The organism is Streptomyces sp. NPDC107559 (genome assembly GCF_055657365.1).
In genome coordinates this window covers 112,172-169,235 of record NZ_JBVKBD010000003.1, presented here as the reverse complement: position 1 = coordinate 169,235, position 57,064 = coordinate 112,172, and the positions used below count along the sequence as shown (strand labels likewise).

The 57,064-nt window shown below is 71.7% G+C and carries 46 protein-coding genes, 1 tRNA gene and 1 pseudogene (2 of these 48 cut by a window edge); 29 read left to right on the top strand and 19 right to left on the bottom strand.

From position 1 onward, the window contains the following. Positions 1 to 613, bottom strand: partial view of a metallophosphoesterase gene (locus tag ACZ7OY_RS12230; RefSeq protein WP_384725148.1) — the 5' portion only. 314 nt of this gene lie to the left of the window's left edge; 613 of the gene's 927 nt are visible here — the first part of the coding sequence; its start codon is at positions 611 to 613; its stop codon lies beyond the left edge, outside the window. A 212-nt stretch (positions 614 to 825) separates the two neighbouring features. Here ACZ7OY_RS12230 and ACZ7OY_RS12225 point away from each other — a divergent pair, with 212 nt between their 5' ends. After that, positions 826 to 1,290 carry a GatB/YqeY domain-containing protein gene (locus ACZ7OY_RS12225; protein ID WP_351602751.1) on the top strand — a complete coding sequence of 155 codons (465 nt, stop codon included), beginning with the start codon at positions 826 to 828 and terminating at the stop codon, positions 1,288 to 1,290. Between the two features lie 173 nt (positions 1,291 to 1,463). Here the strand turns inward: ACZ7OY_RS12225 and ACZ7OY_RS12220 are convergent, their stop codons facing one another. Beyond that, on the bottom strand, positions 1,464 to 3,722 hold the full coding sequence (locus tag ACZ7OY_RS12220; protein WP_471911327.1) for a transglycosylase domain-containing protein: 2,259 nt from the start codon (positions 3,720 to 3,722) through the stop codon (positions 1,464 to 1,466). 409 nt (positions 3,723 to 4,131) lie between these two features. Here ACZ7OY_RS12220 and wblA point away from each other — a divergent pair, with 409 nt between their 5' ends. After that, positions 4,132 to 4,470 carry a transcriptional regulator WblA gene (gene wblA, locus ACZ7OY_RS12215; RefSeq protein WP_137310897.1) on the top strand — a complete coding sequence of 113 codons (339 nt, stop codon included), beginning with the start codon at positions 4,132 to 4,134 and terminating at the stop codon, positions 4,468 to 4,470. 28 nt (positions 4,471 to 4,498) lie between these two features. Here wblA and bagB read toward each other — a convergent pair whose 3' ends face one another. Together bagB and bagA are read right to left on the bottom strand one after the other, a co-directional pair. Continuing rightward, the gene (gene bagB, locus ACZ7OY_RS12210; RefSeq protein ID WP_471911326.1) at positions 4,499 to 5,917 is read right to left on the bottom strand and encodes an ATPase BagB; all 1,419 of its coding nucleotides are present in this window, start codon (positions 5,915 to 5,917) and stop codon (positions 4,499 to 4,501) included. Then, the gene (bagA, locus tag ACZ7OY_RS12205; protein ID WP_471911325.1) at positions 5,914 to 6,891 is read right to left on the bottom strand and encodes an ATPase BagA; all 978 of its coding nucleotides are present in this window, start codon (positions 6,889 to 6,891) and stop codon (positions 5,914 to 5,916) included. Before bagA ends, bagB begins: the two co-directional genes overlap by 4 nt. Positions 6,892 to 7,169: 278 nt before the next feature. On the opposite strand from bagA, the gene ACZ7OY_RS12200 reads away from it, so the two are divergent. The 4 genes from ACZ7OY_RS12200 (at position 7,170) to ACZ7OY_RS12185 (ending at position 9,647) form a co-directional block, all read left to right on the top strand. Then, the gene (locus ACZ7OY_RS12200; protein WP_010986011.1) at positions 7,170 to 7,331 is read left to right on the top strand and encodes a DUF4177 domain-containing protein; all 162 of its coding nucleotides are present in this window, start codon (positions 7,170 to 7,172) and stop codon (positions 7,329 to 7,331) included. Further along, positions 7,328 to 7,795, top strand: a complete 468-nt coding sequence (locus ACZ7OY_RS12195) for a RidA family protein (protein ID WP_351602743.1) — start codon at positions 7,328 to 7,330, stop codon at positions 7,793 to 7,795. Before ACZ7OY_RS12200 ends, ACZ7OY_RS12195 begins: the two co-directional genes overlap by 4 nt. A 140-nt stretch (positions 7,796 to 7,935) precedes the next feature. Further along, positions 7,936 to 8,805: an NUDIX hydrolase gene (locus ACZ7OY_RS12190; protein WP_471911324.1), complete on the top strand. Its 870-nt coding sequence runs from the start codon at positions 7,936 to 7,938 to the stop codon at positions 8,803 to 8,805. Further along, the gene (locus ACZ7OY_RS12185) at positions 8,802 to 9,647 is read left to right on the top strand and encodes an MBL fold metallo-hydrolase (protein ID WP_471911323.1); all 846 of its coding nucleotides are present in this window, start codon (positions 8,802 to 8,804) and stop codon (positions 9,645 to 9,647) included. The genes ACZ7OY_RS12190 and ACZ7OY_RS12185 overlap by 4 nt, the downstream gene beginning before the upstream one ends. A gap of 70 nt (positions 9,648 to 9,717) precedes the next feature. On the opposite strand, the gene ACZ7OY_RS12180 is transcribed toward ACZ7OY_RS12185, so the two are convergent. Then, on the bottom strand, positions 9,718 to 10,539 hold the full coding sequence (locus ACZ7OY_RS12180) for a nucleotidyltransferase (protein WP_471911322.1): 822 nt from the start codon (positions 10,537 to 10,539) through the stop codon (positions 9,718 to 9,720). Between the two features lie 190 nt (positions 10,540 to 10,729). Beyond that, entirely contained in the window at positions 10,730 to 11,404 is a 675-nt protein-coding gene (locus ACZ7OY_RS12175) for a Crp/Fnr family transcriptional regulator (RefSeq protein WP_020129286.1), read from the bottom strand. 326 nt (positions 11,405 to 11,730) lie between these two features. Here ACZ7OY_RS12175 and nth point away from each other — a divergent pair, with 326 nt between their 5' ends. From nth to ACZ7OY_RS12160, 3 genes are all read left to right on the top strand, one after another. Further along, positions 11,731 to 12,687, top strand: coding sequence for an endonuclease III (nth, locus tag ACZ7OY_RS12170; protein WP_471911321.1), 957 nt, complete (start codon positions 11,731 to 11,733; stop codon positions 12,685 to 12,687). A 70-nt stretch (positions 12,688 to 12,757) separates the two neighbouring features. Then, a complete protein-coding gene (locus ACZ7OY_RS12165) occupies positions 12,758 to 13,453 on the top strand; it encodes an NUDIX hydrolase (protein ID WP_471911320.1) in 696 nt (231 codons plus the stop codon). A 95-nt stretch (positions 13,454 to 13,548) separates the two neighbouring features. Continuing rightward, a complete protein-coding gene (locus ACZ7OY_RS12160) occupies positions 13,549 to 14,748 on the top strand; it encodes a MarP family serine protease (protein WP_471911319.1) in 1,200 nt (399 codons plus the stop codon). A 90-nt stretch (positions 14,749 to 14,838) separates the two neighbouring features. On the opposite strand, the gene ACZ7OY_RS12155 is transcribed toward ACZ7OY_RS12160, so the two are convergent. From ACZ7OY_RS12155 to ACZ7OY_RS12130, 6 genes are all read right to left on the bottom strand, one after another. Beyond that, positions 14,839 to 15,018 carry a hypothetical protein gene (locus ACZ7OY_RS12155; protein ID WP_351602723.1) on the bottom strand — a complete coding sequence of 60 codons (180 nt, stop codon included), beginning with the start codon at positions 15,016 to 15,018 and terminating at the stop codon, positions 14,839 to 14,841. A gap of 166 nt (positions 15,019 to 15,184) precedes the next feature. Then, on the bottom strand, positions 15,185 to 16,135 hold the full coding sequence (locus tag ACZ7OY_RS12150) for an alpha/beta fold hydrolase (RefSeq protein ID WP_471911318.1): 951 nt from the start codon (positions 16,133 to 16,135) through the stop codon (positions 15,185 to 15,187). Continuing rightward, entirely contained in the window at positions 16,132 to 16,626 is a 495-nt protein-coding gene (locus ACZ7OY_RS12145) for a phage holin family protein (protein ID WP_351602719.1), read from the bottom strand. The genes ACZ7OY_RS12150 and ACZ7OY_RS12145 overlap by 4 nt, the downstream gene beginning before the upstream one ends. A 118-nt stretch (positions 16,627 to 16,744) precedes the next feature. Further along, entirely contained in the window at positions 16,745 to 18,178 is a 1,434-nt protein-coding gene (nhaA, locus tag ACZ7OY_RS12140; RefSeq protein WP_471911317.1) for a Na+/H+ antiporter NhaA, read from the bottom strand. Positions 18,179 to 18,361: 183 nt separating this feature from the next. Continuing rightward, positions 18,362 to 20,320 carry an acetate--CoA ligase gene (acs, locus tag ACZ7OY_RS12135; RefSeq protein ID WP_471911316.1) on the bottom strand — a complete coding sequence of 653 codons (1,959 nt, stop codon included), beginning with the start codon at positions 20,318 to 20,320 and terminating at the stop codon, positions 18,362 to 18,364. A 198-nt stretch (positions 20,321 to 20,518) separates the two neighbouring features. After that, complete coding sequence (locus ACZ7OY_RS12130) at positions 20,519 to 23,113, bottom strand: SulP family inorganic anion transporter (protein ID WP_471911315.1); 2,595 nt, start codon at positions 23,111 to 23,113, stop codon at positions 20,519 to 20,521. 334 nt (positions 23,114 to 23,447) lie between these two features. Here ACZ7OY_RS12130 and ACZ7OY_RS12125 point away from each other — a divergent pair, with 334 nt between their 5' ends. Further along, a complete protein-coding gene (locus tag ACZ7OY_RS12125; RefSeq protein WP_471911314.1) occupies positions 23,448 to 24,743 on the top strand; it encodes a polysaccharide deacetylase family protein in 1,296 nt (431 codons plus the stop codon). Here the strand turns inward: ACZ7OY_RS12125 and ACZ7OY_RS12120 are convergent. Continuing rightward, positions 24,727 to 25,707 carry an ATP-binding protein gene (locus tag ACZ7OY_RS12120; protein WP_471911313.1) on the bottom strand — a complete coding sequence of 327 codons (981 nt, stop codon included), beginning with the start codon at positions 25,705 to 25,707 and terminating at the stop codon, positions 24,727 to 24,729. The genes ACZ7OY_RS12125 and ACZ7OY_RS12120 overlap by 17 nt on opposite strands. A gap of 100 nt (positions 25,708 to 25,807) precedes the next feature. Here ACZ7OY_RS12120 and ACZ7OY_RS12115 point away from each other — a divergent pair, with 100 nt between their 5' ends. Beyond that, entirely contained in the window at positions 25,808 to 26,632 is an 825-nt protein-coding gene (locus tag ACZ7OY_RS12115) for a Fic family protein (protein WP_384725163.1), read from the top strand. Between the two features lie 380 nt (positions 26,633 to 27,012). Here ACZ7OY_RS12115 and ACZ7OY_RS12110 read toward each other — a convergent pair whose 3' ends face one another. Beyond that, positions 27,013 to 27,858: an HAD family hydrolase gene (locus ACZ7OY_RS12110; protein ID WP_384725164.1), complete on the bottom strand. Its 846-nt coding sequence runs from the start codon at positions 27,856 to 27,858 to the stop codon at positions 27,013 to 27,015. Positions 27,859 to 28,415: 557 nt separating this feature from the next. On the opposite strand from ACZ7OY_RS12110, the gene ssd reads away from it, so the two are divergent. From ssd to ACZ7OY_RS12075, 7 genes and pseudogenes are all read left to right on the top strand, one after another. Beyond that, positions 28,416 to 29,528, top strand: coding sequence for a septum site-determining protein Ssd (ssd, locus tag ACZ7OY_RS12105; protein WP_471911312.1), 1,113 nt, complete (start codon positions 28,416 to 28,418; stop codon positions 29,526 to 29,528). Continuing rightward, positions 29,525 to 30,796 (top strand): TadA family conjugal transfer-associated ATPase, encoded by a 1,272-nt coding sequence (locus ACZ7OY_RS12100; RefSeq protein WP_471911311.1) that lies wholly within the window; start codon positions 29,525 to 29,527, stop codon positions 30,794 to 30,796. Before ssd ends, ACZ7OY_RS12100 begins: the two co-directional genes overlap by 4 nt. A gap of 144 nt (positions 30,797 to 30,940) precedes the next feature. Continuing rightward, positions 30,941 to 31,816: a type II secretion system F family protein gene (locus tag ACZ7OY_RS12095; protein WP_471911669.1), complete on the top strand. Its 876-nt coding sequence runs from the start codon at positions 30,941 to 30,943 to the stop codon at positions 31,814 to 31,816. Between the two features lie 2 nt (positions 31,817 to 31,818). Beyond that, positions 31,819 to 32,613 carry a type II secretion system F family protein gene (locus ACZ7OY_RS12090; protein WP_471911668.1) on the top strand — a complete coding sequence of 265 codons (795 nt, stop codon included), beginning with the start codon at positions 31,819 to 31,821 and terminating at the stop codon, positions 32,611 to 32,613. 102 nt (positions 32,614 to 32,715) lie between these two features. Beyond that, positions 32,716 to 32,925, top strand: a complete 210-nt coding sequence (locus ACZ7OY_RS12085; RefSeq protein ID WP_385530774.1) for a DUF4244 domain-containing protein — start codon at positions 32,716 to 32,718, stop codon at positions 32,923 to 32,925. Continuing rightward, complete coding sequence (locus ACZ7OY_RS12080) at positions 32,912 to 33,286, top strand: TadE family type IV pilus minor pilin (RefSeq protein WP_471911310.1); 375 nt, start codon at positions 32,912 to 32,914, stop codon at positions 33,284 to 33,286. The genes ACZ7OY_RS12085 and ACZ7OY_RS12080 overlap by 14 nt, the downstream gene beginning before the upstream one ends. Beyond that, positions 33,283 to 33,732: pseudogene (locus tag ACZ7OY_RS12075) on the top strand (Rv3654c family TadE-like protein); the annotation flags it as partial. The gene ACZ7OY_RS12080 and the pseudogene ACZ7OY_RS12075, both read left to right, overlap by 4 nt. A 16-nt stretch (positions 33,733 to 33,748) precedes the next feature. On the opposite strand, the gene ACZ7OY_RS12070 reads toward ACZ7OY_RS12075, so the two are convergent. Next, the gene (locus ACZ7OY_RS12070) at positions 33,749 to 36,397 is read right to left on the bottom strand and encodes a DEAD/DEAH box helicase (RefSeq protein ID WP_471911309.1); all 2,649 of its coding nucleotides are present in this window, start codon (positions 36,395 to 36,397) and stop codon (positions 33,749 to 33,751) included. An 80-nt stretch (positions 36,398 to 36,477) separates the two neighbouring features. On the opposite strand from ACZ7OY_RS12070, the gene bldG reads away from it, so the two are divergent. The 11 genes from bldG (at position 36,478) to ACZ7OY_RS12015 (ending at position 53,202) form a co-directional block, all read left to right on the top strand. After that, positions 36,478 to 36,819 carry an anti-sigma factor antagonist BldG gene (gene bldG / locus ACZ7OY_RS12065; RefSeq protein ID WP_009189842.1) on the top strand — a complete coding sequence of 114 codons (342 nt, stop codon included), beginning with the start codon at positions 36,478 to 36,480 and terminating at the stop codon, positions 36,817 to 36,819. A gap of 111 nt (positions 36,820 to 36,930) precedes the next feature. Continuing rightward, positions 36,931 to 37,365 (top strand): ATP-binding protein, encoded by a 435-nt coding sequence (locus ACZ7OY_RS12060; protein ID WP_471911308.1) that lies wholly within the window; start codon positions 36,931 to 36,933, stop codon positions 37,363 to 37,365. Between the two features lie 310 nt (positions 37,366 to 37,675). Further along, on the top strand, positions 37,676 to 40,081 hold the full coding sequence (locus ACZ7OY_RS12055) for a sodium-translocating pyrophosphatase (protein ID WP_471911307.1): 2,406 nt from the start codon (positions 37,676 to 37,678) through the stop codon (positions 40,079 to 40,081). A gap of 195 nt (positions 40,082 to 40,276) precedes the next feature. Beyond that, positions 40,277 to 40,885 carry a small secreted protein gene (locus ACZ7OY_RS12050; protein ID WP_351602685.1) on the top strand — a complete coding sequence of 203 codons (609 nt, stop codon included), beginning with the start codon at positions 40,277 to 40,279 and terminating at the stop codon, positions 40,883 to 40,885. 179 nt (positions 40,886 to 41,064) lie between these two features. Then, positions 41,065 to 42,603: a DUF7059 domain-containing protein gene (locus ACZ7OY_RS12045; RefSeq protein WP_471911306.1), complete on the top strand. Its 1,539-nt coding sequence runs from the start codon at positions 41,065 to 41,067 to the stop codon at positions 42,601 to 42,603. 583 nt (positions 42,604 to 43,186) lie between these two features. Beyond that, positions 43,187 to 43,387 carry a hypothetical protein gene (locus tag ACZ7OY_RS12040; RefSeq protein WP_471911305.1) on the top strand — a complete coding sequence of 67 codons (201 nt, stop codon included), beginning with the start codon at positions 43,187 to 43,189 and terminating at the stop codon, positions 43,385 to 43,387. A gap of 242 nt (positions 43,388 to 43,629) precedes the next feature. Beyond that, positions 43,630 to 46,476: a type I DNA topoisomerase gene (topA, locus tag ACZ7OY_RS12035; protein ID WP_471911304.1), complete on the top strand. Its 2,847-nt coding sequence runs from the start codon at positions 43,630 to 43,632 to the stop codon at positions 46,474 to 46,476. Between the two features lie 168 nt (positions 46,477 to 46,644). Then, entirely contained in the window at positions 46,645 to 49,854 is a 3,210-nt protein-coding gene (tmk, locus tag ACZ7OY_RS12030) for a dTMP kinase (protein ID WP_471911303.1), read from the top strand. A gap of 189 nt (positions 49,855 to 50,043) precedes the next feature. Further along, positions 50,044 to 51,249, top strand: a complete 1,206-nt coding sequence (locus ACZ7OY_RS12025; RefSeq protein ID WP_471911302.1) for a DNA polymerase III subunit delta' — start codon at positions 50,044 to 50,046, stop codon at positions 51,247 to 51,249. Positions 51,250 to 51,359: 110 nt separating this feature from the next. Then, on the top strand, positions 51,360 to 53,021 hold the full coding sequence (locus ACZ7OY_RS12020; RefSeq protein WP_471911301.1) for an alpha/beta hydrolase: 1,662 nt from the start codon (positions 51,360 to 51,362) through the stop codon (positions 53,019 to 53,021). Between the two features lie 107 nt (positions 53,022 to 53,128). Continuing rightward, positions 53,129 to 53,202 (top strand) — tRNA-Thr (locus ACZ7OY_RS12015). 47 nt (positions 53,203 to 53,249) lie between these two features. On the opposite strand, the gene ACZ7OY_RS12010 is transcribed toward ACZ7OY_RS12015, so the two are convergent. The 4 genes from ACZ7OY_RS12010 to ACZ7OY_RS11995 form a co-directional block, all read right to left on the bottom strand. Further along, positions 53,250 to 54,647 carry a tyrosine-type recombinase/integrase gene (locus ACZ7OY_RS12010; protein WP_471911300.1) on the bottom strand — a complete coding sequence of 466 codons (1,398 nt, stop codon included), beginning with the start codon at positions 54,645 to 54,647 and terminating at the stop codon, positions 53,250 to 53,252. A 64-nt stretch (positions 54,648 to 54,711) separates the two neighbouring features. Next, positions 54,712 to 54,915, bottom strand: a complete 204-nt coding sequence (locus ACZ7OY_RS12005) for a helix-turn-helix domain-containing protein (protein WP_471911299.1) — start codon at positions 54,913 to 54,915, stop codon at positions 54,712 to 54,714. Between the two features lie 471 nt (positions 54,916 to 55,386). After that, positions 55,387 to 56,868 (bottom strand): ATP-binding protein, encoded by a 1,482-nt coding sequence (locus tag ACZ7OY_RS12000; protein ID WP_471911298.1) that lies wholly within the window; start codon positions 56,866 to 56,868, stop codon positions 55,387 to 55,389. After that, a protein-coding gene (locus ACZ7OY_RS11995) for a bifunctional DNA primase/polymerase (protein ID WP_471911297.1) crosses the window boundary here: on the bottom strand, positions 56,861 to 57,064 show its 3' end. Its footprint extends 648 nt past the window's final position; the window shows 204 of its 852 coding nt (coding positions 649-852); the start codon falls outside the window, past its right edge; the stop codon is at positions 56,861 to 56,863. Before ACZ7OY_RS11995 ends, ACZ7OY_RS12000 begins: the two co-directional genes overlap by 8 nt.

The window sequence follows — 57,064 nt, the reverse complement described above, 5'->3', positions numbered from 1 at the left end:
CCGACGGGCCGCCGGCCACCCGGGCGTAGCGGTCCCGCTTGATGTGCGGGTCGTCCACGCCGGTCAGCTCGATCGAGACGCCCTCGACCTTCAGCGTGCCGCGGGTGTTGGTCAGGTTGAGCCAGCCCGCGCCGTCGAAGCCGTCGCGCAGGTCCTCCCACGGGTTGTGGACCACGCCCACGGCGGGCGCGTTGCCGTTCAGACCGTGCTTGCCGCTGGTCTTCTCCAGCAGGTAGCGGGCGGGGTTGCGCAGCGTGGGCCCGTAGTAGTCGTTGGAGCCGAAGACGTACGCGCCCGGGAAGTCCATCAGCGGGCCCAGCGCGTCCAGGACCTCCGGGACGGCCTCCGGGTCGGAGAGGTTGTCGCCCGTGTTGATCACGAAGTCCGGGCGCAGCCCCGCCAGCGAACGCAGCCAGCGCTGCTTCTTGCGCTGTCCGCCGACCATGTGGATGTCGGAGACCTGGAGTATGCGCAGGGGGCGCATTCCGGCGGGGAGAACGGGCACCGTCACCCGACGGAGACGGAAGGAGCGGGCCTCGAAGCCCGCAGAGTAGAGGAGTCCGCCGGCCACGACCGCCGTGATGCCCAGGGGTACTCCGTATCGCGCGCGCATACGACCATCGTGTCAGACCCCGTCTGCACGCCGTACTCGGCCGTCCCCCAGGGCCGTTCCGCCTCTCGGCCGTCCGGCAGTCGTCCCGCGGCCGTTCCGCCCGGTCGTGCGCGGTGCCGTCCGGCCCGCTCGCGCGGGCTTCCGTGGCCGCTCGCGACCGGCCCTTTAAATCAGCGGGCGTTCCGGGTTCCGTACCTGCGACAATCGGACGCATGACCACGCTCAAGTCGAAGTTGCAGGAAGACCTCAACGCCGCGATCCGGGAGCGCGACGAGCTCCGCTCCTCGACGCTCCGCCTGACGCTCACCGCGATCACCAAGGAGGAGGTCGCGGGCAAGGAGAAGCGCGAGCTCTCCGACGACGAGGTGCTGAAGGTGATCACCAAGGAGGCGAAGAAGCGCCGCGAGGCCGCCGAGGCCTTCGAGCAGGGTGGTCGCCTGGAGTCGGCCGAGCGGGAGAAGGCGGAGGGCGAGCTGCTCGGTGCCTACCTGCCCAAGCAGCTGTCCGACGACGAGCTGAACGAGATCGTCTCCCAGGCCGTGCAGGAGGCCAGGGCGGCCGGTGCCGAGGGGCCGCGGGCCATGGGCGCCGTCATGAAGATCGTGAACCCGAAGGTGGCCGGTCTGGCCGAGGGCGGCCGGGTGGCCGCCGTGGTCAAGCAGCTCCTGGCGGGTTGAACCGCCACCCTCGAACGGAGCCGGCTCCTGAACGGTGTCGGCTCCTGAACGGTGTCGGCTCCTGATCGGCATCGGCTCCTGAACGGCACCGGCCCCTTCCTCCGCGTCGCACTGGCGCGGGGGAAGGGGCCGGTCCTCGTTCCAGGACGTGGTTCAGGTCCCGGCGGGGCGGCTCAGCGCCGTCCCCCGTTCCCGTTGTTGCCCTGGATGAAGCCGTCCGGGAGCGAGTACGTGGGGTTCGGGAGGTTCCCGCCGTTGTTGCCGCCGTTCGTCAGGCCCTGGATGAACCCGCCCTTGGTGGGGTTGCTGCCGTTGTTGCCGTGGTCGTCGTCGCCCCTGTCCCGGTCCTCGTCGTCCTTCGGGGCGTCCGGGATGTCGACGAGGTTGAAGGACTGGACGGGCTTGCCCGACAGGGCGCCGGTCATGGCGTCCTTCCAGATCGGGCCCGGCACCTCACCGCCGTAGACCAGCGCGCGGTAGACGCCGCCGATCGTGATGCCCTTCATCTGGACCTTCTGGGAGGCGCTGCCGACCCAGACGGCGCCCGACAGGTTCGGCGTGTAGCCGACGAACCAGGCGTTCTTGCGCTCGTCCGTGGTACCCGTCTTGCCGGCGCTCTCGCGGTCGGTGAGACCGGCCTGCTGGCCCGTACCGGAGTCGACCACACCGCGCAGCAGCGTGTTCACCGTGTCGGCCGTCTTCTCGGTCATCGCGCGCGAGCACGTCGACTTCGGGATCTCCAGCGACTTCTGCTGGTTGCCGAGCTTCTGCGAGATCGACTCGATGGCGATCGGCGTGCAGTACATGCCCCGGGAGGCGAAGGCGGCGTACGCGCTGGCCATCGTCAGCGGCGAGAGGCCGACCGCGCCGAGGGCGATGGAGGGGGTCTCGGGAAGCTTGGTGCCGTTGCCCTGCGTCACGTGCAGCGCGTCGGTCATCTTCGCCACGGGGCACAGACCGACGTCGGAGATCATCTGCACGAAGTAGGTGTTGACCGACTTCTCCATCGCCTCCTTCATCTGGTACGGCCCGTGCTCCGACTCGCTCTCGTTCTCCACCTTCTCGCCGTGCTGGTTGACCCACGGCTTGCTGCTGCACGTCTGGACCGGGCTCGGGTAGGGCATGTCGTACGGCGACGAGTACTCCTGGGTGGCGGGCTTGCCGCCCTCCAGCGCGGCCGCGGCCACGAACGGCTTGAACGTCGAGCCGGTCGGGAAGCCGAAGTTCGATCCGCCCATCTGGGCGTTGACCGAGAAGTTGTACTCGGTCTCGTTCTTGCCGTAGCCGTACGGCTTCGACTGGCCCATCCCGACGATCTTGCCGGTGCCGGGCTCCACCAGGGTGGCCGCCGCGGCGACCTTGTCCGACTTGTTGACGTGGGACTTCAGCGAGGCCTGCACCGACTCCTGGGCCTGCGGCTGGAGCGTGGTGCGGATGGTCAGGCCGCCCTGGTTCCAGAGCTTGGCCCGCTCCTCCTGCGTCTTGCCGAAGACCGGGTCGTTCAGGAAGACCTTCTCGACGTACTTGCAGAAGAAACTGGCGCCGCGGACGGCGGTGATGCAGCCGTTCTTGGGCTGGCTGACCTTCAGCTTCAGCGGCGTCTCCTTGGCCTCGTCGGCCTCGGCCTGGGAGATGTCGCCGACCTCGGCCATGCGCTGGAGCACGACGTTGCGGCGCTTGGTGGCCTCCGCCTCGTCGTTCACCGGGTCGTAGCGGCTCGGGGACTGCACGATGCCGGCGAGCATCGCCGACTCCGGCAGGGTGAGGTCCTTGGCGTGCTTGGAGAAGTAGCGCTGGGCCGCCGCCTCGACGCCGTAGGCCTGCTCACCGAAGAACGTGATGTTCAGGTAGTTCTCGAGGATCTTCTTCTTGCCGAGCTCTTCCTCGACCTGGATCGCGAACTTCAGTTCCTTGATCTTGCGGCCGGGGGTCTGCTGGGTGGCCTGGGCGACCTTCGTGGGGTCGTCGCCCGCCTCCTCGACGAAGACGTTCTTCACGTACTGCTGGGTGAGCGTGGATCCGCCCTGGGCGACACCGCTGCTCTGCACGTTCTTGTTCAGGGCGCGCAGGACGCCCTTCAGGTCGACGGCGCCGTGCTGGTAGAAGCGCGAGTCCTCGATCGCGACGATCGCCTTCTGCATGTACGGCGAGATGCTCTTGAGCTCGACCACCGTGCGGTCGCGCGAGTACACCGTGGCGATCTGGCCGCCGTCGGCGTCGAGGATGGTGGTGCGCTGACTCAGCGGCGGCGTCTTCAGGTTGGCCGGGAGCTCGTCGAAGCTCTCCACCGATCCCTTGGCGGCCAGGCCCAGCACGCCGAAGGCGGGCAGGGCGATACCGGCCAGGACGGCTCCCGCGAGCACGCTGACACCGAGGAACTTGGCAGCCTGCTGTGTTGCCGACAGGCCACCGCCCGAGCGCTTCTTTGGCATGAGGGCAGCCTACGTTCTCATTCGCCGGACACGCGTATATGCCTTGGCCTAAGCTGTTCTCAACTGTCACAGCAGTAGGGCTACGTATCAATACGTCCGGCGACCCCGAATCGTTCCGGAGGTTCCCCGGTTTTTTTGATGGGGACGTGTCCGAATCCGCCTTCTGTGTCGCATGGCGCCCGTTGTGACCAGACAGAACTGTCCCGTTTTTGCCGGGATAGTCGCGTATGTCGCCAGCTCACTCCCCCGGGTGATCTGCCGCTTACCCATAGTCCGTTCGGGCCATTCAAGATTGGGCCCGAAGGGGGTGTTGCGCTGTCCCCGCCTTCCGTAACGTCCTCAACTGGCGGCGGTGAATATGCCGCTGCCGCCGTGGGGGAGCCTCGATTCGGGAGAGGACGGCGCCGGTATGGGCTGGGTTACCGACTGGAGTGCGCAGGCTGCCTGCCGCACTACCGATCCGGATGAACTGTTCGTGCAGGGAGCAGCGCAGAACAGGGCCAAGGCGGTGTGCACCGGATGTCCGGTACGCACCGAATGCTTGGCGGATGCGCTGGACAACCGCGTCGAATTCGGCGTGTGGGGAGGCATGACGGAGCGGGAACGCCGCGCACTGCTGCGCAGGCGGCCCACCGTGACCTCCTGGCGCAGGCTGCTGGAGACGGCTCGTACGGAGTACGAGCGCGGCGTGGGCATCGTGCCGCTCGACGACGACCAGGTGTACGAGAACTATGCGGCGGTGGGCTGAGCGGACCATCGGCTCGGCCGGCGGCGACTCAGTCGTCGGCGGCCTCGGGCAGCTCCGGCCGGTTGGCCGCGAGCCGGTTCCCGATGTCCCGTAGCCCTGTGAGGTCGTGCACGTCGCCTGGCAGCGCGCCCACTTCGGCCACGGCCACCTCGGGGTGGAGCGCGGTGAAGCGGTCACGTGTGCGCTGCTCGCGGGAGAGTAGTTGCATACGTTCGGCATGCAGGCGCAGCAGGCCTGCGGTGAGCTGCTCGACGCTGTGATGGGCTCCGGTGGGCTGATCGGCTTCGCTGGCCCGCTCCGGGGCCGGGGGGCCGGGCCGCGACGCGGGGGACTCTGAACTGTCGTACGTGTCGGGAGAGTTACGAAGACCAACCTTCCCGCCGTCCTGATCCACAATGCGAGACTCTTCAAGATTTTCCGCAACGGGTCCGACGGCGGGGTCGGAACTCTCCTCGGCGGCATCGGCGATATCGGCGGCGAGGTCGAGATTCTCGGCGGCGGCGAGCGCCCGCTCGGCCGACAGCCGGGCGGCTCCGCTGCCGTGGACCCGGTTGAGCACCAGACCGGCCAGCGGCATCTTCTCCGCGGCCAGCCGCTCCACGAAGTAGGCGGCCTCGCGCAGCGCGTCCCGCTCCGGGGCCGCGACCACCAGGAACGCCGTTCCGGGCGCCTGGAGCAGCTTGTACGTCGCGTCCGCGCGGGTGCGGAAGCCGCCGAAGGTCGTGTCCATCGCGGCCACGAACGTCTGTACGTCCCTCAGCAGCTGACCGCCCAGCAGCTTGCCGAGCGTGCCGGTCATCATCGACATCCCGACGTTCAGGAACGCCATGCCCGCGCGCCCGCCCAGCTTCGCCGGCGCCGTCAGCAGCCGGATCAGCCGTCCGTCCAGGAACGACCCGAGCCGCTTCGGCGCGTCGAGGAAGTCCAGCGCCGAGCGGGACGGCGGTGTGTCGACGACGATCAGATCCCATTCGTCCCGGGCCCGCAGCTGCCCGAGCTTCTCCATCGCCATGTACTCCTGCGTGCCCGCGAAGCCCGCCGAGAGCGACTGGTAGAAGGGGTTGCTCAGGATCGTGGCCGCCCGCTCCCGGTCGGCGTGCGCCTCGACGATCTCGTCGAAGGTGCGCTTCATGTCGAGCATCATGGCGTGCAGTTCACCACTGCCCTCGACGCCCTTGACGCGCCGCGGGGTGTTGTCGAGCGAGTCGATGCCCATCGACTGGGCCAGCCGACGGGCCGGGTCGATGGTGAGGACGACGACCTTGCGGCCCCGCTCGGCCGCACGCAGGCCCAGCGCCGCCGCGGTGGTGGTCTTCCCGACCCCGCCCGAGCCGCAGCACACGACGATGCGGGTCCCGGGGTCGTCGAGCAGCGGATCGAGGTCGAGCACGCGCGCGGGGGCGAGACGGCGCGCGGTGTCCTGCGCGGGCGTCGGGTCCGGACTCATGACATCCCCTGCTTCCGCAGCTCGGTGGCCAGCTCGTACAGGCCCGCCAGGTCCATGCCCTCGGCGAGCAGCGGCAGTTCGTGCAACGGCAGGCCCAGCTCGCCCAGGACGGCGCGCTGCTCGTGCTCCAGCGTGTGCCGCTCGGCGTACTCCTCGGCCTGCGCCAGCAGGGGGTCCACCAGCCGCTCGGCGTGCCCGCCGCGCCGTGCCCCGCCGAGTCCGGCGGCCGACAGCGAGCGCGCCACGGCGGCGCGCGGCACGGTCCGTACGAGTTCCAGGTCGGCCGCGTCCAGCACCTCGGGCCGCACCATGTTCACGATGACCCGCCCCACCGGCAGCCGGGCGGCACGCAGTTCCGCGATGCCGTCGGCGGTCTCCTGGACGGGCATCTCCTCCAGCAGCGTCACCAGGTGCACGGCCGTCTCCGCCGACTTCAGCACCCGCATCACGGCCTGGGCCTGATTGTGTATCGGCCCGATCTTCGCCAGGCCCGCCACCTCGTCGTTGACGTTGAGGAAGCGCGTGATGCGGCCCGTGGGGGGCGCGTCCATGACGACGTAGTCGTACCTGAACCGGCCGGTCTTGTCCTTTCTGCGCACCGCCTCGCAGGCCTTGCCGGTCAGGAGCACGTCCCGCAGGCCGGGCGCGATGGTGGTGGCGAAGTCGATCGCGCCGAGCTTCTTCAGGGCCCGGCCGGCGCTGCCCAGCTTGTAGAACATCTGGAGGTAGTCCAACAGGGCCAGTTCGGGGTCGATGGCGAGGGCGAACACCTCCCCGCCCCCCGGAGCGACGGCGATCTTCCGCTCCTCGTAGGGCAGCGCCTCCGTCTCGAAGCGCTGTGCGATGCCCTGCCGGCCCTCGACCTCGACGAGAAGCGTCCGCTTCCCCTCGGTCGCGAGGGCCAGCGCGAGGGCGGCGGCGACCGTCGTCTTTCCGGTCCCGCCCTTGCCGCTGACGACCTGGAGCCTGCTCACGTCTTCGAGCGTAACCAGTCCGCGCCCGAGCCAACCGGCAGGCTGTGGACAACAGGGGCGGAACTCGGCCACATGGCCTGTGCGCGACGAGGCCGGGACACGGCCGCCCGCCTGCGGTTTCCCGGGCGGCGGGAGGACGCAGGGGCGGTCGTCGGCGGTCCGGAAAGCGCCCCGGCGACCGCTGTGGAGGCCGGTGCACTGCTGTTCGTACCGCCGCTCGTACCGACCGTCGTGGCCGACCGCCTGTCCCACCGGTCACAGCGGATAAAGTCGGCCACATGACCAAGTGGGAATACGCAACCGTGCCACTGCTCGTCCATGCCACGAAGCAGATCCTGGACACCTGGGGCGAGGACGGCTGGGAGCTCGTCCAGGTCGTGCCCGGGCCGAACAACCCCGAGCAGCTCGTGGCCTACCTGAAGCGGGAGCGGCAGGCATGAGCGCCGTCGAGGAGAAGCTCGCCGGACTGGGCCTGACCCTGCCGGCCGTCGTGCCGCCGCTCGCCGCGTACCAGCCGGCCGTGCAGTCCGGCGTGTACGTGTACACCTCCGGCCAGCTCCCGATGGTGGACGGCAAGCTTCCGGTCACCGGCAAGGTGGGCGCGGAGGTCACCGCCGAGGAGGCCAAGGAACTGGCCCGCACCTGCGCGCTGAACGCGCTGGCCGCCGTGAAGTCCGTCGCCGGCGACCTGGACCGCATCGCGCGCGTGGTGAAGGTCGTCGGCTTCGTGGCCTCGGCGTCCGACTTCACCGGCCAGCCCGGTGTCGTCAACGGCGCCAGCGAGCTGCTGGGCGAGGTGCTCGGCGACAAGGGCGTGCACGCGCGCAGCGCGGTCGGCGTGGCGGTGCTGCCGCTGGACGCCCCGGTCGAGGTCGAGATCCAGGTGGAGCTCACGCACGCGTGAACCCGTTCCCCGGGCCTACTCCGTCCGGGGTTCCCCAGGGGCCCCGCGAAGGGCTCCCTGGGGCCCTTCCAGGGGTTCTTCCGCCGGGCTCGGTGATCGTGGCCCTCGAACATCCGCGCGCTACGGGATAGCCTCCGCCCATGGCGAATGGGCAGTGGTTTCCCGCGGACTGGCCCGAGCGCATCCGTGCGCTCACGGAGGGCACACTCACCCCCGTGACCCCCAGGCGCGCGGCCACCGTCATGCTCCTGAAGGACAGCGACGGCGGCCCCGCCGTGCACATGCTGCGCAGACGCGCCTCCATGGCCTTCGCCGGGGGCGCGTACGCGTACCCGGGCGGCGGCGTGGACGCCCGCGACGACGACCACCTCGTGCGCTGGGCGGGCCCCACGCGCGCGTGGTGGGCCGACCGGCTCGGCGTCGACGAGAAGGCCGCCCAGGCGATCGTCTGCGCGGCCGTACGGGAGACGTACGAGGAGGCCGGCGTCCTGCTGGCCGGGCCGACCCCCGACACGGTCGTCGGCGACACCACGGGCGCGGACTGGGAGGCCGACCGCGCCGCGCTGGTCGCCCGCGACCTGTCCTTCGCGGATTTCCTCGACCGTCGCGGCCTGGTCCTGCGCTCCGACCTGCTCGGCGCCTGGACGCGCTGGATCACCCCCGAGTTCGAGGCGCGCCGCTACGACACCTGGTTCTTCGTGGCCGCCCTCCCCGAGGGCCAGCGCACCCGCAACGTCTCCACGGAGGCCGACCGCACGGTGTGGATCCGGCCGGCGGAGGCGGCGGCCTCGTACGACAAGGGCGAGCTGCTGATGATGCCGCCCACCGTGGCGACCCTGCGCCAGCTGGTCCCGTACGCCACCGCGGCCGAGGCGCTGGCCGCCGCGCCCGGCCGCGATCTGACCCCCGTGCTGGCGCGCGCCCGCCTGGAGAACGGCGAGGTCGTCCTCTCCTGGCCCGGCCACGACGAGTTCACCAAGCACATCCCGACCGGTGGAGCCCCCGAATGACGGACGCAGCAGCCCTTCCCGGCCAGCCGCGGGGCGGTGTCCTCTCCGGCCCCGCCACCCGACGGGCCGTCAACGTCCTGGCTCCCAACGCCTCCGCGATGACCCTGGACGGCACCAACACCTGGATCCTCGCCGAGCCGGACTCCGACCTGGCCGTCGTGGTCGACCCGGGCCCGCTGGACGAGGGCCACCTCGGCGCCGTCGTCGACATGGCCGGGCAGGCCGGCAAGCGGGTCGCGCTGACCCTGCTGACGCACGGCCACCCCGACCACGCGGAGGGCGCCGCCCGCTTCGCCGAGCTGACGGGCACCAAGGTGCGGGCCCTGGACCCGGCCCTGCGGCTGGGCGACGAGGGGCTGGCCGCCGGGCAGGTCATCGAGGTCGGCGGCCTGGAGCTGCGGGTGGTGCCGGCCCCCGGCCACACCTCGGACTCCCTGTGCTTCCACCTCCCGGCCGACCGCGCCGTCCTGACCGGCGACACGGTCCTGGGCCGCGGTACGACGCTGGTGGCGCACCCCGACGGCCGCCTGGGCGACTATCTGGACTCCCTGCGGCGGCTGAGGTCGCTCACGGTCGACGACGGCGTCCACACGGTGCTGCCGGGCCACGGGCCGGTCCTGGAGGACGCCCAGGGCGCCGTCGAGTTCTATCTCGCCCACCGCGCCCACCGGCTCGCCCAGATCGAGACGGCCGTCGAGAACGGCCACCGGAGCCCGGCCGAGGTGGTCGCCCACGTGTACGCGGACGTCGACCGCTCCCTGTGGCCGGCGGCGGAGCTCTCGGTACGGGCGCAGCTGGAGTACCTGGAGGAGCACGGGCTCATCCCGGGCCGGCGCATCTGACCGGACTTCCGGTCCCGGCTCCGAGCCCGCTCGCCGGGTCCGCCCGCCGTGCTCCGCGGTCCCCGGCGGCTCAGCCGGGCCTGGCCGCCTTGACGCCGTGCACGCGCGCGTACTCCTCGGCGAGCCACGGGCCGAGGTCGTCGACGTACGACCGCAGGACGTCCGGATCGCCCGTCGGCTCGTACCCGAGCACGGCCGCGGCCCGCAGCTGCCCGGCCCGCTGCGGGTAGTAGCCGCCGAACGCCCCGGCCATCTCGTGCAGGTCGCTGGTCCAGCCGTTCCAGCGGGGCATGACCAGGGTGAAGCCGGTGCGGACCAGATGGCGCGACATGAAGCGGACGAGGGGCCGCCGCGCCTGCCCGGTGTCCTGCGCGTCGGCGATCCGCCGGCGCCAGCGCGGCAGGAGCAGGGCCAGGTCCCCGTTGGTCTCCCGGGCGAGCAGCGTGCCGGGGCGGTAGCGCGGCAGAACGGCGGCGAGGTCCTCGCCCAGCAGCGGTGTGCACAGACACGCGACGAACCAGCCGAGGTCGTGGCGCTCCAGGCCGCTCAGCACCCGCTCGCGGCCGAACAGCAGCGTGCCGCACCCGTCGAGCTGCGGGAACTTGGCGTCGAGCTCCGCGTCCAGGGCCTGTGCGTCCGCCCGGTCCGCCTCGGTCGGTTCCGCGTGCAGGACGAGGAGCAGATCCAGGTCGCTGCGCCCCACGCGCGCGGTGCCCCGCGGGATCGAGCCATAGAGGTACGCGCTGTGCAGGCGCGCGCCGAACACGTCCGTCAGCCGCTGCCGTGCCGTGGTCACGACGGGGTGGTAGTCGGGCGGCACGCGTGCGAGGGAGCCTTCGCGGACGATGTGTCCCCCGGCGTCGAGGCCGGGGCGGCGAACGGTTTCGGTCACGCGTTCACTGTGCCCCGGCGACCGCGGCGGCGCCCCGCATTTTCGGCGCGGTACGGGACGGGGCGCCGGCTCGGCGACATCGGTGCGGCGGGGCCGGGGCGACGGCCCGACGGGGTCGGCTCGTGGTGACGGGCGTCCGGTTGACGACGGGTCAGTGTGCGGTGTCGTCAGCCGGCCGGTCGAAGCCGGGTCAGCGCGAGCGCTTCGCCAGTCGCTCCACGTCCAGCAGGATCACGGCGCGCGCCTCCAGGCGGAGCCAGCCGCGCTGGGCGAAGTCGGCGAGCGCCTTGTTCACCGTCTCGCGCGAGGCGCCGACGAGCTGGGCCAGCTCCTCCTGCGTCAGGTCGTGGACGACGTGGATGCCCTCCTCGGACTGCACGCCGAAGCGCCGGGAGAGGTCCAGCAGGGCGCGGGCCACGCGGCCCGGGACGTCCGAGAAGACCAGGTCGGACATGGCGTCGTTGGTCTTGCGCAGGCGGCGGGCGACGGCCCGCAGCAGCGCGGTGGCCACCTCGGGGCGGGCGTTCAGCCAGGGCTGGAGGTCGCCGTGGCCGAGGCCGAGCAGCTTCACCTCGGTCAGCGCCGTGGCCGTCGCGGTCCGCGGGCCCGGGTCGAAGAGCGACAGCTCGCCGATGAGTTCGCTGGGGCCGACCACCGCGAGCATGTTCTCGCGGCCGTCGGGGGAGGTGCGATGCAGCTTGACCTTGCCCTCGGTGACCACGTAGAGCCGGTCTCCCGGGTCGCCCTCGTGGAAGAGGGAGTCGCCGCGAGCCAGGGTCACCTCACTCATGGAGGCGCGAAGCTCCGCGGCCTGCTCGTCGTCGAGTGCCGCGAAGAGCGGGTTGCGCCGCAGAACATCGTCCACGAGTTCTCTCCTTGTCGACCTGCTCAGGGGATCTTGCTCCCCGGTGTATCAGGGGACCGTGTTCCCCATTTTGCCGGACGGTCCAAACAGTGTGATCTGTCACAAGGATGCCGCACACATGTCCCGAGGTAAGCGGCAGGGGGCCAATTGGGGGCCGATCTTCGGGCTCCAAAGCGGATGTCGGTGCCGGGCTCTAGGCTGGCCGGGTGTCCAAAAAGCCGGTGAGAGCACAGGCCAAGGGGGCTGTACGGGTGGGTGCACGGCGTGATTCCGCTGTGGGCGAACAGGAGTCCGATGGTGGAAAGAAGACGGCGAAAGCGGCGCACGTGAGCGAGGCGGCGGAGGCGGCGGAGGCGGCCGTCGAGGCCCCGGCGAAGAAGACGGTGACGGCGGGTCGGAGGAAGAAGACGGCCGCGAAGCCGACCGAGCCGGCCGGAGCCACCGCGCCCGCGAAGGCCGCCGAGCCGGCCGGAGCCGCCGCGCCGGTCAAGGCCGCGCGGCCCCCGAAGGCCGAGTCGCACACCGCCCTCGTCCGCCGTGCCCGGCGCATCGACCGCGAGCTCGCCGAGATCTACCCCTACGCCCACCCCGAGCTGGACTTCGAGAACCCCTTCCAGCTGCTGGTCGCCACGGTGCTGTCCGCCCAGACCACGGACCTGCGGGTCAACCAGACCACGCCCGCCCTCTTCGCCCGGTACCCCACCCCCGAGGACCTGGCCGCGGCCGACCCCGAGGAGGTCGAGGAGATCCTGCGCCCCACGGGCTTCTTCCGGGCCAAGACCAAGTCGGTGATAGGCCTCTCCAAGGCCCTGGCCGAGCAGTTCGGCGGTGAGGTCCCGGGCCGGCTGGAGGATCTCGTCAAGCTGCCCGGCGTCGGCCGCAAGACCGCGTTCGTCGTGCTCGGCAACGCCTTCGGCCGACCCGGCATCACCGTGGACACGCACTTCCAGCGGCTGGTGAAGCGCTGGCGATGGACCGAGGAGAGCGACCCGGACAAGATCGAGGCGGCGGTCGGGGCGCTCTTCCCCAAGAGTGCCTGGACGATGCTCTCGCATCACGTGATCTTCCACGGCCGCCGCATCTGCCACGCCCGCAAGCCGGCCTGCGGCGCCTGCCCCATCGCCCCGCTCTGCCCGGCGTACGGCGAGGGCGAGACGGATCCGGAGAAGGCACGGAAGCTGCTCAAGTACGAGAAGGGCGGCTTCCCGGGCCAGCGCCTGAACCCCCCGCAGTCCTACCTGGACGCGGGCGGCAGGCCGGCGCCTCCGCTGGGGTCCGGATGACCGGCGGACCGGGGCCGGAACGATCTCGGGGGTGTGGCGCGTTGGAACGGGCAGGACGACGGGGGTGGCGATGACGCGGGCGAGTGGTACCCAGGGCGGGCCGGTGGCGCTGAGCAGGAGCGGACTGCCCCGGTGGCTCGACCCGGTGGTGGACGCCGTCGAGACGGTGGAGCCACTCCAACTGAGCCGCTTCCTGCCCCCGGAGAACGGCGCGGGACGGCAGTCGGCCGTACTGATCCTGTTCGGCGAGGGAGAGCGCGGCCCGGAACTGCTGCTGATGGAGCGGGCCGGCTCGCTGCGTTCCCACGCCGGCCAGCCCTCGTTCCCCGGCGGCGCCCTGGATCCGCAGGACGGCGACCCGAAGGCCGACGGCCCCCTGCGGGCGGCCCTGCGCGAGGCCGAGGAGGAGACCGGCCTCGATCCGGCCGGTGTCCAGCTCTTCGGTGTGCTGCCCAAGCTGTACATCCCGGTCAGCAGCTTCGTCGTGACCCCGGTGCTGGGCTGGTGGCGTGAGCCGAGCCCGGTCGGGGTCGTCGACCCGAACGAGACGGCCCGGGTCTTCACGGTCCCCGTGGCGGATCTCACGGACCCGGCGAACCGTGCCACCACCGTCCACCCCAGCGGCCACCGAGGTCCGGCATTTCTGGTCGAATCGGCCCTGGTGTGGGGATTCACGGCCGGTGTGATCGACCGATTGCTCCACTACGCGGGCTGGGAGCGGCCCTGGGACCGTGAGAAGACGGTGCCACTCGACTGGCGGTCATGACAGGGTGTCCACCAAGTCGTGTCCATCCGGAGGACAAGCTCCGGACCCCCGGCCGTCTGGAGTAACCGGCAAGTGTTGAGGCGAGGCCTGAAGCGGTGAACGTGCTGGACATCCTGCTGTTGGTCGCGGCCGTGTGGTTCGCGATCGTCGGCTATCGCCAGGGGTTCGTCGTCGGCATCCTGTCGGTGATCGGCTTCCTGGGCGGCGGTCTCGTGGCCGTGTATCTCCTGCCCGTCATCTGGGACTGGCTCACCGACAACTCGGAGGTCAGCACCACGGCCGCCGTCGTCGCGGTGGTCGTCGTCATCGTCTGCGCCTCCGTCGGGCAGGCCCTGACCACCCATCTCGGCAACAAGCTGCGCCGGTACATCACCTGGTCCCCGGCCCGCGCCCTGGACGCGACGGGCGGCGCCCTCGTCAACGTCGTCGCCATGCTGCTGGTCGCCTGGCTGATCGGCTCGGCACTCGCGGGCACCACCCTGCCGACCCTCGGCAAGGAGGTCCGCAGCTCCAAGGTGCTCCTCGGGGTGTCCCGGGCGCTGCCCGACCAGGCCGACACCTGGTTCGCCGACTTCTCCTCGGTCCTTGCGCAGAACGGCTTCCCACAGGTCTTCAGCCCGTTCTCGAACGAACCGATCACCGATGTCCGGCCGCCGGACCAGGCCCTTGCCAACAGTGCGGTCGCCCTGCGCGCGCAGCGCTCCATCGTCAAGGTCACCGGCACCGCCGAGAGTTGCGGCAAGGTCCTGGAGGGCACCGGCTTCGTCTTCGGCAACCGCCGGGTGCTGACCAACGCCCATGTCGTGGGCGGCGTCGACGAGCCCACCGTCCAGATCGGCGGCGAGGGCAAGCGCTACGACGCCACGGTCGTCCTCTACGACTGGCGGCGCGACATCGCCGTACTCGACGTACCGGATCTCCAGGCACCCGCGCTGCGGTTCGCGTCCGAGGACGCCGCGAGCGGCGACAGCGCGATCGTCGCGGGCTTCCCGGAGAACGGGTCGTACGACGTCCGTGCCGCGCGTGTGCGCGGACGCATCTCGGCGAACGGTCCGGACATCTACCACCGGAGCACCGTGCGCCGCGACGTCTACTCGCTCTACACGATCGTCCGGCAGGGCAACTCCGGCGGCCCGCTGCTCACACCCGACGGCAAGGTGTACGGCGTGGTGTTCGCGAAGTCGCTCGACGACGCCGACACCGGATACGCGCTCACCGTGGACGAGATCCGGCAGGACATCGCCGCGGGACGGACCGCGAACCAGCAGGTGGACAGCGACAGCTGCGCACTCTGAGGCGTTTTCCGCCGGACTGCCGCCGGACTGCCGCCGGACTGCCGCCGGACTGCCGCCGGACCGTCCCCGGGCCGGTGCGGCCCGCGCGGGTCAGCCGCGCGGGTGGCGCAGACGCACCGAGACCCAGCGGGCCCGGCGGCGCAGGATGCGCGGGATTCCCACCCTGGGGTCCGCGCCCGCGAGCTGCGGGGCGCCCCTCTGGTGGGAGCTCAGACCACCGGCGGAGCGGCGGTTGCGTGCTGCGTCACTGTAGTCGTGCGTCCAGCCCATACCCCGACGTCTGCCCCTGCCCCAAGGTCGATAACCGCCTCCCGGGCCCTCAATTGGCCTATGCGCCAGGCAATTGGCTGTTCGTAGGACAGTTGTTCACGTTCGGATACCGGGCACGCCACGAGGGTGACCGATCGGGCCTCGGCTGCCGGGCACACCGCGCGGGTCACCGGTCGGGCTCGGGGTCCTTCAGCCAGTTGACGAGTTCGGCCGAGAAGGCGACCGGATCCTCCTCGTGCGGGAAGTGGCCCAGCCCGTCGAACAGGCGCCAGCGGTACGGCGCTTCGACGTACTCCCCGGACCCGGCCGCACTGCGCGTGCGCATCACCGGGTCCAGCGAGCCGTGCAGATGGAGGGTCGGCACCCGTACGGGCCGCTTCATCCGGCGGTTGAACTGGATGCCGTCGGGCCGGGCGAGGGAGCGGACCATCCACCGGTACGGCTCGATGGAGCAGTGCGCGGTCGAGGGGATGCAGATGGCGCGGCGGTACGTCTCGACCGCCTCGTCGTCCGGCAGCCGCGGCCCGGACCAGTCCCGGATCAGCCGGCCGACCAGCGCGCCGTCGTCCGCGGTGAGCTGCCGCTCCGGGATCCAGGGCCGCTGGAACCCCCAGACGTAGGAACTCGCCGCGGACTGCTTGAGGTCGGAGAGCATCGCGGAGCGCCAGCGCCGGGGGTGCGGCATCGAGGCGACCGCGAGGCGTCGTACCAGCTTCGGGCGCATCACGGCCGCCGTCCACGACAGATAGCCGCCCAGGCCGTGGCCGACCAGCGCGGCGTCCGGCTCGCCGAGCGAGCGGATCACGCCGGTGATGTCCAGGGCGAGGTTGGCCGGGTCGTAGCCGCGCGGGGTGCGGTCGCTGCCGCCCACCCCGCGCAGATCCATGGCGACGGCCCGGTAGCCCGCCTCGGCCAGCGCGACCAGCTGGTGCCGCCAGGCCCACCAGAACTGGGGGAAGCCGTGCACCAGCATCACCAGGGGGCCGTCGCCCAGCTCGGCGATGTGGAAGCGGGCGCCGTTGGCGGCGACGTCCCGGTGCGTCACCCGGTGTCCGCCGGGTACGTCCGAGCGTACGACCGAGGTGGGCTGCGCCGAGGGGGTGCCGGGGTCCGTCATGAGGACGAGCGTGCCACAGCTTCGATGGCCGCGGGCGCGCCGTCCTCCAGCGCGAGGGGCTCCGGGCGCGGGTGCGGCTTGGCGTGCTGGAGCACGACGGCCGTCTCCTTCATCGAGGCGGCGACCTTCTGCGGGCCCTTGCTGCGCTTGGCCTTCTTCGCGAAGACGACGCCGATCAGGGCCAGTACGGCCGCCACGAGGACGTTCGCGGCGAAGGACAGCAGGAAGCAGATGGCGAGGTTCCAGCCGCTCCAGGTCCGGATGCCGTAGGCGAGGGCGAAGTTCAGCATCGGCAGGGAGAACAGCAGGACCATGGCGGCGACGGAGAACGCGCCGCCGCTCGTCGCGCCCTTCTTGACGTCCTGCTTCAGCTGGGCCTTCGCCAGCGCGATCTCGTCGTGCACCAGCGCCGACAATTCGGTCGTCGCCGAGGCGAACAGCTGGCCGATGCTGCGTTCGGCGCCGACCGGGCTGCCGTCGGGTGCGCTCATCGAGGTCTCCCTGTGTCTGCGTGCGGAAGGTGCGGCCGTACGGACGACGTCGGCGCGGAGTCTGTCCGACGTCTGTCCGGCTGCGTCCGGTCCCGCTCTTTTGTACCGTCTCGTCAGATCATGCCGGACCGTCGTCCTCCTCGCCTGCCCCGCCCGCCACTTCGGCAAGCCTGCTGCGGGCCGCGGCCGTCTCCCGGGCCATCCTGCGGTGCTCGGCGGCCTTGCGGTCGTGGATCTCGGCCATCCGCAGGTGGTACGCGGGATCGTCCTGCTCGTAGATGTCCGGGATGCCGTCGAGGTCGTCGTCACGCTCCTCGCGCTCGCACAACGCGCGGTACTTGGCGTTGCGCAGCTTCAGCAGCACGGTCGCCAGCGTCGCCGCGATCAGTGAGCCGGTCAGGACGGAGGCCTTGATCTCGTCCGTCAGTACGTCGTCGCCCGCGAAGGCGAGCTCGCCGATGAGCAGTGAGACGGTGAAGCCGATGCCGGCGAGCGTGGCCACGGCGAACACGTCGGCCCAGGCCAGGTCCTCGCTGAGGGAGGCCCGGGTGAAGCGGGCGGTGAGCCAGGTGCCGCCGAAGATCCCGATCGCCTTGCCGAGGACGAGCCCCAGCACGACGCCCAGGGTCTCCGGCTTGGTGAAGACGTCCATGAGCGCGCCGCCGGAGACCACCACACCCGCGCTGAACAGGGCGAACAGCGGCACGGCGAGGCCCGCCGACAGGGGCCGGGCCAGATGCTCGACCTGCTCGCCCGGGGAGTGCTCCTCGCCCTCACGGGTGGTGCAGCGCAGCATCAGGCCCATGGCGACGCCGGCGATGGTGGCGTGCACGCCGCTGTTGTACATCAGCCCCCAGATCACCAGGGCGAGCGGAACGTACAGGTACCAGCCGCGGACGCCCTTGCGCAGCAGCAGCCAGAAGACGCAGAGGCCGACGACCGCGCCGCCGAGCGCGGCGAAGTCGATGCGCTCGGTGAAGAAGACGGCGATGATCAGGATCGCGCACAGATCGTCGACGACGGCGAGGGTGAGCAGGAAGGCGCGCAGGGCGCTCGGCAGCGAGGTGCCGATGACCGCGAGCACCGCCAGCGCGAACGCGATGTCCGTGGCCGTGGGGACCGCCCAGCCGTCCAGGGAGCCACCGCCGACGACGTTCGTGAGCACGTAGACGAGGGCGGGCACCATCATGCCGCTCAGGGCGGCGACCACGGGCAGTACGGCCGCCCGGGCATCGCGCAGGTCCCCGGCGACGAGCTCACGCTTGAGTTCGATACCGGCGACGAAGAAGAAGAGGGCGAGCAGTCCGTCGGCCGCCCAGTGGGCGACGGACAGATGCAGGCCGAGGGCCTCGGGGCCGAACTCGAAGTGGCTGACGCTCTCGTAACTGTCGTGCAGCGCCGGTACGTTCGACCAGATCAGCGCCGCGACCGCGGCGGCGAGCAGCAGCACGCCGCCGACCGTCTCGGCGCGCAGGGCGTCCATGACGTAGGTGCGCTCGGGCAGTGAAAGGCGTCCGAGGAACTTGCGTCGGGTGGTGCTGGGCGCGGCCACGACGGGCACCTCCGGGTCGGTACGGCTACTGACGGCCGTCGCGCGGGGTCGCCGACGGCATCGCCGACCAGACTTCCCGGCACACCCTTGAGCCGCCAGTTTACCCGACCATTACACAGGCAAATGCCTCTTTGTGGACAGAAGGGGCGCCCGGTGTGTGACCGGGCGCCCCTCGGGCCGTCCTCAGTCCTCGCTCGGCGCCGCCGGGAGCTTGGACTGGATGAGATCCATGACCGAGGAGTCCGTCAGTGTCGTGACGTCCCCCAGCTGCCGGTTCTCGGCCACGTCCCGCAGCAGCCGGCGCATGATCTTGCCGGAGCGGGTCTTCGGCAGCTCGGCCACCGGCAGGACCCGCTTGGGCTTGGCGATCGGGCCGAGGGTGGCGCCGACGTGGTTGCGCAGCTCGGCGACGAGGTTCTCGTCCTCGGCGTTCGCCGTGCCGCGCAGGATGACGAAGGCGACGATCGCCTGCCCGGTCGTCTCGTCCGCCGCGCCGACCACGGCCGCCTCGGCGACCGAAGGGTGCGAGACGAGCGCCGACTCGACCTCGGTGGTCGAGATGTTGTGGCCGGACACGAGCATCACGTCGTCGACCCGGCCCAGCAGCCAGATGTCGCCGTCCTCGTCCTTCTTGGCCCCGTCGCCGGCGAAGTACTTGCCCTCGAACCGGGACCAGTACGTGTCGAGGAACCGCTGGTCGTCGCCCCAGATGGTGCGCAGCATCGACGGCCACGGCTCGGTGAGGACGAGGTAGCCACCGCCGCCGTTGGGCACCTCGTTCGCCTCGTCGTCGACGACCGTCGCGGAGATGCCCGGCAGCGGGGTCTGCGCCGAACCCGGCTTGGTCTCGGTGACACCCGGCAGCGGGGAGATCATCATCGCGCCGGTCTCGGTCTGCCACCAGGTGTCGACGATGGGCGTCCGGTCCGCGCCGATGTGCTTGCGGTACCAGATCCAGGCCTCGGGGTTGATGGGCTCGCCCACCGAACCCAGGACGCGCAGGGAGGACAGGTCGAACTTCGCGGGGATGTCGTCGCCCCACTTCATGAACGTGCGGATGGCGGTCGGCGCCGTGTACAGGATCGTCACCCCGTACTTCTGCACGATCTCCCAGAAGCGGCCCTGGTGCGGGGTGTCGGGCGTGCCCTCGTACATCACCTGGGTCGCGCCGTTGGCCAGCGGCCCGTAGACGATGTACGAGTGCCCGGTGACCCAGCCGACGTCGGCCGTGCACCAGTACACGTCGGTCTCCGGCTTGAGGTCGAAGACGGCGTGGTGGGTGTACGCGGCCTGGGTGAGGTAGCCGCCGGACGTGTGCAGGATGCCCTTCGGCTTGCCCGTCGTGCCGGACGTGTAGAGGATGAACAGCGGCTGCTCGGCCTCGAACGCCTCCGGCGTGTGCTCGGCCGACTGCCGCTCCACGATCTCGTGCCACCACACGTCGCGCTCGTCGTGCCACGCGACCTCCTGGCCGGTGCGGCGGACCACGAGTACGTGCTCGACGTTGTCGACCTTGGTGATCGCCTCGTCGACGGCAGGCTTCAGCGCGGACGGCTTGCCGCGCCGCCAGCCGCCGTCGGAGGTGATGACGACCTTGGCGTCGGCGTCCTGGATGCGGGTGGCGAGGGCGTCCGCGGAGAAACCGCCGAAGACGACCGAGTGCGCGGCGCCGATACGGGCGCAGGCCAGCATCGCGATCGCGGTCTCGGGGATCATCGGCATGTAGACGGCGACCCGGTCGCCCTTGCGGACCCCCAGCTCCAGCAGTGCGTTGGCGGCCCTGGAGACCTCGTCCTTGAGGTCGGCGTAGGTGAGGGCGCGGCTGTCGCCCGGCTCGCCCTCGAAGTGGATGGCCACCCGGTCGCCGTGCCCGGCCTCGACATGCCGGTCGACGCAGTTGTACGCGACGTTCAGCGTGCCGTCCTTGAACCACTTGGCGAACGGCGGGTTCGACCAGTCCAGCGTCTCCGTCGGCTCCTCGGCCCAGGTCAGCCGCCGGGCCTGCTCGGCCCAGAAGCCGAGCCTGTCAGCCTTGGCCTGTTCGTACGCCTCCGCGGTGACATTGGCGTTCGCGGCCAGGTCGGCGGGTGGCGCGAACCTGCGTTCTTCCTTGAGCAGGTTGGCCAGGCTCTCGTTGCTCACGACATCTCCCTTTCGAAGGGTGTCCGTTGTGTCCCAGACCACACCTCATCAGACACGGGGGTCCGGTGACAAGGGCCGCCGAGAAATTGGTTTAGACCTATGTGGAGGGTGGTGCGGGGTCCGGGAAGTCGAGGTCATCCCTACCCACGGACGCCCGCACGGCCCGGTTCAGCCGCCCAGCGGGGCGGGGCGCCGGGATCACGCGGTCAGATCCGCCGCCCCCACATGGCCGAAGACCTGGCCTCCGTCGGTCTCCGTGAGCAGATACGCCTGGGCCTCGCCCACATGGAAGTACATTCCGTGCAGTTCCAGTGCTCCTTCCCCGAGGGCCCGGGTCACCGACTCGTGCGCGCGCAGATGGTCCAGCTGCTGGACGACGTTGGTCAGACAGAGCCGCTCGACCACGTCCTCGGGCTCGCGTCCGGTCATCCGGGCGCCGGGCCGGTCGGCGACGGCCTCCTCGGCCACGCGTCGCAGACTCGGCCGGCCGTGTCGCAGCCAGCGCTCCAGCGGGGTACGGGCGTCGCCCGGACCGGCGTCGAGCAGCGCCTGCATGGCCCCGCACCCGGAGTGTCCGCACACCGTGATGGAGCGCACCTTCAGCACGTCCACCGCGTACTCGATCGCGGCCCCCACCGAGTCGTCCCCGCTCTCCTCACCGGGCAGCGGGACGAGGTTGCCCACGTTGCGCACCACGAAGAGGTCGCCCGGACCACTGGAGGTGATCATCGAGGTGACGAGCCGCGAGTCGGCACAGGTCAGGAAGAGCTGGGTCGGGCGCTGGCCCTCGCGGGCCAGCCGGGCCAGTTCACCCCGTACCAGGGGAGCGGTGTTGCGCTGGAACGCGCTGATGCCGCGCACCAGTTGGTGCTCACTGGGCTCCGACGGCGACGGGGCCGCCGGGGCGGCGCCCGGTGTTCTGCCGTTCTCCCCGGCGGGTGCTCCGCCGTTCGCTCCGTTCGGTGCGCCGGCCGGGTGGTCCTGCGCAGGACGGACCGGACCGTACCCGGCTGCCGCGGCGCCGTGCGGGCCCGATGCCCCCGCCGGGTGCCCGCCGGGCGCCGCCACGGACTGCGGGCCCTCGCACTGGTGGTTGCGCCAGGCCGTCCAGGGCCGGCAGCGGCAGTCGGCGGACTCCGCGGCCTGGGCGGTCGCGGTGCCGGTGCGGCGCCCCGCCGCAGGGGTGGGCTCGGCGATCCGGACCCGGGCGCTGCGGCTGGTCAGCTCGGCGGAACCGCCCTGTGCGGTGTGCGTCTTCTGCCAGTCGTGCAGCGACTCGTACGCCGCGTGGTCCATGAACGAACCGTCCAGCTCCACCACGGCGTGGGCGCCCTGGGGTACGAGATGCAGGGCCTGGTTGAGCCGGGGCACCGCCAGGAACGTCAGCTGTCCTCGGACGTGTACGTGATGGACTCCCTCCCTCTCGTCGTGCGTGATGCGGGTGCGGGTGAGGCGGTGCAGGGCGACGGCGACGGCGACGGCGATGCCCAGCATCACACCCTCCAGGACCCCGAGGACCACCACGCCGAGTGTGGTGACGGCGTACACCAGCACTTCTCGGTGGCGGGTCACCGTGCGGATGTGGTGCAGGGACACCATCTGGATGCCGACGGCCATCACCAGGGCGGCGAGCGAGGCGAGCGGGATGAGCTCCAGGACCGGGACCATCAGCAGCGCGGCGATCACTACGAGAACGCCGTGCAGCATGGTGGAGTTCCGGCTCACGGCACCGGCTTGGACATTCGCCGAACTGCGTACGGCCACTCCGGCCACGGGCAGCCCGCCGAGTGCTCCGGAGACCATGTTGGCGGCGCCCTGGCCGAGCAGCTCGCGGTCCAGCCGGGAGCGGCCGACGCGGGTGCTCAGGCCGGGGGTCCGGGCCACCAGCTTGTCCACCGCGACCGCGCCGAGCAGCGACTGCACGCTGCACACCAGCGTGGTGGTGAGCACGGCGGCGACCAGCCCGAGCGCCGGGCCCTCGGGTAGTCCGGCCAGGGCATGGCTGTGCCAGGACGGCAGGTCGACCCTGGGCAGGTCCAGTCCGGTCAGGGCCGCGACCGTGGTGGCTCCGGCGACGGCGACGAGCGCCGCCGGGATCCGGCGCAGCAGCCGGCCGGCCGGGCCCGGGATCCGGGGCCAGAGCAGCAGCAGGGTGAGGGTCAGCGCGCTCACGGACACGGAGGCCGGGTGCAGACCGGCCAACTGAGCGGGCAGCGCGCGGAGGTTGGCGAGGACCGAGCTCTGCGGACTGCCGCCGAGCACGATGTGCAGCTGTGCGACGGCGATGGTGATGCCGATGCCGGCGAGCATGCCGTGCACGACGGCGGGGCTGACCGCGAGCGCGCCGCGCGCCACGCGCAGGCAGCCCAGACCGAGTTGGGCGAGTCCGGCGAGGACGGTGATGGCGCAGGTCGTGCGCCATCCGTAGCGGTGGATGAGGTCGGCGGTGACGACCGTGAGTCCGGCCGCCGGGCCGCTGACCTGGAGCGGGGAGCCGCCGAGCCGGCCGACGACCAGGCCGCCCACGGCCGCGGCGACCAGGCCGGACTGGAGCGGTGCGCCGGTGGCCAGGGCGATTCCCAGGGACAGGGGCAGGGCGATCAGGAAGACCGCGATCGACGCGGACAGATCGGCCCCCGCGAGGGGGAAGCGCCGGGGCGGGGCGGGCGGGGGGTGGTCGGGCGAGTGGTGGTCCTTCGTCCGGGGCGGGGCGGCGGCCGGGGCCGCGGTCCGCCGGGCGAGGCCGAGGCCGAGGGCCTGGGTGTGGGATCGGGTGGGGACGCTGGCTGACATGTTCCCGTCTCCTCCGGGGCAGCGCGGTCGCGGAACGGATGGTCCCCGTCGATGGCGGGGCTCTGGTCGCGGCCGTGGGTCACGGCGTACTACGGCGGGATAAATCAACGTTCGGTAAATAGACCGTAATGCAAAGTAAAGACCTTTGATGGGCATTACAGGCAAATGGGTCACTAAATCACTCGGCAGAGTGATCTATGCATTTGGTCGGCTTGTCGTATTAATTCCTTCTCGACCCCGTGCGACCTTGACGGCGCTGTCGGCTCGGCCCGGCACGTCCCCGAAGACGCCGGCACCGGCGTCGGCCTGAGAGAAGGAAGAAGGTGGGCGGAACATGGCCGCCACCCAGAGGATCGCCGCGGGCGCTGTGGTCGCCGCGGCCGTAGCCGTCTCGCTCGCCGGCTGCACGACCGGAGCCGGGGGCTCTCCCGGTGCGAACGCAGGGGTGCCCGGCCCGCAGAAGGCCAAGGGCGCCCCGGCGCCGGGGAGTGTGGTCCGCCTGATCGGCGACGGTTCCACCGCCTACACCGGTGCGCAGCCGCACCTGCCGCGGCCGGAGCGGCTCAAGCCCGGCCAGAAGCCCCCGCAGTTCGTGGTGTTCTCCTGGGACGGGGCGGGCGAGGACAGTCAGAAGCTGTTCTCCCACTTCCGCAAGGTCGCCAAGGAGAACCGCGCGACGATGACGTACTTCCTGAGCGGCGTGTACATGCTGCCCAAGGAGAAGCGTGACCTCTACAAGCCGCCACAGCACTCGCCGGGCCGCTCGGACATCGGTTTCAACGACGAGCAGGGCATCGCCGACACCGTCAAGCAGCTGCGTCTGGCGTGGCTGGAGGGCAACGAGATCGGCACCCACTTCAACGGCCACTTCTGTGGCCCGAACGGTGGTGTCGGCGAGTGGTCCGTCAGCGAGTGGAAGGACGAGATCGCCCAGGCCAAGCGGTTCGTCGAGTCCTGGAAGACCAATAGCGGCATGACGAAGTCGTCCCCGCTGCCCTTCGACTACGACAAGGAGCTCATCGGCGCCCGCACCCCCTGTCTGGAGGGCCGGGACAACTTCGTGAAGGCCGCCGCCCAGCTGGGCTTCCGCTACGACACCAGCGGTGTGAACAACCAGGTCTGGCCGAAGAAACGGGAGGGCCTGTGGGACCTGTCCATGCAGCTCGTGCCCTTCCCCGGCCACTCCTACGAGCAGCTCACCATGGACTACAACTTCATGGTCAGCCAGTCGGGCGCATCGACCCAGGGCGACCCGGACAAGTACGCCCTCTGGGGCGACCAGATGCGGGACGGCCTGCTCAAGGGCTTCGAGCGCGCCTACGACGGCAACCGCGCGCCCCTGGTCGTCGGCAACCACTTCGAGTCCTGGAACGGCGGCACCTACATGCGCGCCCTCGACCAGGTCGTCGCGAACGTCTGCAACAAGCCCGAGGTGCGCTGCGTCTCCTTCCGGCAGCTCGCCGACTGGCTGGACGCCCAGGACCCGCAGACCCTGGCCAGACTGCGCACCCTGAAGGTGGGCCAGGCCCCCGGGCTGGGCTGGGCGTCCTTCCTGTCGGCTCGCCCGGCACCCGCGCCCAAGGGTGTGCCCGGGGCGCCGCCGGCCGATCCGGCTACGCGGGGGCGGTGACTCCCTCGCCGAGCACGAACCCGGGGTCGATCTGCGCGGCCAGGTCGGCCCCGGTGCGCTCGTTTCCCCAGGACTGGGCGTTCTTCAGGTGGAAGTGCACCATCTGCCGTGTGTAGCGTTCCCAGTCGCGCAGTTCGTAGGTCGCGTCGGTGGCCGTGTGCAGCAGGCGCAGGGCGCGGCGGTTGCCGTCCTCCAGGAGCTCGAACCGGGGCGGCCGGCCCTTCTCCATCGCGCGCACCCAGTCCGAGTGCCCGACCGTCACCAGCAGGTCGTCGCCGATCTCGCAGCGCAGGAAGTCGATGTCGTCCTGGCTCTGCACCTTGTTGCCGACGACCTTCAGGACGATGCCGAAGTCGCGGGCGTACTCCTTGTACTGGCGATAGACGGAGACCCCCTTCCGGGTCGGCTCGGCGACGAGGAACGTGATGTCGAAGCGGGTGAACATGCCGGAGGCGAAGGAGTCCGAACCTGCCGTCATGTCGACCACGACGTACTCGTCGGGGCCGTCCGCCAGGTGGTTCAGGCAGAGCTCCACCGCTCCCGTCTTGGAGTGGTAGCAGGCGACTCCCAGGTCGGAGTCCGCGAAGGGGCCGGTGACCATCAAACGGACGGCGCCGCCGTCGAGCTCCACCGGCCGGGCGCAGGCGTCGTAGACCGGATTGGGATCCCGGACCCGCAGCAGGCGCGAGCCCTCGCCGGGCGGGGTCGTCTTGATCATCGTGTCGGCGGAGGTGATGCGCGGGTTGGAGCCGCGCAGATAGTCCTTGATCAGCCGAAGCTGTCCGCCCATCGCGGGCAGCCGCGCCGCCTCCTGCTCGTCGAGGCCGAGGGCGGCGCCCAGGTGCTGGTTGATGTCGGCGTCGACGGCGACGACCGGCGCTCCGGCGGCCGCGAGGCGACGGATGAACAGGGAGGACAGGGTCGTCTTGCCGCTGCCGCCCTTCCCGACGAAAGCAATTTTCATGTTCACCAAGCGTAGTCGTGTGATCGCATTGCGTGCCGAGTGGAGTGAAGAAGACCACTCCTTCGTGGGGTGCGCCCCCCGACTGCGTAATGTCGTACTCATGAGTACGACAGGTGCGTCCGCCGATCCGCTCGCGGCCCTGGGCTCGCTGCCCGGGGTGGCCGAGTCCGTGGAGTCCGTGCGCAAGGCCGTGGACCGGGTCTACGGGCACCGGGTCATGCGGCGCCGCAGCAACGAGATCACCTCCGAGGCGGCACTGCGGGGCGCCCGTGGCTCCGGGGCCCTGTCCGGCGCGGACTGGGCGCTCGAAGAGGTGCGTCGGCGTACCGACTTCAGCGGCGACGACGAGGCGCGCGTCATGGGCGCGGCGCTGCGGCTGACCGCCGAGGCGGGCCAGTTGCTGTCCATCTGGCGGCAGTCGCCGCTCAGGGTGCTGGCCCGGCTGCATCTGGTCGCCGCGGCGAGCCAGGGGGACGAGGTCGGGCGGCCGCGTCAGGCGGGCGAGGAGGTCGACGAGCCGCTGGTCGGGCTGCCGCTGCCGAGCGCGGCGGAGGTGTCCGGCCGACTGGAGGGCCTGTCCGAGCTGATCATCGCGGGCGGTTCCGCGCCGGCGCTGGTGACGGCGGCCGTGGTCCACGGCGAGATCCTCGCGCTGCGCCCCTTCACCTCGCACAACGGTCTGGTGGCGCGCAGCGCCGAGCGCATCGTGCTGGTCGGCAGCGGCCTCGACCCCAAGTCGGTCTGCCCCGCCGAGGTGGGTCACGCCGAGCTGGGCCGGGCGGCCTACCTCGCGGCCCTGGACGGCTATGTGTCGGGCACCCCGGAGGGTGTGGCGGCCTGGATCGCCCACTGCGGCAGGGCGGTCGGGCTGGGGGCCCGCGAGTCGACGGCGGTGTGCGAGGCGCTGCAGCGCGGGGCGGCATGAGAAGAGGCCCCCGAAGGGGCCTCGCAGGGTTGCGGCGGTACGGATGTCCGTACCGCCGCTGGCATGTTCACCCGGTTACCAAGCGTCCTCGATATATACCCATCAGGCCGGGGGCTTTGCCCGTGCCTGGTGCGGCTGGCCCGTAATCGACGGGTCGACGTCGCGTGGGTGCCCAGTGTTCATGCGGGGTCCGTGGGGCCAAATGCGTTTAAAAGGTGATCCTCTCGGATGTCCTTCGGTCTCGCGGGCCACTGAGTCCTTTGTACTGCACGCCCGGAGGAAGTGGAACCCCTGACCGCACTTCTTTACTTTCAGTATCAAAGACGTGCTAATCGGTCACCTCTGCGGCAAAGGGTGCCGTATCGGGGTGAAGTCGCAGGTCAGGCTATGGCCGCTCGCCGTCGGCTCGCGTACCAGACCAGCCCCGCCGTGGCCGCCGCGGCTCCTATCGCCGCGGCCGCGACGAGGACGGGCCGGGTCGGTACGGCGAGCCCCGGAATGCGCTGCTTCAACCGCACCGGCCGGTGGAAGTCGAGGACCGGCCAGCCCTGTGCGACCGCCTCACGACGCAGCGCGCGGTCCGGGTTCACGGCGTGCGGATGGCCGACGGAACGGAGCATCGGCAGGTCGGTCGCCGAGTCGCTGTAGGCGTAGCAGCGGGCGAGGTCGTAGCCCTCGGACTCGGCCAGCTCCTTGATCGCCTCGGCCTTCGTCGGGCCGTAGGCGTAGTACTCCACCTCCCCGGTGAAGCAGCCGTCGTCGCCCACGACCATCCGGGTGGCCACCACGCGGTCCGCGCCGAGCAGCTCGCCGATGGGCTCGACCACTTCGGCGCCCGACGTGGACACGATCACGACGTCGCGTCCGGCGGTGTGGTGCATCTCGATGAGGGAGGCGGCCTCGTCGTAGATGATCGGGTCGATCAGGTCGTGAAGGGTCTCGGCGACGAGTTCCTTCACCTGTTGGACGTTCCAGCCGCGGCACATCGCGGACAGGTACGCACGCATGCGTTCCATCTGGTCGTGGTCCATGCCGCCCAGCATGAAGACGAACTGGGCGTATGCGGTCCGCAAGGCGGCCCTGCGGTTGATCAGTCCGCCTTGGTAGAAGGACTTGCTGAAGGTGAGTGTGCTCGACTTCGCAATGACCGTCTTGTCCAGGTCAAAGAAGGCAGCTGTGCGAGGCAAGGAGTGGTTTTCCACGCCCCGAGCATAGGCGCAGCCCATTCGGCGTAAGGTGGGCGCGTGGGTTTGCCTGAGAGGGCTCTCGGGTACACCATGGAAGTCACGGATCGTTCGCGACCGTGCTAACCCGGTCCGACTCCTCCCCCCCCGAGTCGGCCGTGGAGACGACCCCCGCTCTCCCCCCCGGCGGGGGTCGTCGCATGTCCGGACGGGTTTTCCCCTCTCCTGCGCGGCCGCGGAGCCGCTTCGAGGCGGCCGGGGCCGCTCTCTTCGCGAGCCCATGATCGGTCACTGTGTGTAGCCGAAACGCTGCTCTACGGAAGTCGCGCGCAGGCCGCCGCGGGCCGCCGGTATGAGTGACGGCGATATTCACAACAGGTGAGTTGTCCACAGTTTTCGACCAAGATCCACAAGATTTCCGGGATCGCTGCACCGTGATTCCAACGCGTCCGGCCCACGGCGAGTTCCATGGCCGGTTCCGATTGCCGGGCGCGTTTGGCCGGTTTCCGGCGGCCGTTCATAGGGCGGCCGGACGCCGGGTCTTCACACGTACGGGAATCGCGGGGCCACGGAGGCTGCGCGAGAAGCAGCGAAGGGGGATGGAAACCGTGGCCGGAACCGTCACACACGACCCGCCGCCGACCACCGGGGGCCGGCCGGGCAAGCCGTTGATCGTCACGGAGGACGCGGAACTCCTGGACGACCTGTTGCGCCTGTGCGCGGCGGCCGGCGCCACCCCCGAGGTCCACCACGGGGTGCCGAAACCGCGGGGAAGCTGGGAGGCCGCACCGCTCGTCCTGGTCGGCGACGACGCCGCCCGGCGGGTGCGTGGGGCCGCCCGCAGGCGCGGAGTGGTGCTCGTCGGACGGGACCAGGACGACCCGGGGGTGTGGCGGCGGGCGGTCGAGATCGGCGCCGACCACGTCCTGATGCTGCCGGACGGGGAACAGTGGCTGGTCGACCGCATCGCCGACGTCGCCGAGGGCGTCGGCCGGCCCGCGCTCACCGTCGGCGTGATCGGCGGCCGCGGCGGCGCCGGAGCCTCCACACTCGCGTGCGCCCTCGCCGTCACCTCCGCACGCGAGGGGCTGCGCACCCTGCTCGTGGACGCCGATCCGCTGGGCGGCGGACTCGACGTACTCCTCGGCGGCGAGACGGCCGAGGGCCTGCGCTGGCCCGCCTTCGCCGCCTCGCGCGGACGCGTCGGCGGCGGCGCCCTGGAGGAGTCCCTGCCGCGCCTGCACGCCTTGCGGGTGCTCAGCTGGGACCGCGGCGACTGCGTCGCCATCCCGCCCCAGGCGGTGCGGGCGGTGCTCGCGGCGGCCCGGCGCCGGGGCGGCACCGTGGTCGTGGACCTGCCGCGCCGCATCGACGACGGTGTGGCCGAGGCGCTCGCCCAGCTCGATCTGGGACTGCTCGTGGTCCCCGCCGAACTGCGCGCCGTGGCGGCGGCGGGACGGGTGGCGTCGGCCGTCGGCATGGTCCTGCGCGACCTGCGGGTGGCGGTACGCGGGCCGTACTCGCCCGGACTCGACGACCGCGAGGTGGCGCGGCTGCTCGGCCTGCCCCTGGCCGGCGAGGTGCCCGCGGAGTCCGCACTGCTGCGGCCGAACGGGGGCAAGGCGCCACCGGGAGCGGCCGCGCGGGGACCGCTCGCGCGGTTCTGCAAGGAGTTCTGGGCACGGGCCCTGGTCGAGACGGCCGGCCCATGAGCGCCCTCCCCGGAACCGAGCGGGCCACCGGCTCGGCCCTCCTGGACGGCGTACGGCGGTGGCTGGCCGAGAGCGGGGCCGAACCGACCCCCGCGCGCGTGGCGCAGGCCTTGCGCGAACAGGGACGGGTCCTCGGGGACGCCGAAGTGCTCGGCGCCGCCGAGCAGCTGCGCCGCGAACTGGTCGGCAGCGGGCCGCTGGAGACGCTGCTCGGCGATCCCACGGTGACCGACGTGCTGGTCTCGGCTCCGGACCGGGTCTGGGTGGACCGGGGTGGCGGGCTGGAGCTGACCGCGGTCTCCTTCCCGGACGCGGCGGCCGTACGGCGCCTCGCGCAACGGCTGGCCGCGGTGGCCGGACGCCGGCTCGACGACGCGCGGCCGTGGGCCGACGCCCGGCTGCCGGACGGCACCCGGCTGCACGCGGTGCTGCCGCCGGTCGCCGTCGGCTGCACCTGCCTCTCCCTGCGGGTGGTACGACCCCGCGCCTTCACCCTCGACGAGTTGGTCGCGGCGGGCACGGTGCCGCCGGGCGGGGACCGGGTGCTGCGGGCGCTGCTGAGAGCCCGGCTGTCCTTCGTGATCAGCGGCGGCACCGGCAGCGGCAAGACGACCCTGCTGAGCGCGCTGCTCGGGCTGGTCGGCCCGGGGGAGCGGATCGTGCTCGCGGAGGACTCCGCGGAGCTGCGGCCGGACCATCCACACGTCGTACGCCTGGAGGCGAGACCCGCCAACCAGGAGGGCGCAGGCCTGGTGACCCTGGAGGACCTGGTGCGGCAAGCGTTGCGCATGCGCCCGGACCGCCTGGTCGTCGGCGAGGTGCGCGGTCCCGAGGTGGTCCATCTGCTGGCCGCGTTGAACACCGGCCACCAGGGCGGGTGCGGAACGGTCCATGCCAACGCGGCCGCCGACGTACCGGCCCGGCTGGAGGCGCTCGGCACGGCGGCCGGGCTCGACCGGGCCGCGCTGCACAGCCAGGTCGCGGCGGCGCTGTCGGTGGTTCTGCACCTCGCGCGCGACCGGGCGGGCCGGCGGCGGATCGCCGAGGTCCACGTGCTGGAGCGGGACGCGACCGGGCTGGTGCGGACGGTGCCGGCACTGCGCTGGGGCACGCAGGCGTTCGCCCGCGAACGGGGGTGGGAGCGGCTGCGGGAACTGCTTCACGGCCAGGACGGCGGGAGCGGACAGACCGGCGGGAGCGGACGGGAGGGCGAGTGCGGACGGGACGGTGAGTGCGGACGGGACGGCGGGTGTGGGTGTGGGGTCTGACGGGTTCGCGTGACCGGTTCGGGGCGGGCGACGAGGTCGGGGGCCGGGGCGGCCGTGGGCCGGGCGGTCGCGGCCGGCGGACGGGCGGTCTCCAGGGGTGGAGGTGCCGGATGAGGAGAAGGGACGGCGGGAGACGTGAGCGCAATGGGCGGGATCTCGTGGAGCGAGTCGGTGACGGGCGCGACCGTGGCGTGTGCGGGAGCGGCCCTCTGGTGGACGGGCGGTCGGCACTCTGCGGCCCGCCGGGCGCAACTGCTGCTCGCGGGTGGCGGGGCGGTCGCCACCGGGCCGCCCGTGCGGCGGCATCTGACCTGCGCGCTGCTGCTGATCCGTGGGCGCTGGCGGGCCGAGTGGTGGTCGCTGGCCGCCGGGCTGGTGCTGGCGGTGCTGGGGGCCTCGGTGCTGCCGGTCGCGGCGGGGGCGGCCGGGGTGCCGCTGGCGCGCCGGGCCCGGCTGGCCGGGCGGGCCAGGAAGGCGCGGGAGCACCGGGAGAACGCGGTCATCACTCTGTGCGGGACGCTCGCCGGAGAGGTGCGTGCCGGGCGGCAGCCGGGTGAGGCGCTGATGCGCGCCGCCCGCGACTCCGAAGGGCTCGGCGACGCGCAGGCGGCGGTGCTGGCGGCGGCGAGGTTCGGCGGGGACGTCCCGACGGCGCTCGCGGCCGCGGCGCGGCAACCGGGGGCCGAGGGGCTGCTGGGCCTCGCGGCGTGCTGGCGGGTCGCCGTGGACCGGGGCGCGGGCCTCGCGGCCGGACTCGACCGGATCGAGCGGGCGCTGCGCGCCGAACGGGACCAGCGCGCCGACCTCCGTGCCCAGCTGGCCGGTGCCCGCTCCACGGCGGTGATGCTCGCCGGTCTGCCCGTCCTGGGGCTGCTCCTCGGCGGTGCCTTGGGTGCCGACCCGCTGCACGTGCTGCTGCACACCGGAGCCGGCCTGGGCTGTCTGCTGGCCGGAGGTCTCCTCGAGGGCGTCGGGATGTGGTGGGCGCTGCGGATCGTACGAGGGGCGGAGGGCGCATGAGCGTGGGCGCGGAGGTTTTCCACAGGCTGGGGGTGACCTTGGGGGCGGTGCTCGCCCTCGGTGGGCCGGGGGCCTGGGCGGCGGCGGTGCGGCGGCGCAGGGCACGGCGGCGGATCGCCGAACTGCTCGCCCGGGAAACGGGATCGGCGGGTGCCCGCCCGCAGATCGGTGAGGCCGTACGGCGCTGGCTGCCCTGGGCGGGAGCGGTGGCTGCCGGGTGGGTGGTGGTCGGCGGCTTCACCGGCGTGGTGATCGGCGTGCTGACGGCGGCCGCGCTGCGGCGGTGGCGTCTGCGGCAGGCGCAGGCGCAGGCGTCCACGGGCCGCGCGGTGGACGTCGACGTGGGGGAGGCAGCCCGGCAGCTCCCGCTCGCCGCGGAACTGCTGGGTGCCTGTGTCGAGGCCGGAGCCGGTCCGGTGATCGCCGCCCAGGCGACCGGCGAGGCGCTCGGCGGGCCGGTCGGCACGGCGCTGGCGCGCGGCGCGGCGGAGGTGCGGCTCGGGGGCGAACCGGGCGAGGCCTGGCGGCGGCTGGCCTCGATCCCGGGCGCCGAGGCCCTGGCGCGGCTGCTGGAACGGGCCGGTGACTCCGGGCTCCCCGCGGCCGGTCCCGTCGCACGGTTCGCCGCTGACGCCCGCGCGGAGCGAGCGCGCGACGCGGCGGTACGGGCCAGACGGGCGGCGGTGGTGGTCACCGTGCCGGTGGGGCTGTGCTTCCTGCCCGCGTTCATCGCCGTCGGCGTGGTGCCCGTGGTGATCGGGCTGGCGGGCGAAGTGATGGGAGGGGGTGGCGGATGACAGGACGGGCCTGAGGGCGCACGACCGGGAGCGGCGGCCGGACACACGGCCGGCCGCCGAGGACCAGAGAGATCGACGGAACCGGACCTTACGGGGGCTGAGATGTACAAGACGGTACGGGTGCGGCTGCGTGCCCTGGAGCGCAGGGCACGTGCGGTGCGCAAGGACGCGGGGATGGTCACGTCCGAGTACGCCATGGGGATCGTCGCGGCGGTGGCGTTCGCCGTGCTCCTCTACAAGGTGGTGACGAGCGGTGAGGTCAGCGCGGAGCTGGAGGCCATCGTGAAGCGAGCGCTCAGTGCGTCGATGTGAGCGAGGCGCGGACCGGGGGTTCGTGACGGCCGAGTCGGCGGTGGTGCTGCCCGTGCTGGTGCTGTTCGCGCTGGCGCTGGTGTGGGCGCTGCTCGTGGCGGCCGTACGGATCCAGTGCGTGGACGCGGCGCGGACGGGGGCGCGGGCGGCGGCCCGGCAGGACTCGGCCGACGCGGTGCTGGCCGTCACCCGGGCGGCGGCACCGAGCGGTGCGGAGGTCTCGGTGGGCCGTTCGGGCGACCAGGTCCGTGTGGTGGTCGTGGCCAGACCCCCGGCGCTGCACGGGCTGCCGTTCGAGGTACGGGAGGAGGCCGTGGCATGGGCCGAGGAGACGGTGGAGCCGGCGGAGGCGGACCCGTGACGGGGAGTCGGGAGCTCCGGGCGGAGGGCGCCGCGTCTGGCGGCGGGCCGCGCTCCGCCACCGTCCGGAGCGACCGCGGCTCCGCCACCGTCTGGGGTGTCGGAGCGATCGCCGTGCTGTGCGTCGTGTTCGGGGCGGTGCTGGCGCTCGGCCAGGCCGTCGTGACCCGGCACCGGGCGGCCGGCGGCGCCGACCTCGCGGCGCTGGCGGCGGCAGACCACGCGGCGGAGGGCGGCGCGGCGGCCTGTGGGCGGGCGGAGCGGGTGGCTCGGGCCCAGGGCACCCGGCTGGTGCGGTGCGCCGTGCTGGGCGCGGTCTCGGACGTGTCCGCGGCCTCGGGGCGGGGGCCGTTCGAGGCCGAGGTCAGGGCCCGGGCGGGCCCGGCGGAACAGGTCCCGCGGACTCTCCCCACGCCGATCCCGGGACCCGCCGCTACTCCCACGCCGATCCCGGGACCCGCCGCTAATCCCGCCCCTGCTCCCGCGCCGACCTCGGGTCCCGCCCCGACTCCCGCGCCGGTCCCGGGACCCGTCCCGGCTCCGGTGCTCCCCGATCCTGTGGCTCGTCCCGCGGCTCGTCCCGCGGCTCGCCCTGCGACTCGTCCCGCGGCTCGCCCTGTGGCTCGTCCCGCGGCTCGCCCTGCGACTCGTCCCGCGGCTCCTCCCGCGGAGCTCCCCGCAGCAGAACCGTGAGCAGGCGTACGGCACCCCGCTTGTGCAGGGGATCGTTCCCGTTGCCGCACTTGGGCGACTGGATGCAGGACGGGCAGCCGGCCTCGCACTCGCAGGAGGCGATGGCCTGACGGGTGGCGGTGAGCCAGGCGCGGGCGGTGTGGAAGGCGCGCTCCGCGAAGCCCGCGCCGCCGGGGTGGCCGTCGTAGACGAAGACCGTCGGCAGGAGGGTGTCGGGGTGCAGGGGTACGGACACGCCGCCGATGTCCCAGCGGTCGCAGGTCGCGAAGAGCGGCAGCATCCCGATCGAGGCGTGCTCCGCGGCGTGCAGGGCGCCGCCCAGGATCTCCGGGTTGATCCGGGCCTCGTCCAGCTGGTCCTCGGTGACCGTCCACCACACGGCCCGGGTCCGCAGCGTACGAGGGGGGAGGTCGAGCTTCGTCTCGCCCAGCACCTCGCCGGTGATGACACGTCTGCGCAGGAAGGAGACGACCTGGTTGGTGACCTCCACGGAGCCGTAGCACAGGCGGCCGGCGCCCCAGGGGATCTCGGTGTCGGTCTCCAGGACGGAGATCGACGTCGTGTCGCGGGCGACCGTCGAGTACGGCGGGGCGGCCTCCTCGACCAGGGCGACCGAGTCCTCCAGGTCGAGGGAGCGGACGAGGTACGTACGCCCCTGGTGGAGGTGGACCGCGCCCTCGTGGACGGCGGTGTGGGAGGCGCTCTCGTCGACCGTGCCCAGCAGCCGTCCTGTTCCCTCCTCGACGATCTGCACCGGCCGTCCGCCCTCGCCGCGGATGTCGGTCAGATCGGCGGCCCGCTCCCGGCGGGTCCAGTGCCAGGCCTTCGTCCGGCGGCGCAGCAGCTTCGCGGCCTCCAGCTGCGGCAGCAGTTCCGCGGCCGCCGGACCGAACAGGGTCAGGTCCTCCTCGACCAGCGGCAGCTCCGCCGCGGCCGCGCACAGGTGCGGGGCGAGGACGTACGGATTGTCGGGGTCGAGGACCGTGGATTCCACCGGCCGGTCGAACAGGGCCTCCGGATGATGGACGAGGAAGGTGTCCAGCGGATCGTCGCGGGCCACCAGGACGGCGAGGGCCCCCTGGCCGGAGCGACCGGCCCGGCCCGCCTGCTGCCACAGCGACGCGCGGGTGCCCGGATAGCCGGCGATGAGCACGGCGTCCAGGCCCGACACGTCCACGCCCAGCTCCAGCGCGGTCGTGGCGGCGAGGCCGAGGAGCTCGCCGGAGTGCAGGGCGCGTTCCAGGGCGCGGCGTTCCTCGGGGAGGTAGCCGCCGCGATACGCCGCGACACGCCGGGCCAGTGAACGATCCACTTCAGCCAGACGCTCCTGGGCGATGACGGCGATGAGCTCGGCGCCGCGCCGGGAGCGTACGAAGGCGACCGTGCGGACGCCCTGCACGGCGAGGTCGGTGAGCAGGTCGGCCGTCTCGGCGGTGGCCGTCCGGCGCACCGGAGCGCCCTTCTCGCCCTGCATCTCGGTGAGCGGGGGCTCCCAGAGCGCGAACACCAGTTCCCCGCGCGGTGAGGCGTCGTCGGCGACCTCGACGACCGGCAGGCCGGTCAGCCGGCGGGCGGCCACGGCCGGCTCGGCGGCGGTGGCCGAGGCCAGCAGGAAGACCGGGGAGGCCCCGTAGCGGGCGCACAGGCGGCGCAGGCGGCGCAGTACCTGGGCGACATGGGAGCCGAAGACGCCCCGGTAGGTGTGGCACTCGTCGATGACGACGTACTTGAGCGACTTCAGGAAGGAGGACCAGCGCGGGTGGGACGGCAATATCCCGCGATGGAGCATGTCCGGGTTGGTGAGGACGTAGTTGGCGTACTGGCGGACCCACTCGCGTTCCTCGAACGGCGTGTCGCCGTCGTACACGGCCGGGCGCACGGCCTTGCCCAGGGGCCGTGCGAGTTCCTTCACCGCACGGCACTGGTCGGCCGCCAGGGCCTTCGTGGGGGCCAGGTACAGGGCGGTGGCGCCGCGGCCGTTCGGGGCCTCGGAGCCGTCGAGGAGCGTGGACAGGACCGGCACGAGGTAGGCGAGGGACTTGCCGGACGCGGTGCCGGTGGCGACGACCACCGACTCGCCGTCCAGGGCGTGCTCGGCGGCCTCCGCCTGGTGGGCCCAGGGGTGTTCGATGCCCGCGGACCGGACGGCCGCGACGACCTCGGAGCGAATCCGGTGAGGCCAGACGGCATGGCGACCCGCACGCGGGGGCAAGTGCTCCGTATGAGTGATGCGCGAAGCCCGGCTCGGCCCCGAGGCGAGCCGGTTCAGGACCGTGCTCGGCGCGGGGCGGGACTCGGGTTCCGTCGGGGATCGATCGGATCGGAGATTCTCGGCCATCGGCACCGAGTGTGTCACTGGCGTGACGGACAATGGAGCCAAGGCGTCGTGCACGCCTGCCGGTAAGTGATTGAATGCCATCGCGGCTGGCGAACCGTCCTGGGGGCTCTGCCGAGGTGTCCCATGGGGCGACCGCTCGATAGCAAGGTGCTGGAGGATCCGTGGACCTGTCCCTGTCGACCCGTACCGTCGGCGATCGTACGGTCGTCGAGGTCGGTGGCGAAATCGACGTATATACCGCGCCCAAGTTGCGCGAGCAGTTGGTCGAGCTGGTGAACGACGGCAATTTCCACCTCGTCGTCGACATGGAGGGCGTGGACTTCCTCGACTCCACCGGGCTCGGCGTGCTGGTCGGCGGCCTGAAGCGGGTGCGTGCCCACGAGGGCTCGCTGCGCCTGGTCTGCAACCAGGAGCGCATTCTGAAGATCTTCCGTATCACCGGTCTCACCAAGGTGTTCCCCATCCACACCTCGGTCGACGAAGCGGTGGCGGCCACCGACTGATCACCGTCCGGGCCGTGTGCCCGGGGGGTCGAGTTGCACAGCAGGGGGACCGGGCTTTCGGCGGCCCGGCCCCCCGACCGCACGCGCACGCCCGTAGTCCGAGGGGGATGCATGGCCACCGTTGAACTCCGCTTCAGCGCGCTGCCCGAGCACGTCAGGACCGCCCGACTCGTGGCGGCGGCGGTGGCGCGCAGGGCCGGGGTGGACGAGGCCGTCCTCGACGAGGTGCGGCTCGCCGTCGGCGAGGCGTGTTCCCGTGCCGTCGGACTGCACCAGAACGGCGCCATCACCGCGCCGATCCAGGTCCTGCTGGTCGAGGAGGAGAAGCAGTTCTCCATCGAGGTCGGGGACCAGGCGCCGCACGCCCCCCGGGAGGGCCCGGTCGGCGACGTGGTCGAGGATCCGGACATCGAGGCCGAGGAGGACGAGATGGGTCTCGCGGTCATCAGCGGACTCGTCGACGACGTGGAGGTGACCGCCGGACAGAACGGCGGACGCATCCGCATGACATGGCCGACCACCCCGCCCGCCGCCGCGTCGGCCTGACGCCGGCTCCGCGCTTCACCGCATCACCCCCGTTCGGGCCCTGCTGAGCAGGGCCCTTCGTGTTTTCCTCACCCGTTTGCAGGAATGCGTGAAGAAATTCACGATCAATCGGGCGATCATTTGATCAAGCGCCCGTGCGGGCGTCAATGCTTTTAGGGCATTACCTCTTTCGGGTTCGATGGCGTGACCTCGATCAATTGCTGGAGAGCAAGTGAAGGCTAATTCCGCTTACCGCGCCCTGTTTTGATCAGGTTCCGGTACCTAGAATCCGTCCACATCTTGAGCTCAGCCCAAGCGTCAAGGAGGACGAATGGCGGGGCTTTCTACCCCTCAGCAGTTCGATCACCCCACAACCTTCGCAGCCGCAGTTCTGACCGACGACAACCGCCTCCTGGTGATGGTCATCGGTGTCGTGGCGCTGGCCGCCCTCGTGGTCGCGGGCGTCCTGGTGCGCCAGGTGCTCGCCGCGGGCGAGGGCACCGACAGCATGAAGAAGATCGCGGCAGCGGTCCAGGAAGGCGCCAACGCCTATCTGGCCCGGCAGTTGCGCACACTCGGCGTATTCGCCGTGGTCGTCTTCTTCCTGCTCATGCTGCTGCCAGCGGACGACTGGAATCAGCGGGCCGGCCGGTCGATCTTCTTCCTGATCGGCGCCGGCTTCTCGGCGGCCACCGGCTATATCGGCATGTGGCTCGCCGTGCGCAGCAATGTGCGTGTCGCCGCGGCGGCCAGGGAAGCGACCCCGACGGAGGGTGAGCCGGAAAAGGACCTCACCACCGTCTCGCACAAGGCAATGAAGATCGCTTTCCGCACGGGCGGCGTCGTCGGCATGTTCACGGTGGGGCTCGGTCTGCTGGGCGCCTCCTGCGTGGTGCTGGTGTACGCGGCCGACGCCCCGAAGGTGCTCGAGGGATTCGGCCTCGGCGCCGCCCTGATCGCCATGTTCATGCGAGTCGGCGGCGGCATCTTCACCAAGGCGGCCGACGTCGGCGCCGACCTGGTCGGCAAGGTCGAGCAGGGCATCCCGGAGGACGACCCGCGCAATGCCGCGACCATCGCCGACAACGTGGGCGACAACGTCGGCGACTGCGCGGGCATGGCGGCCGACCTGTTCGAGTCCTACGCGGTGACCCTGGTCGCCGCGCTGATCCTCGGCAAGGCGGCCTTCGGCGACTTCGGTCTCGCCTTCCCGCTGCTCGTGCCGGCGATCGGCGTCGTCACCGCGATGATCGGCATCTTCGCCGTGTCCCCGCGCCGTACCGACCGCAGTGGCATGTCCGCGATCAACCGGGGCTTCTTCATCTCCGCGGTGATCTCGGTCGTGCTGGTCGCGCTGGCGGTCTTCGTCTACCTGCCGTCGTCGTACGCAGGTCTCGACGGCGTCACCGACGCGGCGATCAAGGGCAAGAGCGGCGATCCGCGCATCCTCGCCCTCGTCGCGGTGGCGATCGGCATCCTGCTCGCCGCCGTCATCCAGCAACTGACCGGCTACTTCACCGAAACCAGCCGCCGCCCGGTCAGGGACATCGGCAAGACCTCGCTGACCGGCCCGGCCACCGTCGTCCTCGCCGGTATCTCCGTCGGCCTGGAGTCGGCCGTCTACACCGCGCTGCTGATCGGCCTCGGTGTGTACGGGGCCTTCCTGCTCGGCGGTACGTCGATCATGCTGGCGCTGTTCGCGGTGGCGCTGGCCGGCACCGGCCTGCTCACCACGGTCGGTGTGATCGTCGCGATGGACACCTTCGGCCCGGTCTCCGACAACGCCCAGGGCATCGCCGAGATGTCGGGCGACGTCCAGGGGGCGGGCGCCCAGGTGCTCACCAACCTGGACGCGGTCGGCAACACCACCAAGGCCATCACCAAGGGCATCGCCATCGCCACCGCGGTGCTGGCGGCGTCGGCGCTCTTCGGGTCGTACCGTGACGCGATCACCACCGGAGCGCAGGACGTCGGCGAGAAACTCACCGGGGCGGGCGCGCCGATGAGCCTGATGATGGACATCTCGCAGCCGAACAACCTCGTCGGCCTCATCGCCGGCGCGGCGGTCGTGTTCCTCTTCTCGGGACTGGCGATCAACGCGGTGTCCCGGTCGGCCGGTTCGGTGGTGTACGAGGTGCGGCGGCAGTTCCGTGAGAAGCCCGGGATCATGGACTACACCGAGACCCCGGAGTACGGCAAGGTCGTCGACATCTGCACCAAGGACGCCCTGCGCGAACTCGCCACACCCGGACTGCTGGCCGTGATGGCACCGATCTTCATCGGCTTCACGCTCGGCATCGGCCCGCTCGGCGCGTACCTCGCGGGCGCGATCGGGGCGGGGACGCTGATGGCGGTGTTCCTCGCCAACTCCGGCGGTGCCTGGGACAACGCCAAGAAGCTCGTGGAGGACGGCCATCACGGCGGCAAGGGCAGCGAGGCCCACGCGGCCACGGTGATCGGCGACACGGTCGGCGACCCCTTCAAGGACACCGCCGGCCCCGCGATCAACCCGCTGCTGAAGGTGATGAACCTGGTGGCGCTGCTGATCGCGCCGGCCGTCATCAAGTTCTCCTACGGCCACGACAAGAGCATCGGCGTGAGGGTCATGATCGCGGCCCTCTCGCTCCTGGTCATCGTGGTCTCGGTGTACATCTCCAAGCGGCGCGGTATCGCCGTGGGTGACGAGGAGAACGCCGAGCGGGCCTCCAAGTCGGCCGATCCTGCGGTGGTTTCGTAGGCGGTCCGGGCGAGGCCTGGCTCACGGGGCGGGTGGTGGCGCGTGTCGACGCGTCGCCGCCCGCCCCCTTGTGTGTTCGCGCCCCTACCCGTGAGCCTTCTCTCACTTGGTGCAAATGGCTATATCAGTGCCCATAAAGGGCATTCGTCTGGGGTCCGTCGTCCGCGTGGCGTGTATGTTCCGGGGCCGAGAGCCATGGAAGGGACCAATCCGGTGAACAAGAAGCTCGCGGCCGCGCTGTCCGGCGGTGCGGTACTGGCAATGGCGCTGTCGGGATGCGGCAGCAGCGACGACGGCAGCAGCGCGAAGCTGAGCGCCTGGGCCAAGCAGGTCTGCGACTCCGTCCAGCCGCAGGCCAAGAAGATCGCGGCCGCCAACGCCGCCATCCAGAAGCAGACCTCGGACAACAGCGCGCCGGAGGACGTCCAGAAGACCGACTCCCAGGCGTTCCAGGACATGTCGGACGCCTACAAGGCGATCGGCGCCGCCGTCGACCAGGCGGGAGCTCCGGACAGCGGGGACGCCAAGAACGCCGAGCAGAAGCAGCAGGGCGCGGTCAAGGAGCTCAACGACATCTCGGCGTCGTACGCCTCCCTGAAGAAGCAGGTCGACGCCCTCGACACCAAGGACCAGGCCAAGTTCGCCGACGGCCTGAAGGACGTCGCCACCGAGCTCGACAAGCTGAGCAAGAACGGCAACGGCGCCCTCAAGGAGCTGGAAGCGGGCGACGTCGGCAAGGCCATGGCCGAGCAGGCGAGCTGCAAGTCCGCAGCGTCCTCGTCCGCGGCGGCGACGGCGGGCTGACCCGGCCCCGGACCCCCCATACGCCCAGAGGCCCCGGTACGCGCGCGTACCGGGGCCTCTGGGCAGGTCCGTGCACGTTCCGCCCCAGTGCGCACGGTGGGGCTGCGGGTGCGGGTGCGGCGGGCGCGATCGCGCCGTCGGCCGCAGCGGACACAATCCGGAGCGGACACAATGGGGACGTGAGCAACTCCACCGACTCCACCCTCATCCCCCTGCCCTCCGCCGACCGCCCCGACGTCGTCGCCGGTCTGCGCGACGCCCTGCTCGGTGTCTCCTTCACCGCCGACGGACTGCTCGAACTGCTCGGCGCCCCCGCGTACACGGCGCTGGCGCGCAGCGAGACCGTCCCCGCGCTCCGGGCGACCCGTGGGGACACGCCGCTGGAGACGCTCGTCCGGCTGTTCCTGCTCCAGCAGCCCGTGCCGTACGCGCGCGTGGTGGGTGTGCTGCCCGTCGACGCGTGTCTGGAGAGCGGCTGGCTGGTGCGCACCGGCGGGGACGAGGTCGCCGCGACCGTGGACGTACGGCCGTTCGGCGGACCCGACGGCGAGGACTGGTTCATCGTGTCGGACCTGGGCTGCGCGGTCGGCGGCGCGGGCGGCATCGGCGGCCGGGGCCGGCAGGCGGACACCGCCGTGGTCCTCGGTGTCGGCGGCGCGTCCACGACCCTCGCCGGCATCACCGTCCGTACCCCCGTCGGCTCCGCGCTCGACCTCGGCACGGGCTCCGGGATCCAGGCGCTGCACGCTTCCCGGCACGCCACGCGGGTGACGGCGACCGACCTCAACCCGCGCGCCCTGCACATCACCGCCCTCACGCTCGCGCTGTCCGGCGCACCGGCCGCCGACCTGCGCGAGGGCTCGCTGTTCGACCCGGTCCGGGACGACGAGACGTACGACCTGATCGTCTCCAACCCGCCGTTCGTGATCTCGCCGGGCGCCCGGCTGACGTACCGCGACGGCGGGATGGGCGGGGACGATCTGTGCCGCACGCTCGTTCAGCAGTCGGGACAGCGGCTGAACGAGGGCGGGTTCGCGCAGTTCCTCGCCAACTGGCAGCACGTGGAGGGGGAGGACTGGCAGGACAGGCTCAGGTCGTGGGTCCCGCGCGGCTGTGACGCCTGGATCGTGCAGCGCGAGGTGCAGGACGTCACGCAGTACGCCGAGCTGTGGCTCAGGGACGCGGGCGACCACCGCAGCGACCCGGTCGAGTACCAGGCGCGCTACGACGCATGGCTGGACGAGTTCGAGGCGCGCAAGGTGAAGGCCGTCGGCTTCGGCTGGATCACCCTGCGCCGGACGGCCGCCGAGCCCTCCGTCACCGTGGAGGAGTGGCCGCACTCCGTCGAACAACCGCTCGGCGACACGATCCGGGCGCACTTCGACCGCCTCGACTACCTGCGGGAGCACGACGACGCCGCCCTGCTCGCCGGTCACTTCAGGCTCGCCGCCGAGATCGTCCAGGAACAGGTCGGGCTGCCCGGCGCCGAGGACCCGGAGCATGTCGTGCTGCGCCAGCACCGGGGCATGCGCAGGGCCACCAAGGTGGACACGGTCGGTGCGGGCTTCGCGGGCGTGTGCGACGGCTCGCTGAGCGCGGGCCGCATCCTCGACGCCATCGCCCAACTCGTCGGCGAGGACCCGGTGCTGCTGCGCGACCGCACCCCCGCCCAGATCCGCCTGCTGGTGGAGCAGGGTTTCCTCGAACCGGAGCGGTGACCCGGCGCCCAGGTGACCCCGCGCCCCGTGACCGGGTGGCCTCGTGAGCGTGCCGTGCGGCTCCTGCCGCGCGGCGTCCCAGGCGTCCGCTTCGGCGTCCCGGGCGTCCGCGTCGGCGTCCCGCTCCGGGACGTGAAACCGGCCAACATGCCGCCGGCGCCGGACGCTTCGGGCGGCGCCCGCACGGCGCCCACGCGGGCTGGTGCGAGCCCCCTGCGCGCAGGTGTGTCGTCGGCCACGGCGTCGCGCTCCGGCTCGGGGCCCTGGGAGGCCCCGGAAGCCCCGGTCGCCCACCGGCGCCAGGCTTCCCGGATCGCGCAGGCCTCCTCGGCACGCGCGGGTCTCGCGGCACGCCGAGAGAGCCGGCGATGCGGCCGAGTTCCACGAAAACAAGTTCGAGCCGGCCGCGCAGGCGATGCGAGGACGACCGGAAAGAAACCCTGTCCGGCACGGCCCGGGGCGGTGGCGGGAGCACGGCCGCGTCGGCCCCGCGTTCACCTCGGGTTCTTCTGTGCGCCGCCCACGCGTGGCAGTCTTCTGGCAGCGGCCCGTCGAAGGCCGCGGAAAAGGGGCGCGGCAGACCATGGAGAGCGGGCCGGCGATCTTCACCGGAGCGGTGTTCGCCCTGTTCGGAACCGGGTTGCTGGCATGGACCGCGACCCGCGTCAGGCGTCGCGAACCCGTCGCCCTCGGTGTGAACCCGGTCGCATCGGCGACCCTCGCCGCTCTCGCCGGAGTGGCCGCGCTGGTCCTCGCCGCATGGTGCCTCACCCGGGTCCGATAGCCGCCCCGGCCTCCTCCCGCCAGTATCTGGGAGGTCACACTCCGGATCTGCCCGAAAGGGCTGGTGGACAGTCCGGGCGGCAGGAATGGCGGTAGTCGGGTTACCGTTCGAGTGGCCGTTGCGGGCTTTTCCCGTTTGACACGGGGGCGGGATGTACCGTCACACTCCGCAGCGTCACCATGACCCGACCCCGGGAAGAAGGCCTGGGGAGGCCCCAGCGTCGACCGGAGAGAAGAGCGAAGTTGTCCCCGACCAGCGAGACCGCACAGGGCGGCCGCCGACTCGTCATCGTCGAGTCGCCTGCCAAGGCGAAGACGATCAAGGGCTATCTCGGCCCCGGCTACGTCGTCGAAGCGAGCGTCGGGCACATCCGCGACCTCCCCAGCGGCGCCGCGGAGGTGCCCGAGAAGTACACCGGCGAGGTCCGCCGCCTCGGGGTGGACGTCGAACACGACTTCCAGCCGATCTACGTGGTCAACGCTGACAAGAAGGCCCAGGTCAAGAAGCTCAAGGATCTGCTGAAGGACTCCGACGAACTCTTCCTGGCCACCGATGAGGACCGCGAGGGCGAAGCCATCGCGTGGCACCTCCTCGAAGTGCTGAAGCCCAAGGTCCCGGTCAAGCGCATGGTGTTCCACGAGATCACCAAGGACGCGATCCGCGAGGCCGTGGCCAACCCGCGCGACCTGAACAAGCGCATGGTCGACGCCCAGGAGACCCGCCGCATCCTCGACCGCCTCTATGGCTACGAGGTGTCGCCGGTCCTGTGGAAGAAGGTCATGCCGCGACTGTCGGCGGGCCGTGTCCAGTCCGTCGCCACCCGGCTCGTCGTCGAGCGGGAGCGCGAGCGCATCGCGTTCCGTTCCGCCGAGTACTGGGACCTGACGGGCACCTTCGGGACCGGCCGCGCGGGTGACCCGAGCGACCCGGCGTCCCTGGTCGCCCGCCTCCAGACCGTCGACGGCAAGCGGGTCGCGCAGGGCCGCGACTTCGACTCGCTGGGACAGCTCAAGAGCGCGAACATCCTCCACCTCGACGAGGCGAACGCCCGCGCCCTGGCCGCGGCCCTGGAGAACACCCGGTTCGCCGTCCGGTCGGTCGAGTCCAAGCCGTACCGCCGCTCGCCGTACGCCCCGTTCCGTACGACGACGCTCCAGCAGGAGGCCAGCCGCAAGCTCGGCTTCGGCGCCAAGGCCACCATGCAGGTCGCGCAGAAGCTGTACGAGAACGGCTACATCACGTACATGCGTACGGACTCCACGACGCTGAGCGACACCGCCGTCGCGGCCGCCCGCGCCCAGGTCACGCAGCTGTACGGCGCCGACTACCTGCCGGCCCAGCCGCGCACGTACGCCGGGAAGGTCAAGAACGCCCAGGAGGCGCACGAGGCGATCCGTCCCTCGGGTGATCGTTTCCGCACCCCCGCCGAGACCGGTCTGACCGGCGACCAGTTCAAGCTCTACGAGCTGATCTGGAAGCGGACCGTCGCCTCGCAGATGAAGGACGCGGTCGGCAACTCCGTCACGGTGAAGATCGCCGGCGCGGCCGCCGACGGCCGGGACGTCGAGTTCAGCGCCTCCGGCAAGACGATCACCTTCCACGGCTTCCTGAAGGCGTACGTCGAGGGCGCGGACGACCCGAACGCCGAACTCGACGACCGCGAGCGCCGGCTGCCGCAGGTCGCCGAGGGCGACGCGCTCACGGCCGAGGAGATCACGGTCGACGGGCACGCCACCAAGCCCCCGGCCCGCTACACCGAGGCCAGCCTGGTCAAGGAGCTCGAAGAGCGCGAGATCGGCCGCCCGTCGACGTACGCGTCGATCATCGGCACCATCCTCGACCGAGGCTATGTCTTCAAGAAGGGCACGGCCCTCGTGCCGTCCTTCCTGTCCTTCGCCGTGGTCAACCTCCTGGAGAAGCACTTCGGCCGGCTCGTCGACTACGACTTCACCGCGCGGATGGAGGACGACCTCGACCGCATCGCCCGCGGCGAGGCGCAGGCCGTGCCGTGGCTGAAGCGTTTCTACTTCGGCGAGGGCGAGGCGGCCGGTGCCGCCGACGCGGGCAACGGCGACGGCGACCACCTCGGCGGTCTCAAGGAACTGGTGACCGACCTGGGCGCGATCGACGCGCGCGAGGTGTCGTCGTTCCCCGTGGGCAACGACATCGTGCTCAGGGTCGGCCGCTACGGCCCGTACATCGAGCGCGGGGAGAAGGACGCCGAGGGCCACCAGCGCGCCGACGTGCCGGACGACCTGGCGCCGGACGAGCTCTCCGTCGACTTCGCGGAGGAACTGCTGGCCAAGCCGAGCGGCGACTTCGAGCTGGGCGCCGACCCGGAGACGGGCCACCAGATCATCGCCAGGGCCGGCCGCTACGGGCCGTACGTCACCGAGGTGCTTCCCGAGGGCACCCCCAAGACCGGCAAGAACGCGGTCAAGCCGCGTACGGCCTCCCTCTTCAAGACGATGTCGCTGGACACGGTGACCCTGCAGGACGCCCTCCGGCTGATGTCGCTCCCGCGCACCGTCGGCACGGACGCGGACGGTGTGGAGATCACCGCGCAGAACGGCCGCTACGGCCCGTACCTGAAGAAGGGCACGGACTCGCGGTCGCTGCAGACCGAGGACCAGCTCTTCACGATCACGCTGGACGAGGCGCTGGCGATCTACGCCCAGCCCAAGCAGCGTGGCCGCGCGGCCGCCAAGCCGCCGCTGAAGGAACTGGGCGTGGACCCGGTCAGCGAGAAGCCGGTCGTCGTCAAGGACGGACGCTTCGGGCCGTACGTCACCGACGGCGAGACCAACGCGACCCTGCGCTCCGGCGACAGCGTCGAGGAGATCACCCCCGAGCGCGGCTTCGAACTGCTTGCCGAGAAGCGCGCCAAGGGGCCCGCCAAGAAGACGGCGAAGAAGGCTCCGGCGAAGAAGGCGCCCGCCAAGAAGGCTCCGGCCAAGAAGGCCACGGCGACGAAGACGGCCGCCAAGAAGACCACGGCGGCGAAGAAGACGACCGCCGCGAAGAAGACGACCGCCAAGACGGCCGCCGCGAAGACGGCGACGGCTTCGAAGACGAGCACGGAGGACTGACCGGACGGGCCGGTGCGCCTGTGGTGCACCGGCCCGTCCGGATCTCCTTCACCGTCCCCTTCACCGCGGGTTCGCCAGACGCACGCCCCGGCATCACTTTGGTGTCGGGGTGTGCGCACGTGCGGGCGTGTGCCTCGGGCTGTCGGCGGGTCCCGATAGGCTGAAAGCATGACGCGAGCCGAGCAGCCAACGGCCAACCATCCCGCCCCGGACGACGCCCTGGTGGCGGACTCCCGCGAGCGCGCCGTGCGCGCCCTGCTGCGCCGGCCGCAGCTCAAGCAGCTCTGGAGCGCCCAGCTCGTAGGAGGCGTGGGGGACATCCTCACGCTCCTCGTGCTGGTCGTCCTAGCCCTCCAGGCGGCGATCGCCGTCGGCTCGTTCGGGGGCGGCTACCGGGGCGTGGCCGTCGCCGTGGCCACCGTCTTCGCGGTACGCATCCTGGCGACCTTGCTCTTCGGCGCCGTGCTCCTCGGCCCGCTGACCTCGCTGACGTCCCAGCAGGGACCGCTCGACCGCCGCTGGACGATGGTCGGCGCCGACGGTCTGCGGGCCGCGCTGCTGATCGTCGCGCCGCTGTGGATCGACTGGACGCCCGACAACGCGCTCGCGGTCCTCCTGGTCACCGTGTTCGTGACCGGGGTCGCCGAGCGCTTCTGGACGGTGTGCCGCGAGGGTGCGGCGCCCGCCCTGCTGCCCGCCCCGCCCCCGGAGGGCGCGACGGTACGGCCGCTGCCGGACCACATGGACGCCCTGCGCCGCCTCTCGCTGCGTACGAGCTTCGTCGCGGTCCCCCTCGCGGCCGCCACGCTGGCCGCCGCGTCCCTCGTCAACAACCTCCTGGGCGCCGGCATCGCCTGGTTCGGCCAGCACCAGGCGGCCCTCGCCTCGTACGTCGCGGCCGGGCTGTTCGCCGCCTCCCTGTCGGTGGTGAGCGGCCTGGAGCTGCCCGACGTGCGCACCCCGCGTGCGCGCTCCCCGCTGGAGGGCCTGCGCCGGCCCCGGACGGCCGCGGGCGTCGACACCGGCCGCACGGGCGCGATCCCGGTGCTGGTGTTCGCCTGCGCGGCGGTCGCCGCGGCGGTCGCCGCCGCCGTCGCCGTGTCGGTGCTGCACGCCAAGGACCTGGGCGGCGGGCCCGTGCTGTACGGGCTGCTGGTGCTCGCGCTGACCGGCGGTGTCGTGGTCGGTATCCGTACCGCTCCAGCCTTCCTGCCGACGCTCTCGCGGCGCCGCCTGCTGTCCCTGACGGTCGCCTTCACCGGAGTGGCGCTGCTGGCCGCCGGGCTCGTCCCGGACGTCACCAGCGTGCTGCTGATCGTCGCGCTGGCCGGCGTCGGCGCGGGGGTGTCCGCCAACACCGGGCACACCCTGCTCGACCAGGAGACCGAGGACGGCCGACGCGCGCGTACGACCGAGCACCTGCACGCGGTCGTACGGGTCTGTGTGGCACTGGGCGCGGTGATCGCCCCGCTGGTCGCGGCGCTCATCGGGCCGCACCGGCTGGAGAACGGCAAGTTCGTCTTCGCGCACGGCGGGGCCGCGTTCACGCTGATGCTGGTCGGCGCGCTGCTGCTGCCGGTGGCCGCGCTGGTGCTCGCCAAGGTCGACGACCGCTCCGGCGTACCGCTGCGGCACGACCTGCGGGACGCGCTGCTGGGCGGCGACGACCCCGTGCAGACGCCCGCGACCGGCGGGTTCTTCATCGCCCTGGAGGGCGGCGACGGCGCCGGCAAGTCCACCCAGGCCGACGCCCTCGCCGACTGGATCAGGGCCAAGGGGCACGAGGTCGTGCTCACCCGCGAGCCGGGGGCGACCCCCGTGGGCAAGCGGCTGCGGTCGATCCTGCTGGACGTGTCCTCGGCCGGGCTGTCCCACCGCGCGGAGGCGCTGCTGTACGCCGCGGACCGCGCCGAGCACGTCGACACCGTCGTACGGCCCGCGCTGGAGCGCGGCGCGGTGGTGATCTCGGACCGGTACATCGACTCGTCGGTGGCGTACCAGGGGGCCGGCCGTGACCTGTCCCCGACGGAGATCGCACGGATCTCGCGCTGGGCGACGAACGGACTGGTCCCGCATCTGACGGTGCTGCTGGACGTGTCGCCCGAGGCGGCCCGCGAGCGGTTCACCGAGGCTCCGGACCGGCTGGAGTCGGAGCCCGCCGAGTTCCACGCGCGGGTGCGCTCCGGTTTCCTGACGCTGGCCGCCGCCGACCCCGGCCGGTACCTGGTCGTCGACGCCGCGCAGGAGCCCGAGGCGGTGACCACGGTCGTCCGGCACCGGCTCGACCAGATGCTGCCGCTGTCCGAGGCCGAGGTGAAGGCCGCCGAGGAGGCCCGCAGAGCGGCCGAGGAGACGGCCCGCCGCAAGGCCGAGGAGGAGGCCGCGCGCAAGGCCGAGGAGGAGCGCCTGGAGCGCGAGCGCCAGGCACAGCTGGAGCGGCTGCGCGCCGAGGAGGCCGAGCGCAAGCAGCGCGAGCTGGAGGAGGCCCAGCGGCGCGAGGCCGAACGGCAGGCGGAGGAGGCGCGGCAGCGCGCCGAGGAAGCGCACCGGCGTGCCGAGGAGGAGCGCGCGCGGCTGCTCGCCGAGGAGAAGCTCCGGGCCGAGGAGGAGACGCGGCGCAGGGCCGAGGAGGAGCGGCGTCGCAAGCAGGCCGAGGAGGAGGCCAGGCTGCGTGCCGAGGCCGAGGCCCGGCGGCTGGAGAAGCAGCGCAAGGCCGAGGATGCCCTGCTGCGGGCGGAGGCGGCACGCCGGGCCGCCGAGCAGGCCACGGCCGCCGCGCAGGCGGGACCGCAGCCGAAGGCGCCGTCGGCCGCGGCCGTGACGCCGGAGGCGGCGACCGTGCCGACGCCGGTGGTGAAGCCGGCCCCCGCGGCGGGCGGTCCGGTGGACGAGACGACGGTGCTGCCGCGGGTGCGCGAGCGGGACGCCGAGGACCCGCGGTCCTCCGGCGCCGCGTCCGCCACCGGGTCCGAGGCGGAGGTGACGGCCGAGCTGCCGCAGCCGCCGGTGCCGTCGGGCGCCGCGGACGAGACCACGGTGCTGCCGCCGGTCGCCCCCGGCGCGGCGGACGAGACGGCCGTGCTCCCTGCGGTGCGCGGCGAGGACCTCGCGGACCGGGTGCCGTCCGGGTTCTTCCGCGACGAGCCGTCGGGGCAGCCGGGGGCGCGGGGCGCGGACCGTCCCGACGACCGGACGCGTGAGCTGCCGCAGGTCGACGAGGCGGGTGCGCCGCGGCGGCGGGCCCGGCCCGACTGGGCCGAGGAGACGCCGCTGGACGACCTGCCGACGCTGGCGGACGAGCTGCTCGGCCCGCGTGGCGACGATGACGACGAGGGATACGGCGACCAGCCGGGACGCCGTCGCGGCCGGGGCCGCTGAGCCGTACGCCGCGGGGGCTCCAGCCCCCGCGGCTTCCCGCTCTCGCGCCCTCTCGCTCTCCCGCCTTCGGGACTTCCGGGACGGCGGGGGTTGCCCGTAGGGGTGTCGGTGACCGCCCCCGGGATTGTCAGTGGCTGCCCGCACAATGGAATCCGCACCACGAAACGTGACGAAAGGGCGGCCTGACCCATGACCGTGTGGGACGACCTCGTCGGGCAGGAGAAGGTCAGCGAGCAGTTGGCCGCCGCTGCCCGGGACGCCGACGCCTTCGTCACGGCGGTGGCCGCCGCCGCGCCGCTGCCCGAGGCGTCGAAGATGACGCACGCCTGGCTGTTCACCGGGCCGCCCGGTTCGGGGCGGACGCAGACGGCGCGGGCCTTCGCCGCCGCGTTGCAGTGCGTGAGCCCCGACCGCGCCCTCGGCGGGGCCCCCGGCTGCGGATTCTGCGACGGCTGCCACACGGCGCTCGTCGGCACCCACGCCGACGTCAGCACGGTCGCCGCCGTGGGCGCCGAGATCCTGGTGAAGGACATGCGGGACACGGTCCGCAAGTCGTTCACGTCACCGGCGAACGGCCGCTGGCAGGTGATCCTCGTCGAGGACGCCGAGCGGTTGAACGAGAAGTCGGCCAACGCCGTCCTCAAGGCCGTCGAGGAACCCGCGCCCCGCACGGTCTGGCTGCTGTGCGCGCCCTCGCTGGAGGACGTGCTGCCGACCATCCGCTCCCGCTGCCGCCACCTCAACCTGCGGACCCCGTCGGTCGACGCCGTAGCCGACATGCTCGTACGCCGTGAGGGCATCGAGCCCGGCGTCGCCGCTGCCGCCGCCCGCGCCACGCAGGGGCACGTCGACCGGGCCCGCCGCCTCGCCTCCGATCCGGCCGCGCGTGAGCGCCGGGCCGCCGTGCTGAAGCTTCCGCTGCGGGTCGAGGACGTCGGCGGCTGCCTCCGGGCCGCCCAGGAGCTGGTCGACGCGGCCGCCGAGGACGCCAAGCAGCTCGCCGAGGAGATGGACGGCAAGGAGACCGAGGAGCTCAAGGCGGCGCTGGGTGCGGTCCAGGGCGGCCGTATGCCGCGCGGTACGGCCGGTGTCATGAAGGACCTGGAGGACATGCAGAAGCGCCGCCGGACCCGGACCCAGCGCGACAGCCTCGACCTCGCCCTCACCGACCTCACCGGGTTCTACCGCGACGTCCTCGCCCTCCAGCTCGGCTCCCGGATCGCCCTGGCCAACACGGACGCGGAGGACGCCCTGGAGCGCCTCGCCCGGGGCAGCAGCCCGGAGTCCACCCTCCGCCGTATCGAGGCGATCGGCGCCTGCCGTGACGCCCTCGACCGGAACGTGGCGCCGCTGCTGGCGGTGGAGGCCATGACGATGTCCCTCAGATCGGGCTGAGGAGTCCGACACGCACACCCGCGGGGCGTCGGCGCCCCGTAATTAACCCGTACGGTCCCACCTCGTGTGCGCAGCGCATCCATGACGTCGCACAGAGTTAGGCTCGCCTGATGCACACCAGGCGCGCCTTTCGTCCGACCGGCCGAAACCTCCGGCACCGCTTCCGAGCCACCGGCACCGTCACGACGCGCGGCGTCGGCGTCCTGCTCGGCGTCGCGGCCCTGCTCGTCTCCGCGTGCTCCCCCCAGGGAGTGACGAGTTCCGGGACCACCACGACCGCCGCGGCCACCGCGGCCAAGGCAACCACCGCGGCGGCGCCGGCGCTGACCGCGCTGCCCCGGGCCACGCCCGCCGCACTCGCGTCGTACTACCGGCAAAAGCTGACCTGGCGCAGCTGCGGCGCCCCCGGCTTCCAGTGCGCCACGATGAAGGCGCCGCTGGACTACGCCGATCCCGCCGCCGGTGACGTACGGCTGGCGGTGGCCCGCAAGAAGGCCGCCGGGCCGGGTGCGCGGCTGGGCTCGCTGCTGGTGAACCCGGGCGGACCGGGCGGCTCCGCGATCGACTACCTCGAGCAGTACGCCGGCATCGGCTATCCCACTGACGTCCGCGCCCGCTACGACATGGTCGCCGTCGACCCGCGGGGTGTGGGCCGCAGCGAGCCCGTCGTGTGCCTCGACGGCCGGCAGATGGACGCGTACACGCAGACGGACGTCACACCCGACGACCCGCGGGAGGTCGACACGCTCGTCGGCGCGTACAAGAAGTTCGCCGAGGGCTGCGGCCGGAACGCCCCCCGGCTGCTGCGCCATGTCTCGACCGTGGAGGCGGCCCGGGACATGGACATCCTGCGGGCGGTGCTGGGCGACGAGAAACTGCACTACATGGGGGCCTCGTACGGGACGCTCCTCGGGGCGACGTACGCGGGCCTGTTTCCCGAGCGGGTGGGCCGGTTGGTCCTGGACGGCGCGCTGGACCCGGAGCTGTCCGCGTACCGGACGAACCTCGACCAGACCGCGGGTTTCGAGACGGCCTTCCAGTCGTTCGCGAAGGACTGTGTGCGGCAGCCCGACTGCCCGCTGGAGAGCAAGGACAAGACACCCGAGCAGGTCGGCGACAGCCTCAAGGCCTTCCTCCAGAAGCTCGACGCCCACCCCATCCCCACGGGCGACCGGGACGGCCGCAAGCTCGGGGAGGCCCTGGCCACCACCGGCGTGATCACCGCGATGTACGACCAGGCGTCCTGGCCGCAGCTGCGTGAGGCGCTGGACTCGGCGATGAAGGACAACGACGGCGCCGGTCTGCTCGCCCTCTCCGACATCTACTACGAACGCGACTCCGAGGGGCACTACAGCAATCTGATGTTCGCCAACGCGGCGGTGAACTGCCTGGACCTCCCGCCCTCGTTCGACGGCCCCGGGCAGGTGGAGCAAGCCCTGCCCGCCTTCGAGAAGGCCTCCCCGGTCTTCGGCGCGACCCTCGCCTGGGCCGCCCTGAACTGCGCGTACTGGCCGGTGAAGCCCACGGGTGAGCCGCACCGCATCCGGGCGCAGGGCGCGCCCCCGATCGTCGTGGTCGGTACGACACGGGACCCGGCGACCCCGTACCGCTGGGCCCAGGCCCTGGCCGCCCAGCTCTCCTCGGGCCGCCTGCTCACCTACGTGGGCGACGGCCACACCGCCTACGGCCGCGGCAGCAAGTGCATCGACTCCACGATCGGCGCCTACCTCCTCGACGGGACCCCTCCAGCCGTGGGAAAGCGCTGCTCGTAGCCCTGGTCACCGGCCCCGAAGCCCCCGCTCCGGGGCCGGTACGAAGCACCCCTCGAAACTGTGTAGACTTACCGACGTTGCTGATCGCACCATGGTGCAGACAGCGCGCCGCCTTAGCTCAGATGGCCAGAGCAACGCACTCGTAATGCGTAGGTCTCGGGTTCGAATCCCGAAGGCGGCTCTGTGGAAGCCTCAGGACTCACTCGCCGTGACCTGGGGCTTTTGCTTTTACCGGATGCGGCGGCGGGCGCGGGCGCGGGCCGCGCGGCGGTCCCCAGTCTCAGTCCTAGTCTCAGTTGCGGGCTCAGGCACAGGTTCCGGGGCGGGCAGGAAGGTGTCTCCCATGCGACGCATGGCGTCCTTCGAGAGGTGCGAGCGGCCCTTGACGTAGCGGCGCGTCTGGCTGATCTGGGTGTGCCGCAAGATCTCCATGATGGTCGGCATGTCCACCCCCAGCTCGTTCAGGATCGTTCCCGCCGTGTGGCGGCTCCCGTCGTAGAGACGGCGGTCGGCGATGCCCGCTTCCGCCAACAGCTCCTTGAATTCCTCCCAGTCGTCGCGGGGGTCGATGGGGCGCCCGTCGGGCCGGGTGAACACGGCATGGTGCTCCTGCCAGAGTTCGCCGGCCGCCTCCCGTAGCTCGTCCTGCTGCGCCTTGTGCGCGAGCAGGTAGGGGACGAACGCGGGCGGGATAGGCACGGGGTTCGTGCTCTTCCTGGTCTTGGGGCGGGTGAAGGCCAGACCGCCGCCCTTGCGGTCGGGACAGATGCTCGCGTGCCTGACGCACGACTTGGTGCACGGCGGCGGGCAGCCTCGCTTGTAGCCCTTGTGCGTGGTGCAGTTCGGCGGGCAGGGCTCGAAGCGGTGCAGGCGCGCCCCGCAGGCGTGCGCATTGCCGCAGCCGTGTCGCCACGTGAGCCGCTGTAGCTGCCACCTGGGGTGGAACAGTTCGGCTTGTAGGTCGACGTACGGCCATCGCAGTCCCAGGGTTTCACCCTGCCGGAATCCCATGCCGACGCCGACGATCCACCGCATGAACGTGGGCCGTTTGGCCGCAGCTTCCAGGAACGCTTTCGCCTCTTCCTGGGTGAACGGGTTCGTCTCGGTCTCGTCGATGCTGGGTGGGTCCACGAGCGTGGCGACGTTCTCAGCGATCATCCGGCGGCGGTGGGCAATCTTCAGGGCCCGCGACAGGATGCGGTGCACCTTGACCACGTGGGACGGCGCGTGCCCGGCGTCGAGCATGGCCCGGTACATCTGCTCAAGATGCTCCGGGGCGAGCTTGTCGATGCGGTGCTTCCCGACGCAGGGAATGATGTCGTTGCGAGTCTTGGACCAGTAGTCGTCCAGGGACCGGGGCTTGAGCTTCAAGCTCGCGATATCGGTCAGGTAGGTCTCCATCCACTGACCGACCGTGGGCTTTCGGCCCGCCTTGGTCGCGCGCCCCTCGTCGCGGAGCTTCTCCAGTTCGCGAACCTTGCGGCGCACCGCGGGCTCCGTACGCGCCATGCGGTGCCGGCGGTCTGGGCTCCCGTCGGGCAGCACACCCATGGTCACGCGGCCGTGCCACCATCCGTCATCGCCGAAGTAGATGGTGGATTCCAGGTTCGACTTGCGGGGGCTCATCTGTTCCTCCATGCGAGAGGCGCCCCGAGCGGAGTGCTCGAGGCGCCTTCAGTACGGGATCTGGTCAGTTGGGCAGCGTGGCGAGGCTCTCCACATACGCCTCGATGTCCACCCGTCGAATTCGGCGTGTGCGACCTAACTTGATGTATTTCAGGGAGCCTTCGGCCATCAGCTCATAGACAGTGGAGCGGCCGATAGCGAGGGCTTCGGCCGCTTCTTCGGGCTTGTACAGGAGCCGATCAACAGGGGTGGCAATCGCGGTGCTCATCTGGGGTGCCTCCAGGGCAGTTCGGCATTGCCAAGGGGAGTTGTGCGCGGGTCCTAGACCGGTGTGTGTCCGAGGTTCGGATTTCTGCGTCACCGCGTCATCAGCGTCACTTGAGCCTCTGAACTGCGGTTTTGGGTGACACTGTGGATCGGTGCTGCGTCACCGGTGCGTCATCGGCTGCGTCACCGGGTGACGCAGGTGACGCAGGATGACGCAGAGCCAGCCGTCTGCGTCACCGCTGTCGACGCAGGTCAACGGCCGTTTTCCGGGCCGGGTGACGCAGGTGACGCAGCGTCTTCCTACTTAGGACAAAGAGAGGGCTGCCTGTAGTACTTCGGTGCGCCTTACAGAGCGAAGAAGGAGCCGCTGCGCGGCGCGACCTTGGGGCGGCGTTCCGCCGAACAGCAAGAGGAGCACGCGCCGGCGTGGCTGGTGCTCCTCTTGCTGTTCGCTTGAGCGTGCGGATCGCGGTCAGAACGCTGACGTCTGCTCGTGCTGAGGCAGGGGCAGGGCGGCCGTGCGGGTCATTTCGAGGTAGCGGCCCGCTTTGGTGCGGCCCGAGTCGATGAGCACACCCCGGGCCGCAAGCGTCGGCTGGAGACGCTTGAGCCGGTCGGAGAGGACTTTGCCGGTGGTCGGCCACCCCTTGGGCAGGGGGCGGCACTCGTCGCCGCTGTAGAGGCTGCTGAGGCAGGACAGCCACTCGGTGGACGTCATCTGCTGTGCCGCGCCCGGCTCGATGGCGTCGGCGTGCTTGAGAACGGTCTGCGCGAGGAGGTCACCCTCGATCACGTCGTCGTTCAGGTCGTCCAGACTGGCCCGGTAAGCGGGGAGCGCCCCGAGGCCGGTCGCCGCGTCGAACTGCGCGCACAGATGCGCGAAGTCCGCCATCCGCAGGTCGGTGGGGGTCTCCGCCTCCACGGCGCGGACCTTGACCGTGAGGTCCAGGAGCGAGCCGAGGACCACGGGCAGCACTTCCGCGTAGTCCGCCCACAGTTCCGCCTCGGTGCGCCGCACCCGGGGCCGCTCCAACCGCAGTGGCAGGAGCCGTTCGGCGAGGTCGGGCCTGATGATTCCGACGTCGATGCCGGTCAGCAGCAGGGGCCGGCGGTAGCCGACGCGGAACACGTCCCCGTCGGTGAACAGGGCCCGCTTGACGCTCTCGGCTCCGGTCACGATGCAGCACATCGCATCCGACAGGTCCGGCGTCATGTGCGACAGGTTGTCCAGAGCGGTGATCCATCCGGCCGCCACGGCTGCGATCAGGTTCTCCTCGTCCTTCGGCGCCCGGCGCAGGTCACCGCTCATCCCTTCGATGATCCGGGTCAGCATCCGGCCCCCGGTCGACTTCCCCGCCCCTTGCGGACCTGTGAGGAACGGCGCCGGGACTGGCACGGACGGACCGAGACAGCCGATCAGCCACACGATGGCCAGGCATTCGGTCTCGGCATTGGCGAAGTTGCACAGCCGCATCAGCAGATCGATGCCCTTGCCGTCGGTGTCCTTGACCGGCAGGGGAAGTTCCCCGGTGAGCTGCGTGCGCCGCCAGCACACCTCACGCGGGTCGGGGGTGAGGATGTCCCAACCGGTGGGGTGGACGCGGACGGACTGCCCGTCGTCGCGGCCCAGGTCCAGCCATGTCGCCCCGTCGAACCCGGGGGCCACGCGGATGTTCACGGCGTGCGTGTCCTCGTACAGCGCGAGTGCTTCGATCAAGTCCAACGCCTCCTTCATTGCCGACCCGTTGAACACGCCGCGACCGTCCTTGAACAGGCCGACCATGAGTTCCTGCCGGTGGCTGCCCGTCGTGCCCTGCGAGCGCATCGGACGGGCCACGGGATGGCCATTGCGCTGCGCGTACACCGTCCCGTCGGTGGTACGGAAGTAGCGGAAGTGGGCTTGGGCGTAGTCCGCGATGATCTGGCGGGCGGGGCTCTTTTCGTCCTCAGACATGGCTCAGTCCCAACGTGGTCAGGGCGTTGGTCCACGCGTCGGTGCAGTGCCGGGCCGATTCGCCCTTGCTCTGCGCGGCGGTGAACAGCCGGGCAACGTGGGCGTCGGTAAGGCAGCCGCACCGACCGTGCGTGGACAGCACCGCGAGGAACGTTCGGTAGACGGTGGCGTGCACCGCGCCGCGGGCCTCCGTGAT

Excerpts from the sequence above, each read along its gene's own strand:
- ACZ7OY_RS12225 (WP_351602751.1), top strand. The coding sequence starts at position 826 with ATGACCACGCTCAAGTCGAAGTTGCAGGAAGACCTCAACGCCGCGATC.
- ACZ7OY_RS12220 (WP_471911327.1), bottom strand. The coding sequence starts at position 3,722 with ATGCCAAAGAAGCGCTCGGGCGGTGGCCTGTCGGCAACACAGCAGGCT.
- wblA (WP_137310897.1), top strand. The coding sequence starts at position 4,132 with ATGGGCTGGGTTACCGACTGGAGTGCGCAGGCTGCCTGCCGCACTACC.
- bagB (WP_471911326.1), bottom strand. The coding sequence starts at position 5,917 with ATGAGTCCGGACCCGACGCCCGCGCAGGACACCGCGCGCCGTCTCGCC.
- ACZ7OY_RS12200 (WP_010986011.1), top strand. The coding sequence starts at position 7,170 with ATGACCAAGTGGGAATACGCAACCGTGCCACTGCTCGTCCATGCCACG.
- ACZ7OY_RS12195 (WP_351602743.1), top strand. The coding sequence starts at position 7,328 with ATGAGCGCCGTCGAGGAGAAGCTCGCCGGACTGGGCCTGACCCTGCCG.
- ACZ7OY_RS12190 (WP_471911324.1), top strand. The coding sequence starts at position 7,936 with ATGGCGAATGGGCAGTGGTTTCCCGCGGACTGGCCCGAGCGCATCCGT.
- ACZ7OY_RS12185 (WP_471911323.1), top strand. The coding sequence starts at position 8,802 with ATGACGGACGCAGCAGCCCTTCCCGGCCAGCCGCGGGGCGGTGTCCTC.
- ACZ7OY_RS12165 (WP_471911320.1), top strand. The coding sequence starts at position 12,758 with ATGACGCGGGCGAGTGGTACCCAGGGCGGGCCGGTGGCGCTGAGCAGG.
- ACZ7OY_RS12155 (WP_351602723.1), bottom strand. The coding sequence starts at position 15,018 with ATGGGCTGGACGCACGACTACAGTGACGCAGCACGCAACCGCCGCTCC.
- ACZ7OY_RS12150 (WP_471911318.1), bottom strand. The coding sequence starts at position 16,135 with ATGACGGACCCCGGCACCCCCTCGGCGCAGCCCACCTCGGTCGTACGC.
- ACZ7OY_RS12145 (WP_351602719.1), bottom strand. The coding sequence starts at position 16,626 with ATGAGCGCACCCGACGGCAGCCCGGTCGGCGCCGAACGCAGCATCGGC.
- ACZ7OY_RS12130 (WP_471911315.1), bottom strand. The coding sequence starts at position 23,113 with ATGTCAGCCAGCGTCCCCACCCGATCCCACACCCAGGCCCTCGGCCTC.
- ACZ7OY_RS12125 (WP_471911314.1), top strand. The coding sequence starts at position 23,448 with ATGGCCGCCACCCAGAGGATCGCCGCGGGCGCTGTGGTCGCCGCGGCC.
- ACZ7OY_RS12120 (WP_471911313.1), bottom strand. The coding sequence starts at position 25,707 with ATGAAAATTGCTTTCGTCGGGAAGGGCGGCAGCGGCAAGACGACCCTG.
- ACZ7OY_RS12115 (WP_384725163.1), top strand. The coding sequence starts at position 25,808 with ATGAGTACGACAGGTGCGTCCGCCGATCCGCTCGCGGCCCTGGGCTCG.
- ACZ7OY_RS12110 (WP_384725164.1), bottom strand. The coding sequence starts at position 27,858 with ATGGGCTGCGCCTATGCTCGGGGCGTGGAAAACCACTCCTTGCCTCGC.
- ssd (WP_471911312.1), top strand. The coding sequence starts at position 28,416 with ATGGAAACCGTGGCCGGAACCGTCACACACGACCCGCCGCCGACCACC.
- ACZ7OY_RS12100 (WP_471911311.1), top strand. The coding sequence starts at position 29,525 with ATGAGCGCCCTCCCCGGAACCGAGCGGGCCACCGGCTCGGCCCTCCTG.
- ACZ7OY_RS12095 (WP_471911669.1), top strand. The coding sequence starts at position 30,941 with ATGGGCGGGATCTCGTGGAGCGAGTCGGTGACGGGCGCGACCGTGGCG.
- ACZ7OY_RS12085 (WP_385530774.1), top strand. The coding sequence starts at position 32,716 with ATGTACAAGACGGTACGGGTGCGGCTGCGTGCCCTGGAGCGCAGGGCA.
- ACZ7OY_RS12070 (WP_471911309.1), bottom strand. The coding sequence starts at position 36,397 with ATGGCATTCAATCACTTACCGGCAGGCGTGCACGACGCCTTGGCTCCA.
- ACZ7OY_RS12060 (WP_471911308.1), top strand. The coding sequence starts at position 36,931 with ATGGCCACCGTTGAACTCCGCTTCAGCGCGCTGCCCGAGCACGTCAGG.
- ACZ7OY_RS12055 (WP_471911307.1), top strand. The coding sequence starts at position 37,676 with ATGGCGGGGCTTTCTACCCCTCAGCAGTTCGATCACCCCACAACCTTC.
- ACZ7OY_RS12050 (WP_351602685.1), top strand. The coding sequence starts at position 40,277 with ATGGAAGGGACCAATCCGGTGAACAAGAAGCTCGCGGCCGCGCTGTCC.
- ACZ7OY_RS12040 (WP_471911305.1), top strand. The coding sequence starts at position 43,187 with ATGGAGAGCGGGCCGGCGATCTTCACCGGAGCGGTGTTCGCCCTGTTC.
- tmk (WP_471911303.1), top strand. The coding sequence starts at position 46,645 with ATGACGCGAGCCGAGCAGCCAACGGCCAACCATCCCGCCCCGGACGAC.
- ACZ7OY_RS12025 (WP_471911302.1), top strand. The coding sequence starts at position 50,044 with ATGACCGTGTGGGACGACCTCGTCGGGCAGGAGAAGGTCAGCGAGCAG.
- ACZ7OY_RS12020 (WP_471911301.1), top strand. The coding sequence starts at position 51,360 with ATGCACACCAGGCGCGCCTTTCGTCCGACCGGCCGAAACCTCCGGCAC.
- ACZ7OY_RS12010 (WP_471911300.1), bottom strand. The coding sequence starts at position 54,647 with ATGAGCCCCCGCAAGTCGAACCTGGAATCCACCATCTACTTCGGCGAT.
- ACZ7OY_RS12005 (WP_471911299.1), bottom strand. The coding sequence starts at position 54,915 with ATGAGCACCGCGATTGCCACCCCTGTTGATCGGCTCCTGTACAAGCCC.
- ACZ7OY_RS12000 (WP_471911298.1), bottom strand. The coding sequence starts at position 56,868 with ATGTCTGAGGACGAAAAGAGCCCCGCCCGCCAGATCATCGCGGACTAC.